The sequence below is a fragment of the Mesorhizobium sp. WSM4849 genome (assembly GCF_055811385.1).
Genome location: NZ_JBVVPW010000018.1, coordinates 1 through 57671, shown reverse-complemented (window position 1 = coordinate 57671; position 57671 = coordinate 1). Strand labels below are relative to the sequence as shown.

The following is a 57671-nucleotide window of genomic DNA, read 5'->3' as shown; positions in this document are numbered from 1 at the left end:
CGTTCAATGATGCCTTTCCCGTGTGCTCGGGCATCTCCACGCCTTCCTCCGGGAAGATAATGAACCGGAAGTGGTGCCGATCGTGCTCGGATCGCTCGGTAAAGTCAGTTACGTCGGCGTCGTAGGTCGCCGCACCGGACATGTGCGCCTTCGTCGGTAACGAGACACCGCTCACTGCCGTGCAGACTGCGTCGACTGTCGCCCGAGATTGGACGATGGCACGCACCAGGGCACCGCCTCATAGCTGTGCTCGGTGCGACTTTGCTGTTGGGGAATCCGGGACTATTATCGGCCGCCCATGTACATCACGTCGGTGGAAAATGGATCTGCAAGCCTTCAGAGATTCGATTGCGAAATCACAGCCGCCCGCCGGCTTGAGTCCTGCCCTGCAGGCGCTGTGGTGGGATGCGAAGGGCGATTGGGATAAGGCGCACGAGCGCGCACAGGTGCGCGACGATACGACGGGTATGCGCGTGCATGCCTACCTGCATCGCAAGGAAGGCGATCAATCGAATGCGGAATATTGGTATCGTCGCTGCGACGCCGCGCCGTCGACCTTGACGCTTGATGAGGAATGGCAAGAGTTGGCGCGTGCACTTTTGCGGCAAAGCTGACGGCTTCCGCACGCCAAGTCTGGCTTTGGCCGCGATCCGTCGTCGCATACACGTTTTCCCACGATGCTACCGCCTATCGACGATTCTGGGCTTGCAGGCCTAGGCGAGGGCAGGGGCTACGCTAGCTCCTGACTTTGATCAGCAAGCGGCACGGCGAGCTCGGCATCTGCGGCTCGGCCGCCGCAGTGGCGCGAAAAGGATACGTGGACCGCTCGCTGTGCAAATTGAAACTCGCGATGTGAGGAGTTCGCCATGTTTCGTACGATTGCGTCGGCGCTGTTCGCCGCGCTGCTCTGCTCGGTGGCCTCGCGTGCCGCCCCGGAGGAGGTCCGCTATTATCCCGTTCCGGAGGGCGCCGGCCCGCACGATGTCGCTCCGGCGCCGGATGGGTCCGTATGGTACACCGCCCAGGGACAAGGCGCGCTTGGGCGGCTCGATCCTGATACAGGCGCGGTCAAGCACATCACCCTTGGCGACGGCTCGGCGCCGCACGGGGTGATCGTTGGTCCTGACGGCGCCGCCTGGGTGACCGACGGCGGCCTCAACGCCATCGTGCGCGTCGATCCTGAGACGGAAGCGGTGAAGGCCTTTCCGCTCCCCGAAGGGCACGGCTACGCGAACCTCAATACCGGTTCCTTCGACAAGGACGGGAGGCTGTGGTTCACTGGGCAGGAGGGCATTTACGGCAGGCTCGATCCGGCGAGCGGCATGGTCGAAGTTTGGAACGCGCCGCGTGGTCGCGGCCCCTACGGGATCACGACCACACCGTCCGGCGAGGTCTATTACGCCTCGCTCGCCGGCAGCCACATCGCCCGGATCGATCTTTCGACCGGCGAGGCTTCCCCGATCGACCCGCCGACCGCGGCTCAGGGCGCCCGCCGCGTCTGGTCGGATTCCAAAGGCCGCATCTGGGTCAGCGAATGGAATGCCGGCCAGGTTAGCGTCTTCGATCCGGCAGCGAATGATTGGCGCAGCTGGAAGCTGCCCGGAGACGAGCCCCAGGCCTATGCCGTCTATGTCGATGAAAACGACAAGGTCTGGCTCACCGATTTCAGCGCTAACGCCATCGTCCGCTTCGACCCGGAAACGCAGACCTTCGCGAGCTTCCCGTCCGACCGCGACAACGCCAACGTGCGTCAGCTCAACGGGCGCTCCGGCGAGGTATGGGGCGCGGAGTCCGGTACCGACCGCCTTGTCGTAATCGAGACCGAAACGGGCAAATAAAGCAAAAGAGGTCAAGGCAACGACGAAGGGCAATTGCGCGAAGAGACCGCACGTCAGCGACTGTCTTTTGACATCGCGTAGGGAGATGCCGCTCTACACGAAGAGAAAATCGCTGTTCGAGATACTTGCAACGAGGACACCGTTTAGTGAAAGCATGTCACTGGCGGAGAAGACGACCAGCGTGTCGCTCCCGACCTGCCGGAGTTCGCTGTAGTTTTGGTATCCTGAAATCTCCAGGAGATCATCGCCAGAAAGGTCGAAGTCGGTGATGGTGTCGTGGCCATGGCCGGCGGCGAAGACGAAGCTGTCGTTTCCCGTTCCACCGGTGAGGATATCGGTGCCAAGACCACCGACGAGCCGGTCCGACCCGCCCCGGCCGTCCAGCCGATCTGCGCCGCCGAGGCCTTCGAGCGTGTTCGCTGCGCCGTTGCCCACCATGGTGTTGGCGAGCCCGTTGCCTTTTCCCGCCAGATTGGCAGCCGACCTCAGGAAGAGGTTTTCGATGTTGTCGGCCAGGGTCCAGTTTAGATAGGCGTGCGTCTCGTCAATGCCGCCATTGGTCTCTTCGATGGTTTTGTCACTGGCGTTGTCGACATAGTAGACGTCATCACCCGCGCCGCCGACATGCGTGTCGGCGCCCGCTTTTCCGTTCAAGATGTCGCTGCCGTCCATTCCATAAATGACGTCCGCACCGGAGCCGCCGGTAAGCGTATTGTTGCCGTCGTCCCCTACGATTGACCCCGGCGGCGGCTCATCGAGTGGATCGATCCAGACGAAATCCGAACTGCTCAAGGAGGCGCCGGTTACGCCTTTCAGGAGAACAGTGTCACTGTCGGAGAAGACGACCAGCGTGTCGCTCCCGACCTGCCGGAGCTCGCTGTAGTTTTGGTATCCTGAAATCTCCAGGAGATCATCGCCGGAAAGGTCGAAGTCGGTGACGGTGTCGTGGCCATGGCCGGCGGCGAAGACGAAGCTGTCGTTTCCCGTTCCACCGGTGAGGATATCGGTGCCAAGACCACCGACGAGCCGGTCCGACCCGCCCCGGCCGTCCAGCCGATCTGCGCCGCCGAGGCCTTCGAGCGTGTTCGCTGCGCCGTTGCCCACCATGGTGTTGGCGAGCCCGTTGCCTTTTCCCGCCAGATTGGCAGCCGACCTCAGGAAGAGGTTTTCGATGTTGTCGGCCAGGGTCCAGTTTAGATAGGCGTGCGTCTCGTCAATGCCGCCATTGGTCGCCTCGATGGTTTTGTCACTGGCGTTGTCGACATAGTAGACGTCATCACCCGCGCCGCCGACAAGCGTGTCGGCGCCGACCCCGCCGATGAGCTGGTCGGAGCCGCCGCGGCCCTCCAGCAAATCATCGCCCGCCAGCCCATCCAGCACGTTGGCTCCCTCGTTTCCGCCGAGTTGGTCGGCAAAGGAAGACCCTGTAAGATTTTCAATGCCGGTGAAGGTATCGCGGTCTCTTCCGATGCCGGTCCCGTCCAGCCTGAAGTGTTCCTCCAGGGCATCTATCCAGTGCGCGGCGATTTTCGCATAGCCATCGGCAGTCGGATGCAGTCCGCTGTCAAGCGGCGGTGCTGTGATGTCATCCGGCGTCAGATCACGCATGTCGACAAAGATGACCTTATGCCCTTGGGCGGCCAGTTCAGAGATCAGGCCGGGCATTGCATCGTTATACGCATCGACACGGTCTGCACGCGCTTGTGACTGTTGGCCGACGCGAACGGGAGGCAAGGATCCGACGAAGACGGTTAAAGCGGGATCGCTGGAGGTCAGGCTGAGCAAAAGGGTGCGCAGATCCTGCAGCATCGTTGGCACGCTATCGGTCGAGCTGTCATTTGTTCCGGCGATCAGCAGCACGGCGTCGGGTTTCGTAGCTGCCACAACATCGTTGTCGATGCCGTTCAGTTGATTGAGCGTCCAGTTGCGATGGCCTTCGTGATCCCGATCGCCCATGGTGGCGGGGCCGTTGGACGAGGAACCGACGAAGTCGATCTTCACATTGAGTGCGCCCAACTGTTCCAGCATAAACTTCCGATATCCGCCGCTTTCGGTATCGGAAGAGCTCGCGATCACTCCATATGTAATGGAATCGCCCAGCGGCAGTATCGACAGCAACTTGTAAGCATGACCGGAAGCCAAATCGGCGATGACTCCACGGGACGAAGCGCCGTAAGTGACTGCGTCCGAACCGGCACCGCCGGCGAAAGCGTCTGGACGGCTGCTATCATAGAACACCGTCATAGTGTTTTCTCCACCTGGCAAAGCTTCTCGCGGGCATCACCGCCTAGGCCGCGCAGCAGAAAGGCTCGAGATCGTCACAGCTGATCGGCCAGTCGAGACCGATGCCGCAGAGGCCTTTCAGCCTGAAATCGTTAGTATGGAACGGCGGCATCTGCCCGAACCCGCAGTTGGTTCCGCCTTTCAGGCCGATCGTGTAATTCCACGGTCTGCCGGAGTAGGTGTCCTCGTCTCGGATATTGCTGTTTACGCCGCGTTCGAGCTGACAATCATGCGTGTTGTGGCGCCCCCATTCGAGGACGGGAACGCGAGCTTTCCTCCGTCTGACGAGTTGCTGCAGGAAAAACGCTGAATCGAAGCCAGCGCCGATCACGACGATATCATAGTGCTCGTCGCCGACCTGTTTGCCTCGGATATCGAGTACCATTGTTTATGGCCTCTGCAGCCACTGATACCTGCACCTGACGCCGATGCGATCGGTTTCCTGCAGGTCAGCGAGACAAATTCAATGTTGCATCGCACTCTTAGGCACTGCAACATAATATTTGCCACTACTTTGGGTAGTTATGCAACATTTTTTTGAGCCTCCAATACCCTGGCTCGACACCGGGCATGGTGACGAGGGCTGGGCGATCGCTGTTGCTGTTATTATACTAAATTGCGACAGATCGGCGATTTAACGCGGGCATTTATCGACAATTGGTGCAATTGCGCGCGCGCATTGAGCCAGGCGGCATCTTGAACTTTCGTCGTTGCCTGTGCGTTTAGGTTGTAGTAGCGTCCTGTTGCAGTGCAGCAATATCCCGACCGCAATGTGCGGCCGCGTGAGGGCTCATCCCGTCACCGGAAAGGTGAGCACCGAAACCGAATAGGTGAGGCGAAAATTCCGGAAGACGGGAGAAGCATGGTATGAGCATCGGAGCGGGCAGCGCCCGGCGTTGGCCGTCAGTCGGCATCGAGCGTTCACCCGTTGAGCGTTATGTCCTTGCAGCCTTTCTTTTTTTCCCGTTCCTGTGCGGGCTCGTTCCGATCCTGTTGTACGAGAACGCGGCATCCCGCGTGGCGTGGCACGATCCTGCCCTCGCCACGGTAAGCGCCATCGGGTTGGCTCTACTTTGCTGCCTTTTTGCATTCGTGCGCTATCCCGCCGAGGCGCGGGCTGCGCGAATTATCGTCGTTGGCCTGGCGATAACGCTGGGTCTCTTCAGCTTCGGGCTTGGAGACGAACTCGGCATTGCCGACGCAGCTCGTGCCGACGCGTTGGGCAATGTACTCATCTATTCTCGCCTGATCGCGCTAGCGGCGGCCGTTTTTTCGATCCTGCGGCCATCCTTTGCCATTTTCCCGATGGTCTATTTCGCCTTTCACAAGGATGTCACACGGGCAGTTTCCGGTGCAGCGGAACTGGGCCGCAACGACTATGCGCCCTTGATTGAGGTCGGTCTCTTCCTGGCCTGTGGCCTGTTGGCCCTTGGCCTGCTGCAGAGTTTGAGCCGGCTGAAGCTCTTCACCAGGAACCTGCCCAGCCTTAACGAACTCGGAACCAGGGAGTTCGCGGCCCAAGCTGCCGGCATATTGCTGCTTGCCGGGATCGGCGCCCATTTTGGCAACTACTTCATGTCCGGGATGGCCAAGGTCACGCTTGACGGAGGGCCGATGAGCTGGGTCCTGGAGAACCCGACCAGTTCTATAATGCTGGCCGGGTACGGGTTAGGCGCGGCCCCGTTGGGCTTTTCCGAATCCTTGCTCGCTCATGCTTATGAAGCAGTCAGGGCGGTCCAGATTCCGATGAATGTCGTTATCCTTGCTGCGCAGCTTCTATGCTTTCTCGCGTTTTTGCGCCGGCGATGGCTCATCGGCCTGACCGCGTTCTTCGATCTCATGCATATCGGGATCTTCCTTCTGAGCGGCGCTCTTTTTCTGCACTGGATCATCTTGAACAGTCTGATCGTCGCGGCCCTGACGAGAATGAAGGAAAATTCGTTTTCAACAATTGCCGTCGTAACCGGGATTGTTGTCACGATATTCGGCCACGCGGTCTTTTATAACGCGCGGCTCGGCTGGTACGATTCAAGGCAAATCCGGCAAGCACATTTCGAGGCGCTGACGAAGGAAGGTGACTGGGTGCGGGTCGCACCGAGCTTTTTCCGCGACGCCTCCTATCTGCTCTATGGCCGTCACTTCGGCTATCAGGAATATCGTCGTGAATCCGGCCACGTTCCGACCTCAGCTTGGGGCCAGATCGGGATCAGGCAGGTGCAGCCAAAGTCGTCGGACGTTGCCTCGTCCAACTATGAGGTCATGAAGCTTACCAAAGAGTGTGCCTATCCAGTCGAACTGCCAATCACGCCGCCTGACTACGATGCGACCCGCCCGGCGCCGTTTATTCTTGGGCAGCACAATCGCGCCGCGAACTTGGCGAACTCGACTGTTGCGGTCAGTTACAACTTCTATCCACACCATCATTATTCCATGCCGTTCCTGCACCGCGCTTTTGAGGCGCTGGAGCCTCGCGACATCGTGGCGTATCGATACCTGGTCGAAACCGTCTGCCTGGATGTCGCAGACGGCAAGGTTATGCGGCGGCTCATGACCCAGACACTGGGGCCCAGAATCGATGTCCGCCAGTGAATCCGGAGAGGGCGTCGCGATCGTTTATGACGGCGAATGCCCGTTCTGCAGCCAGTACGTCAAGATGGTCAGGCTTCGTCAGGCCTTCGGACATGTTCGACTGATCGATGCCCGGTCCAGTGATCCAAAGGCTCTGGAGGCGCGCGACCGTTTTGATCTCGACGACGGCATGGCCGAGATGCGTGCAACCTTGCCGTTTGAATCGGTCGGCGGCGACGAGCACAGAGCCAACAGCGGACGTTTAGTGCGCGAGTTCCGACTATAAGGCAGCACCCAGTTTCCACTCTCGCAATCCTTGCTCCTGACGCTGGTCCAAGATCGCAACGGAAGTTCAATTTCTTTCCCTGTACAGCCCGTCATAATAATAAGGGTGGGCGGCGGCATTACCAGCATGTCTCGAGGAGGAGATAAAAATGCGGCTCGATAGGTGTTTTAATTTTGCAGGTAAGGTTTCATCGGCGCTTTCTGCCGCAGCAGGAAGGAAACGGCGTCTGCGTCAGACTATCCTGATATGTGCGGCTGTGGCGGCCGGTTCAGCGATCGCAGGTTTTTCGGCACAAGGCACCGAAACGGGAGCCTGGATCACCACTTGGGCTGCCACACCGGCTCCGCGCTGGTCGGATGATCTTCCTGCGCCTTTCGGAGTGCCGGAGGTATTGGAGAATCAGACCGTCCGCCAAGTTGCCCGCATCAGCGTTGGCGGCAATAGCGTCCGGGTCGTCCTATCGAATGCTTTCGGCGACAAGCCGCTGACTATCGGCGCCGGCAGCGTGGGAATAGCAGGCAAGGACGGCGACGTCGATCAGGCGACGCTGAAGCCCATCACCTGGGGCGGCAAGAGTTCTGTGGTCGTTCCGCCGGGAGCCCCGATCCTCAGCGACCCCGTCGCCCTCCCGGCAGAAGCGCTTTCCGAAATCTCGGTCAGCATCTTCCTGCCGAAGAAGACGGCGCTCTCGTCGGTGCATTGGGACGGTGTGCAAACCGCCTACATCTCCGGCCCGGGCAATTTCACAAACGACGCAGCGTTCAAGGCTGACAGCACGCTCAAATCGCGCCTTTTTCTGAGCGATATATGGGTTGACGCCGCACCGGAATCGCAGGCGATCGTGTTTTTCGGGGATTCCATCACGGATGGAAATTGCTCGACTCCCGACGCCAACAATCGCTGGCCAGACCATATCGCCAGGCGATTGCAGGAGGCCAACCGCAAGGTCGCGGTGGTTAACGAAGCTTTTTCGGGCAATCGGGTGTTGACCGACGGTATGGGTGTCAATGCTCTGGCACGTTTCGATTCTGATATCCTGAGCCATCCCAAAGTCTCGACCGTCGTCGTAATGATGGGCATCAACGATATCGGCTGGCCCGGCGAAAATGCAATTACGCCGGACGATAAGCAACCGACCGCCGAAGAGATTATCACCGGATACAAACAGCTCATCGACCGCGCGCATGCCCATGGCGTACGCATTGTCGGCGCGACGTTGACTCCTTTCGCCGACACCTTCAAAGGGCTTCCTACCGAGGGTTACTACACACCCGAGAAGGAAAAGATACGCGTCGCTGTGTACGAATGGATCCGCACCGGCGGTGGCTTCGATGGCGTGATCGACTTCGACAAGGTGATGGAAGACCCGGCCAAGCCTGGATACCTGCGCGACGGCTACGACTGCGGCGATAACCTCCATCCCAACGACGCTGGATACAAGGCGATGGCGGACGCGGTCGATCTCGACGTCCTTTTGGGTCCAGCCAAATAGGTCGCTGCTGACCTTGCCGCCCTGCTTAGGCATTGCGGCAAGGTCGGTTCGAGCATGCCTCAAGTGAGCCCGAGCCGGACAAGATGGCGTACGACCGGTGAGAACATTTCCTGACCGATGTAAGCTCCGGTGTTCGTATTTTCGAAGAGTGGGCTGGCGACGGCCGCATCCTCGACCACGGGAATACCTGCCTGGCGTGCTTGAGCCATCATCTCGTCGGCCGCTCGGCCCTGGCCCTTGCCGACGACCGTCGGCACCGGCGTTTCACCCTTGACGTAACGCAACGCCACTGCGCGGTCGCCAGCCACGAAGACGATGACCGCGTTTTTCACGCCCAGCTTCGCAGGTTGCATCACAGTCTCACGCCGCTGTCGCTGCTGTTCATGCCGAATCAACGGGTCGCCTTCGAGGTCCTTGTGTTCGCGCTTGTATTCAGTTGTCGTCATGCGCATGTCGCGCAGGAACAGCCAGCGCTGAAGGGGAACATCGATCACGCCGATGACGACAAAGGCCAGGGCGGCGGCAATTCCAAGTGGTGTCAGCACCGCCTTGATGATCGGCTCCAGGCATGACGGAGCGCATCCTGGAGCATCGAAGAGCGGCTGCAGCCACGCGATCAAAATGAATGCGAAGAGGCTGGCCAGCAATACCACCTTGGCCAGGCCTTTGGTGAACTCGATGACGTTGCGCAGCGACAGGATCTTCTGAAGGCCCTTGGCCGGGTTTATGTGATCGAATTGCGGCTTGAGCGGCTCAAACGAGAAGACCGGCCCGAACGTCCCCAGCATGCCGAAGGCCACGGCGAGAACGACAACGATTCCGACGAGCGGCAAAGTGGCAAGCATCAGCAATGACAACGAATGGCGGATGGCCCGCTGGCTGAATTCGCCGAACGAATCGCCGGGGGCGGTCACGGTCTGCACGAGTTCCGAAAGGTGCTCGACGAGCGTTGGCCAGGCAAAATAAAGATAGCCAAGCGCTGCGAAAAGCGTGAAGCCGGAGCTCAGGTCGTGGCTTTGCGAAACCTGGCCTTTCCGGCGAGCGTCGCGAAGCTTCTTGTCGGACGCCGGTAGTTTCTTTTCCTCAGCTTCTTCGGCCATGTTGCAATTTTATCGCACTGTTGTGGTTCCAGTCGGCCAAGGCCGTGTGTAAGGTGCGGCGGGCTTGAATACGGAGAGGTGGATATGCGGCTGAACGTCGTGTTCTTGCCCGTCGTCGCCATGCTGGCGGCGGCCGGTTGTCAGACGACCAAAACCGACACCGAGCAGGCAAAGGCACAGGGCCAGTCGGAGCGTCTGATCAAGCTTGCGGACGATATAGATGCGCAGGGAGACAGTGGCACCGCAATCGCGCTCTACCAGCGCGCGGCAGCGATGCCAGACGCCAAGCCGAGCGCCTTCGTCAAGGCGGGCGAGGCCTATATGCGAGCCGGCTATCCCGCCGAGGCGGCCAGAGCCTATCAGGCCGCGCTCGCAAAAGCGCCCAATGACGGAGGGGCAATGCTCGGGCTTGGCTCGGCGATGATGGAAACGGGCGATATCGATGCCGGCATGCGCGCGCTCGCGCAGGCCGCGCCGCTGGTCAATACCAGCAGCGCCTACAATCGGTTGGGCGTGGCGCAGACATTCGCCGGTCAGACGGCGGAGGCGCAGACCACTTTTGCTCAGGCGTTGAAACTTGCGCCGGGGGATCTCGACGTCGAGAGCAACATGGCGTTGGCCGCAGCGCTCGAAGGCAATTCCACCACAGCACTCCCGCTGGTCCAGAAGATCTCCGCCGCACCCAATGCGCAGTTGCATCACAAGCGCAACGTCGTGGTGGTCTACGGACTTCTTGGCCAGGCCGATCAGGTCAGGGCCTCGCCGCCGATCGGCCTGGCGACCAAGGAGGTGAATACCTTGCTTGCGCGTGCCAGAACCATCCGGTCGAAGGGCAGCACACAGGCCAGGGCGAAAGCGCTCGGCTCTATCCTCGGCTAGCGCAGCGAACCGGAACGCGCGAAGCCGATTTGGGTCGAGCCCGACGCCAAAACAACCGGATAAAGTAGTGCACCGCGGGCAAGGCCGCATCGGCTCACTCGACCGGGAGCGTTGTTTGCGGCGTCAGCGGCCCGCTATTGGCTCCACCCATGGGAGCCTCTTCGCCATTGAGGTAGCGCCGGGCGGCATTTGCAGTCGGTGCGGCCGCCGCCGCCCCCATGCGCCGGCCCTCGACGAGGTCACGCTGGCTTTCGGCCATGCGTTGAAGGTTGTAGGCGTTGGCGCAACCGGACGGCAGGTGGGAGCCGACGCCGGAGACGATCGTCAGATCGGTCGCAGCGGCAGAACGGTCGTCATCGGCCGGTTCGTTCAGACATGCATTGGGAGCAAGCACGGAGCCGCCGACGCCCTTCTCGGAACCGCCGGTGTCGGTCGAAACATAGCTGTAGCCGGGAGAATAGTCCTGCGGCTGTTGCGGGTTCGCGCAGCCGACCAGAAGCAGCGCTGGAAGAACAGAGCACAAAGCGATGCGAAATGTCATGTTCCGTTCCCCACTACTTGATGATCAGGCCCATCGCCGATGCGTCATTGGCGCGCTTCCTGTGCCGCTTGGCTGCCGGACGATCGAGCGGCGTGGCGAGACTGTCGCGCACCGGCTCGACCAGATAGGGCGTGATCAGGATCACCAGTTCCGTCTCTTCGCGCTGGAAACGCTGTGACTGGAAAAGCGGGCCAAGGACCGGCACATCGCCGAGAACCGGAAACTTTTCCAGATTACGCGACGTCCGCTGCTGGAAAAGACCGGCGATCGCAAAGGTCTGGCCGCTCGCCACTTCGACCGTGGTGTCGGCCCTGCGCACGACGAAACTCGGCATGGCGAAGCCATTGGCGCTTACTGAGCCTGCTTCCGACAAGGAACTGACTTCCGGCTGAACATGGAGCGCAATACGATTGCGGCCGATCAGCGTAGGGGTGAACCCGAGGGAAACGCCGAAGGGCTTGTATTGAACGGTAACGACGTCAGTTCCTTGCGGAATCGGAACCGGAATTTCGCCGCCGGCAAGAAAGCTTGCGGTCTGACCGGTCATCGCCGTCAGGTTCGGTTCGGCCAGTATCTTGACGATGCCGTTGCGTTGCAGCGCTTCGATGAGAATGTCGAAGTTGATGCCATGCGTCTGGTCCATGTTCAAACCGAAATTACCGGTGCCGGAGGGCACACCATTGTCCTGGAACATGTTGAATTCGAAGCCGCCGCTCCTGTACCCGACAGACCAATCGACCCCGTACGACTGCAGCTCAGTGCGTGAGACTTCGGCGAAGCGGACCCGGATGTTGACCTGCTGCGATCCCTGCACGGTCATGTCGTTCAGCGGCGGCTGATCCGGCGCCGAGAACGTGCGGGCGATGTTGTCGACATCCGTTGCCTCTTCGACGCCTCGTGCCTCGCCGGTCGCAACAATGCGGGTTCCGAAAATCGAGAGATTTGTCGCCGAGTTCGGCTGCATTGCGTCTTTCGCTTCGTTGGCAGGCGTGACATCGGGGGTGACGCGGAACTGGGCCGTTGCCTCGACCCGCTCATCGGCTGTGATTGCAATGAGGTTGGTCAGGCCGGGCTTTAGGCCGAAGACATAGACCATTCCCGGCGACACGACCTGAAGGTCTGCGATCGTGGTGTCCGCGATCAGGACGGATTCGACGGGTTCATTGAAGCGCAGCAGGCGTCCTTGCCCGACCGGCAGGTCGACCGTTGGCTTGCTCGGCAATGGCGACATGTCCTGTGCCATCGTGTCGGCAAGTGTGAACAAAAGCGCCAGCAAGACGCCAACCGTCGCGATAGCGAGCCAGCGCATCCGCCCGGCGAAACTGGCGGATCGAACGCCTGCTGCGGTATCGTGGATTGTCATGCCGTTCCCCTCTTGAGCATGTAGTTCCCCCAACTGTCCCTATCCGTCCGGCCGGCGTCATGAGGCTGCCTCTTGTCCGGCTTTCGCCGCAGCCGATGGCAGCGACTGCGAGGCATTGCGTGCCATGCTCGAGCGCCCGGCTATCGTGGCCAATGGCTGGACGTTGAATTCCTGTGCGAGTTCCTGGAAGGACAGAACCGGGAGTTCAATGGCATTGTGCGTGAGCAGGCTTCGCATGTGACGGCGTACATCCATCGCCGCAAGGACGATCGGTGAGACATCGGTGGCGTGCTGCGACAAGGCGCGTTCGATTTCGGTGACCAAAGCCTGCGCAGCGTTATCCGAAAGGTTCAGGAACGTGCCGGTCGATGTGCTTTGCACCGCGTTTCGCAGGATATCCTCGGCCGAGCGCTGCAGAACATAGGCTGCGATGATGTTGCTGCGGCCAGCGAAGCGGAAGCTGATCTGGCGTTTCAAGGACGTGCGGATGCATTCCGTAAGCAGGACGACGTCCTGTTCGCGTTGACCCCATTCGATCAGCGCTTCGAGGATCAGGCGCAGGTTGCGGATCGGCACGTTTTCGCCGACGAGTCGCCGAAGCACCTCAGCGATTTTCTGCAGCGGCACGATCTCCTGCGCCTGTCGGACCAGATCCGCATAGTCCGGCTCCATGTCCGATAGCAGCCTGCGGGTCTCCTGGATCCCGACGAAATGGCCGGCATAGAGCCGAAGTGCATTTCCGGTCCATTTGGCCGCTGTTTGCGCCGGTGTGGAGAAGACGAAGCCGGCTTCCTTCAACGCCGAAATGTGGCGATCGTCGACCCACATGAATTTGCGCTGACCGGCAATCGGAGAACCCTTTTCGTAAGTCACGTCGAGCAGATCGAGATGGGTCGGGTCCGCTTCGACAACAACACGGTCGGCCGGGATTTCGGCATCCAGGATGGGTGCCCCCTCCAGATCGATGCGCATGCTTCTTGCTGAAAGCTTCTCGTCGACCTGCAGGCCGATAGCGGGAACGTCGACACCGAGATCGCCGAAAAGCTCGCAGCGCACGCCGTCGGCGAGCGTGGCGAACTCGGGTTCCGGGATTGAGCGTCCGAGTTCGGTTCCGAAGCGTACGACGATGCGGTACGAAGAAGGCAGTGTTCCGATGGGGTTTGCTGAAAGCGCCGGATTTCCCGGTTGTTCGGCCATGCCTGCCTGGCCGATGTCCTTGAGCTCGGACTCTCGGGCGGTGCGGCGATTGATTGCATAGGCGCCCGCGCCGAAGCAGGCGCCAAGGATCAGGAATACAATGGACGGAAACCCCGGCACTATGGCAAGGCCGACCATGATCACTGCCGCGAGCGCGAGAGCGCGGGAGTCCCGCAGCAACTGGCTGGTTATTTGCCTGCCAAGGTCGCTCGTGCCGTCGGCGCTGCCGACGCGCGTCACCATCGTGCCGGCGGCCACGGCGACGAGCAGCGCCGGTATCTGCGCGACCAGCCCGTCACCCACGGTGAGCAGCGAGTAGGTCGCGGCGGCGTCTCCCAGCGACATATCGTGCTGCAGCGTTCCGATCGCGAAACCACCAATCAGGTTGACCAGAATGATGACAATGCCGGCTATGACGTCGCCCTTGACGAATTTCATGGCGCCGTCCATCGCGCCGAACAGCTGGCTCTCGCGCTCAAGCTGCTGGCGCAGACGGCGTGCCTCCGCCTGATCGATGTCTCCGTTGCGCAACTCCGCATCGATGCTCATCTGCTTGCCCGGCAGCGCATCGAGCGTGAAGCGCGCGGCAACCTCGGCAACGCGTTCCGCACCCCGCGCAACCACGATGAACTGCGCGACGGTGATGATCAGGAAGACGACGAGGCCCACCGCAATACTGCCGCCGACGACGAAAGTACCGAAGGTGGAAACGATCTCGCCTGCGTCGGCCTGAAGCAGGATCAGTCGCGTGGTCGTGATCGTGATCGCCAGCCGGAACAGGGTAGCGATGAGGATGACCGATGGCAGCGACGAGAACTGGAGCGGATGAGAAACGTAAAACGAAGCCAGCAGGATAAGCACGCTGACGGCGATATTGGCAGTGATGAGAATGTCGACGAGGAAGGTCGGCAAGGGGATGAGCATCATCACCACTGCGACGAGCATCAGGACGGCAATGACCAGATCGCTGCGGCGGGACAGCTTGGCAAGGAAGTGCAGAAGTCGCTCCGACACCGTCATTCGGCGGCTCGATGCGATAGGAAGCTTCGCAAGGCATTGTGCGCCTCGGCCCTGCGGCCGGCCACAAGCAACGCGCGGCTCTTCAGCAGCGCTAGCGTCGGGTGGTCCATTCCCTCCAGCGTCTCCAGCCTGGCAATTGTTGCAAGCGCTTTGTCCGCTTCGCCATCGAGTATGAGCAGATGCGCCAGTGTCCGCAGGACGCCGGCATTTCCCGGCGACAGCTGTGCGGCGATAAGCAGGTATGCCGCGCCCCGCTTTGCCTGCCCGTGACAGCCGTAGAGATAGCCCAGGACATGCAGCAGATGCACTGTGTCACGCGGATCGGTCAGGTTTCGATTCCTTCCTGTATCCGGGCAAGCAGATCGCGATGACGCTCGATTTCATCCTCCATCAGCGTTCTGGCAAGTGTCTTGAGTTGCTCGCCACCCTCAAGACCGGGAACCAGATGCGTTACAAAATGCTGGAGAATAGGTACGGAGCGACGCAGGATGGCTGGCTCGGGAATACCCGGCATGACGAAATTGATGAGTGCCTCGTCGAGCGATTCGCTATTTGTGCCTCGAGAGGGCTGGAATTCGGCGTTTTGTGGCTTTTCCGTACCAGCGGCCGATGTCGTCCCCTGAGCACGGCTTGCGGCTTTGTCGACGCCATTCATCCGCCGCCGGTTGATCGCCTGACCGCGCACACCTTCCGCCTGCCGCACCTCGCGGCCGGCCGTGTCCATTCTTGCCGTATCGAATCGCGGCCCTTCAAGCCGGCGGTTCACGGATATTTCAGCGCGACCGTAGCGCCGCCCTTCGTCAGGAGAAGTTCCGTCTCGCCAATGTGCTTGATGGTCCAGCCGTCATTCGTGAATGCACCTTCATGATAGCGTGCTCCGTCGGCGGCGATGACGTAGGGCCGCTCGCCATACCAGATCGCCTGCAGCCTCAGGCGCGGAGCCTGCTCGGCGTTGCCGATCATAACATTGGAGACGAGGGGAATGTGCGCGCCGAACGTCTGGTCGAACCAGGATTGCGTTTCGGTCCAGGCACCATCCTTGTCATTGGGGATCATACCCGAGACCACGAGCCGTCCAGGTGATCGCTGAACAGCCAATGTGCTGATGCCAGATTGATCGAGGCGCAGCCTGAGTTGGCTTTCCGCTTCGGCGGCACTGGGTATTTGCGTTGGCGATGAATCGTTCAGGACACTTTGCCCGGCCTCGCCAGCAAAGGCCACTCTGATCGGTTCACGGTCTTGAGCGAATATGTTTTTGCCAATGTCGGGCTTGGCGAGAGAGAACCCATTCGCAGCGACGGAGACAGCGAACACGGCAAAGAGAACGCTGCCTGCAACCAGGAGGGGGCGATCAGAAACGGACCAGCGATTCGGCGGGCGTTCTGGGTTGATCAGCCGGATATGGGCATCGCCGATACCTATCGTGAGCGGCAGCTTGCAGCGGCTGCCCTGGCCCTCATGGATGATCTCGCCCGTGGCGAGTGTGACGTCGCCGCCGACGGCTTCGATTTCAATTTGGCTGCCCTTGCGCCGCAACCTTGCGTGGACCGGCGCGATGCCGGCATCCCTGAGGACAATGTCGGACTCCGTGCTGGAGCCGACAGTATACAGAGGCTCGACCAGACTAAGTTGGGCGCCCGCGTGAAATCCATGAGTGACGCTGAGCGCAATGGAATGTCCGGATCCCGGGGCGTGGGCGATAATCGAACGGAGCCGGCGCGCGGGCGCTGCATCCCAATATTTGCCGATAGAATTAGCGGTCATGCCACTTCATCTCCCGCCGATGACAACTCAGACGCAGCCTGACAGCGGCGTCGAAACATTCCTGCCGTGCAAAGTACGCCGCCGGTTGCTTGCGGCGGCGCAGGGTTCGAGAATCCCCTTAGGCCTTTTCAGCCGACTGGCCGAGCGTCCTTGCGGTGCTCATCAGCATGTCATGTTGGGATTTTGCGATCTCTTTTGTGATCTCGAGGCTGAACATGCGTTCCTGATGCTTGATCATCTTGTCCAGGTTCTGTTCCGGCGACCCGGCAGAGCCGGATGTAACGGGAGGGGTAGGCGCCATGATTGTCTCCTTGAGGGACCATTCAAGTTACAAACCCCGGAATCACGACGATGCGATCCGGCAGGTTGCGAAAGCAGCTTAAGGCAGCATGATCGAAAATGAAAGTCCACTTGGAATATATGGACCACTTCAGTTCCAACTGTTGCATTGCCGCCATTCGGGGAGTAATCTGCCATCGGGGTGAATGGGGTATTTTAGAATGGAACAAGGTCCTTTGGCGGAGCTGTTGGTCGAACGCTTCGAGAATATGCCGCCGCAGTTGCGGGTCGCCGCGCGTTTCGTGCTGGATCATCCTAAGGATGTCGCGCTGATGTCGATGCGCGAGCAGGCGCACCAGGCCGGCGTTTCGCACAGCACGATGATGCGCTTGGCGCGATGGCTTGGCCTTGAAGGCTACGAGGATATGCGCAGCCTTTATGCGCGCGCGCTGCGTGAGACAGGCGCCGGTGAGCCGGCGCGACAGGGTATGGGGCAGGACGACGGCGATCCGGGATATTCGACTGCAGGGGTCGTCGCCGACACGCTCGCGGCGCAGATTTCAAGTCTGGGTGAGTACGGCAATGCCTCGCAATTCGCCGCCGCCGCCGAGCTCCTTGCACGATCACGCAATCTGTTCGGTCTCGGCTCGCGATCCGGTTATCCGGTTGCGAACCACTTCGTTCACATCATGTCGTTTCTGGCTGGCGGTGACCGCAAGGTGACGCTTGTCGGCGAGATGGGCGGACATGGTCTGGATGCCTTGCAGGGTGCGGGACGGGACGACGTCCTCCTTGCTGTGGGCATGTCGCCTTATGAACGCACGACGATCGACGTGGCGCGCCAGTCGGCCAGGCAGGGTGTCGGCGTGGTGGCAATCACCGATAGCAGCGTGTCGCCGCTGGCCCGGATCGCGCGGGAGACCATCATCGTTACGGCAAATTCGCAGTCATTCTTCCGCAGCATGGCGCCGGCGTTCGCCGCCGTCGAGATTCTGGCGGCACTGACGGCCGCGCAGTCTGAAGTGAATGCTGCAGAACGAGTAAGACAGTCGGACGAGCAACTCGCTGCTTTCGGCATTTATTGGAAGCCGCCCCGGTAGGCACAGGGCTTCCACTGTCGGGCGCGGGGCAGGCAGACTGCCTGAACCAGGACTGGACCGGCTCCGGAGGTTGTTTGATGATCCGCCCGATTAATACCGTCAAGCCGCCGCCGCCCAGGGTCGATCCAAAGGCCAATGCCGAGCAGACTACGCGGCTGCAGGCGGAAGCCACGAAATTGCAAAATGAAATCCGGCTCGCCAACAAGATGGGTGAGGCCGACGCGGCCGCGGGCGCCCGCCAGCGGCTGACGCAGGTCAATGCGGAACTGACGACGGCACAGCCGACTGCCCCGGCGGCGCAACCAGGACCGGTGCCGCCTGCCGCAGTCACCGCAGCAAACGGCAACGGCGGCACCACCGCCGCGCCTGCGCTTTTCACGACGCAGAATTTCGGCGGTACGCCAAACCTCCTGCTGACCAGTGGTGAGCCCGACGACGGTGGTGTTTCGCCGGAAGTCACCAAGGCGAAGGACATTCTCAAGGAGATCGAGGGCGGCAAAAGCATCGACAACATCGCCGCCGAGCAGGGACTGGCTCCCGAGGATGTGGTGGCGGCTCTGAATGCCGGCGGCATGACGGCGGTAGCGACCGAGCACGCCAACGGCGACACCCGCACGGTGGTGATTACCGCCGGAGACCGCACGATCACCGAAAACCAGGATTATCACCACGGCGGCTACTACACCGAAGTGACCGGCCCCGACATGCAGGCGACTTCCTCGCCGATCCGGGACGATCTCGGCCGCAAGGAAACCACCAGTGTCGACGCGCAGACCGGCGCGATCACGACCACACTGGTGGACGATCTCGGCGACGGCGCGGTCACCGAACGCACGACCAATCCCCAGACCCGTGAAACCACAACCACCGAAACGAGTGGTGACGGTGCCGTCACCACCACAAGGAACCTGCCGAATGGGTCGACCGTGCAGACGGTGACGCCCGCCGGCGGCCCCGCATTGCCGGTAACCACGGTTACGGCTCCGGGCGGCGAGGTGACCACACTGGCGCAATCGCAAACGGCGGACGGCTCGGGCGTGCCGTTGATCCAGGAACAGCTTGCCGCGGGCAAAAGCATTGACGAGATCGCCGAGGAGAGCAAACTTACGCCGGAGCAGGTGATCGCCGAGCTGAACGCCGCCGGCCTCGAGGTGACGCAGGGCGGTGACCCTGGCGAGACCCTCCAGATCGTCGTCACGGATCCGAATACCGGCAGGACCGTCACCTACAACAATGACTACCATCATGGTTCGCGCTCGGTGACGACCACTGAGGGAAGCACCGAGACGACCGACATGGTCGACGGCAACGGCGTGACCACCCAGATCGAGCGCAACACCGAGACCGGCGAGCAGACCACCACCATCGTCGACCCCAGGAACAACACCGAAACGACGATCGTCTTCGACAAGGACGGCCGACGCACCGAAACAATCGTAGAGACGCTGAACGACGGCGAGCCGATCGATTACGAGGTCCAACCCGGTGACAATCTGAGCGACATCGCCGAGGCGCATGGTGTGACGCTGGACGATCTCGCCGAGAGCAATCCGGAACTGTTCACCTCTCCGCGCGATCCCGACCTTATTCATCCGGGAGAGACCGTGGTGATCGAGGGTGCCACCAGGACCACCGTCAATGTGACGTTTAACGGCTACACGCTGACCACGTCGCCAGACGGCAAGATTACGCTGACCAACGATACCACCGGCGCCGTTACAGATATCGCGGCCGGCACCACGCAGGAAGCGTTGGCCGAGTTGTTGCTGGACATCAACCCGAACAGCAATGACCCGGAACAGGCCAAGGAAGACCAGATACTCAAGACGACGCTGGACGGCATATTCGGCGGAGCGACGCCAGAGCTGACCACGGAGGCGCTTGAAAAGCAGCAGGCTGTGGTCGCTGCAATGGAATTATATGGTCGGGGACAAGACGCAACCGGCGCGACTCTCGACGGTGGTCCCACGTCGGTTGGTCCCTACGGGAACCCACCATCAGCCACGGCTCCTTCAGGCGGGAAGTGGGTGCCGTTGCTGGTCGACGGGAGCTGGAAATGGTTCGACCCGGAGGTGGCCAAGGCGATCGCAGCCGAGAACGTGGCGATTGCGAACTTCGGTGAGGCAGAAGCAAAGGCTGCGCAGAGCGCAGCACAGCTCGACGTCTATGCACTTGACCCTGAATTCAAGAACGCCATGGAGGGTGCCGAGTCGACGCTCGACGAGGCGTTGGCGCCTTATGGACTGGATTGGAAGCCGCCCGAGCCGAAGGGCACGCTGGCAGATGCGCAAAGTCGGTTGAGCCTCGCCAACAACGCGCTTGAAAGCGCCAGCACCGCCCGGGCCGAATACGAGCAGGGCCAGACGTCACTTCTCGAAGCGATCGACAAACAGGTAGACCTGCCGACGCTCAGCGATCCCAACCAGACGGCTGTCAGCAGCCCGGATGGCCCCAGTGCCGAGGAAACCAGCCAACAAGGAAAGGCCGCGCACGCGGAGGTCGCCGAGCTCTTTACAAACGTTTCGCTACGCACCGCCAACGGCAACAAGGCCACGATCGATCAAATGATCAGCTCGACCGAGCTGGAGCTGAAGCTTACCGATGCCAAGCCTGGAAGCCCAGAATACACGGCCATCGAAGAGCGGCTTGAAGGTCTGCAAACGCTTCAGGGGGCCGCGGCCAATCAGGTGACCCTGGCCGAGGCATATCAGGAGTATGGGGTTGCACAGGCAGAGGCGGCGGATCTTGCCGTAACCATGGAGCCTCTCAAGCAGCAACTGCTTGCGCAGGCGCAGGAAAGAAACCCGCACCATTTCGATTGGGAAGGCTATACCAATGGACATGGTGACTTTACTGGCAAGATAAAATCGCAGGACATAGTCGAGGAGAACGGTCAGCTCTATGTCGTTACCGTCTATGAGAACGCCACTTTCACCGACGAGAACGGTGATGACACCAACGTACATAAATCTGCCCTGACATATGACCTCAACGACGAGGGCATCAGGGAAGATTTCCGCAACGATCCGCTCAACAAGCAGTGGCAGGAGATGCTGGCCTCGACGCAGGACATATCGTCGGCGCCGGTATGCACAGCCAGCGGCACGGGATCGCAATCGGCGCTGGATGCGGCCAAGTCGAAGATTGTCGGCGTGCAGGTCGACCAGCTTGATGCCGGGCTGAGAGATGCGAAGACGGGGCTCGTCGACGCGACAACGGCACGCGACCAGGCGATCACCGACTACGGGCCGGGAACCGTAGAGGCGCCCGCTGGCACGCTCAAGCCGGGCGAGACGGCGGTGAAGATCACGGTGAACGGCCGCGACCTGTGGGTCGCGCCGGAAGTTGCCGCGGCCTACGAGGAGCAGGGGCCGGGCGCAATCGGCGACAGCGGCAAGTGGGTCCAGATCGAGATGGACGGCCAGAAGCTGTGGGTGCACCCCGAAGTTGCGGCCGCGGAAATCGATCGAGGCCAGGCGGAGACCGAAAAGAACCAATTGGAAGACTGGGAAGAAAACGTGCGGCCGGCGATGGTGGCTGGGCGCGACTGGTACGCTTTTTCCGCAAGCCACCCCAAGCTTCTCGAATACGGTTCCGCCGAGCATGAGGCGAAACTCAAGTACGAGTATTTTGAAGAACACAAGGACCAGGCGCTGGCTGGATATCAGGTCCAGTTCGAGAACCTCTACGAGGCCGGCTTCACCGGCGAATACGAGACATATACGCCGGACCAACTCAGCACTGCCGTTGGTCAGACCCTCGGGCTCGACGCGCCGAGTGAAGACGTCCAAAAGGTCACCGAAGAAATCACCGACCGCGCCGGCGACGACGCCGAGGTCAAGATCGTGCCGGTTTTCTCCCTCGACGGCGGGAAGGAATCGACGACGGCTTTGTTCGCGATCAAGAGCGGCGGCGACGAAATCGGCTATGTCGACAGCTCGGGCAAATATTACAGCAGCTTTGACGAATTCCAGCACGAGAACCGCATCTTCAGCGAGAAGGGCAATCTGGTCATGGCCAAGGGCGGCGACATGTCGCTCGGCGAGGATGGTTTTTCGCTCGACGAACTGGAAGTGGCCGACGCGCGCAAGGTGGGTTTCTGGGACAAGGCTACCGACATTGGCCTTGGCATCGTCGCCGGTGTCTCCACCATCGTCTCGTTCGTGCCGGGCGGCCAATGGGCGATTCCCATCGCGATCGGCTCCGGATCAATCCTTGGCGGCAAAGCTCTGATCAAAGAGGGTGATCACCTCCTGCAGGGCGGCGACTTCGACAGCCAGTCGGCCTGGAATGTCGCCACCGGCGTAACTGCGTTCCTGCCAGTGGGCGCGGGTGCTCTGCGCACATTCGGCTTGGCCAAGACAAGCCTGTCCAGATCCCAGGCTTTCGCGGGCGGCTTCGGGATGACCCGCATGAAGGATGCCAGCTGGGGCCTCGGCAGATTCCAGGTGAACGTAGAGGAGGCCTCTTATGCTGGTAAGGTCTCGGAGTTTATGCAAAGCGGCAACAAGCTGACCACCGCTGCGTGGAGCCTCGATGCCGGCGCCGTGGTTACCGGTGTTCCGTTGCTCGGCAAATCGGTGGAGGATCTGGCGGCGCATGGCGGCGAGATGTCCCTGCTCGAGCTCGCGAACGCAGTCGTGGGCATAGGCGTCGGCACTGTCGGCACAGGCTTGGGCGGCCGCTCTCTGTTGTCCAACATGCCTGGAACCGGCGGCGCCCGGAATGAAACTCATACGTCGGAGACGGGGCCGCAACCGCGGGCCGTCTACGAAGCCGGCCCCGACGGTGTCTACAGGCCCACCGGCGAGCAGGTCATGCCGGATCCAGATGAGATCATCATCGATGGCGACGCGGCCGGCGAAACATCCGGCCAGCAGGGAGCCGGTTTCGGCGCCCGGAACGGTTTTGATAACACGGGAGGGGCTAACCGTCCAACCGGTCCGAGGGCGCTGCCGGCCGGCGAGTCCGACGGTCCGAACCCACCGCCACCCGCGGGCGGCAAGGGTGATCCATCAGGCGACGGACAATCGTCGCGGCCGATGGTCGTGCATGAGCAAGGCACCGACGGCGTCTATCGCCCGACCGACAAGCTGGTCTTCCACGATCCCAGCCACCCCGTCGTCGAGGGGACGGTTGTCAACGTCCACGATGAAGGGCCGAGCGCCCCGGGCGAGCGCGGCGATCCCGAGAATGCCAGCGACCGAGACGCCGAGGGAGCGCGTGAGCAGAATGTGCGCGTCCCCGCCGACGGCGATCCGATTGTGGTTCCGCCAGTCCGCGGCGATGGAACGACGCGCCCGGCCGAGAGCGGCTTGCGGCTCGTCTGGGACCCGGCGACCAAGACGTTCACCGACATGCCAGGCCCCAATCCCGCGGAATACGTCTACACCAGCGGCAAGGATCCGCAGCAGACGGGCTACCTCGACGGCGCACGCCCTTACGATCCGGCCGTGCTGGCCACCCCGGACGAGGTCCTGCTCCAGTCCGAAACGGAAACACGCGGGGCGGAAGGCACGCGCCCGTTGATGCGCTACACTCTCGGCAACCGCCATACCGGCGAGATGCTTGTCGATTTCAACCTGCCGGAAGGGCAGAGGGTTGTCGCCATACCCGAACCCAAGGCGATCACCGCCGCGCCGGAGCCGGTGCCGGCTCCTGTCGAGCTCGACCCTTCCTTGCCGGTGCTTTATCTCGGCGCCGACGGCCGCTGGACAACCGATCCGAACGCCCGCACGGAGCCACCGGCCGTGACGGACACCGGGCACCCCAGCCGGTTTCGGCCCGACGGCACGCCGATCATCAATCGTTTCTCGTCAAACCCGTACAGCTTCGGCCAGACGTTCAATGCAGTCAAAGCCGGCCTGCGGCGGATCGGCACGCGTTACGCGAATACCGAACCCCGCTATGACTATCCGAAGCTCGGAGAGCTGGTCGACAGCATCTATCACCGGCCGGTTCCGCAGGACGGCGTCACCGCCGGACAGGACATCTATGTCGAGGCCGGCGGCGAATACCTGCCTGCCAAGGTCGTTGTGGCCGGCCCGCAGGCGAGCATGACCCGCGACATCGTCCTGCCGGGCGAGCATGCGACGGATGCCGGCTACCTGGGTTCGGGCAAGACCGTCGAACGCGCCAAGCGCGGGTCGATAACCACGCCGAACGGCCAGATCAGGGTCAACACCCCGGCACGGGAAGTCCATACGTTCGATCCTGCCGACAATCCGGAAGTCAGCCATCGCTCGGCGCTCGGCGAAACCCTGGCCACGATCTTGCCGGCGCTTCCCGACGATGCGGCGACGCCCGCGCCGATGTGGACGCCCGAGCAGCTGGAACTGGTCGGCGACTATCTCCACTCCCTCGAACGTTCCAGCGATCCTGTCGTCCGCGATGCGGTGACCATGACCAGAGTGCAGCTCGGCGGCAGGGGCCTGCCTCAGTCCGGCACGGAGATGACGCAGGCCCAGCATCATGCGCTTGGCGAAATGCTCAACGCCGACCGCAACAGCCCGTTCACCGGCTGCAAGCCGGCCGGCCAGCTTTCGATGAACGGCCTGACGACCCTCCAGGTGTTCAGCGCTCAGGGCAAGCTGCCGCATCTCTCGCCGGGAGAAGTGATCGACCAACTCGGCCTGTCGTCCGACGCCAGGCTGCCCCGCGGCGAGCAGTTCCTTACCGCCGGGGCGCTGCCAGGAGAAGCCGGCTGGACCGACGCCGGCCGCGGCATCGTCGGCGATTACCTCAAGGCTGCGTCACGCTCCACCGATCCGAACCTTGCCGCCGCGGGTAATGCCGCCTCGCCGTTTTTCAAGGGGCGCGCCACCAAGCCCGGCAAGGCGGTGACCGCCGCGCAGCAGGATGCGCTCATGCAGGTCCTGCAGGCCGACAGTGGCAGCACGTGGGTCTACGGTCCGAAGCTTCAGCCGGAGACTTCGTTCAAACCCGCCGGCAAGCTTTCGCCGGAAGGCCGCTACAATGAGAAGGTTCTGTCCGGCCACGACACCTGGACGCCGTATCTTTGGCGACAGATGCGCGGTTACGCCGCCAACCAGCAGAAATCCGCGGACCCCGCGGTCCAGTCGCTCGCGCACGCGCTGGAGAACGCGTTGCCTGCAAGCAAGCCCAGGGCCGGGACCGAGATCAACAGCGAGGTGCCCGTCCTGCTGGAGCGGTTGCTGGGTGCCGACAAGGCGAGTTCTTGGCGCGCCCCGACATTCTTCACCGATGCACAAGGGGTCTGGCGGTCCGACCGCGCCACCGTTTCCTGGTTCCTGCAGGAGCACGAAGCCAATGTCCTGGGCGGCCCCGTGCTGGACGACATGGTGACCAACGGCGCCTTGCTGGCTGCCGGGTGGATCCTCGGCCCCGACGGCCGCACCGTCACTCTCGGCGGATCGATGCTCGGCGTCGGCATCAAAGTGCCGCTGCCCAGCCGGCAGGTCTATGGCGAACTCAGCCTGAAGAACAACGGCCCGAACGGCACGGGCTTTCTGCTCCCGGTCCATCCCAACGACGCGAAGGGCCAGAAACTTTTCGTCAATGGATACCGGCCGAATTTCGCTTATGACGAGGCGGCGGCTCCCTCCGCCCGGTGGGTCGCCTCGGCGCCGATGCTGTCGAAGAACACGTTCCAGAGCGAAAGCGCCTTTGGCGCTTCGATATCCCTGGCTGGCTTCTCTCTGAGTGGGGCCTACGTCAATCGCACGCTGCGCTATCTCGGCGGCGAAGGCGGCCGGCCGGGATATACGCACAGGGAGCCTGGCCCGCTCAGCCAACGGGCAGCCTCTTTCTGGGAGGAGGCGACGAGAGGTGGCGCCAGCCACTATAGCTCCGAAGGCAAGGTGCCTGGTTTCGAGGATCGTCTCCTCTACCGCAACTACAACGTCATTGCGCCCGTCGGAGGCGGCAAGCAACCCTGGCGCGGCACCCCCGCCTTCGAGGGCGTTCCGCGCGAGACGGGCGCCGGGCCGCTCAACCGCCTGGACCGCAAGGACCACGGCGCCGGTCTCGCCGTGAACTATAGCCAATGGCCGGTAACGACGGTGGAACTCGGCTCGGTGAGGAAGGACCTTGTCCCGCATGCCCGTACCGCCCGCGCCCACCCCGGATCCTCCGAAGGCGCGCAAAAGGTTTTCTCCGCGCTGGACACTTCGGGAGGGCAACTGACGCCGGACGTTCTGCAGCATCTCGACGCCTATCTCGCCGAAGTTGCGGCATCGCCGCACGGCGATTTAAGGTTTGCTGGTCAGCGCGTGTTGGATGTGTTCCCGGAACTGGGCGTGGCGCCATATCCGGACCAACTCGCCTCCGCCGGCGGACGACCAGACGGCATGAGCAGGCCCGCCTGGAAGGCGTTGCGGCAACAGCTGGACCAGCAGGCCCGCAGCGAACTGACGCCCACGCAGGCCCATTACCTCAACCGGCTGCTCGAGCAGGATGTGCTGCACAATTCGCCGCCGACCCCGCCGGCACTTGGCTCCGGGCCGCCGGATGGCACCCCGCCGGCACTCGGTCCGGGACCGTCGCAAAAAACGCTGCGGATCGTCGACGAGAATGGCGAAACGGCCACCGTGAGGTATCTCGGGACGCCGCCCAAGAGCGCGGAGAACGTATACGTGCCGCCTGCGGATGGCCCGCAACTCCGCAGCGACGACCCGGCCTTGGCTCACAAGTCGCATATTCTGCATCGCGATCCGGAAACCGGGGAGCCGGTCGTGCTGCCCTGGATACGTGGTGCTTCCGATGACCATGTGCCGGGGAGCCTCGGGCATCCCGAGGAAGGCAATCTGCCGGTCGACGGCGCCGGCGACCCTGCAAGACCCTTGCGCGGCAATGTCGGCCCCTATGTTTTCCGCGCCGATACACGTGCGCCGAGCGAGATCAGGGACGCGGGCGGCTTCTCGCCACCGCCGCCGACAGGAATCTGGGTGGACAATCCGCAAGGCATCGTCCTGAGCAACTATGTGCTTGGCAATACCCATGGCCGTTTCGTCGGCACCAGCCAATCGATCTCGGGCGCCAAGACCTTCGTCGCGGAAGAGTCACGGGCCGCGCGGCAGCAAGGCTATACCTATCTCTATACGCTCAGTCCGAGCAGACCGCGCCTCCACGTCCCGACTGAGTTCGAGGCGATGGGCCGGCCCGTCAGCGACAGAATGGCTCGCGTCGACGAGACTGCAATCGACGGTAGCATCCCATGGAACGAGGTCCATGGCTGGCGGATGATGGATCCGGACGGGAACTTCGTCGGTGAGTTCACGCGCAATGACGATGCCGTCGCGCCCGGCGGATCAACACAAAAACGCCCGCAGGTGATCTTGCGGCCGGCCGACGAGTTCTGGGATGCGCCAGCCCAGGCCGAAGCACCGCCGCCGGTGGCCGAGGTGGTCGGCAACGAAACCCCAACCGTGGCTGGCGAAATGCCGCAGGCGGCGAATAGTGCCGCCGAAACGCCGACAGCCGCGACATGGCCGCCGGCCCCTGACCGGGGAAGGGTGGTCTTTGACTCTGCCAGCGGAAGGATCGTCAGCCTTGAGCTTCCGGTGAGTTCCGCAGCGGAGCCGGGATTTGCCGAACCCGTGCGGGCGCCGACCGGGCCGGAGGTCAGAGCGCTTGCAGCCGATCAGATTTCCGAACTCACCGGCACGCAATTGCACGCCATCAAGCCGGCGCACATCGCCAAGCTGGCGCCTCAGCAGGTGGCTGCACTCAGCCCCGAGCAGATCGGGCAACTGACGTTCGATCAACTTGCCGCACTTCGGCCGACGCAGTTGCGGGCTCTGGGTGGCGAACAGCTCCAGGCGATCAGGCCAAGCAGATTGCAGGCTGTTGCCCCTGGCCGGATCACCGGCTTGCGGCCGGATCAGGTCGCGGCCTTCTCACAGGAGCAACTCGCCGCCCTGACCACCGAGCAGGTGCGCAAGCTGACGCCCGACCAGATCGCCAAGCTCAGTGATGAGCAGCGCAATGGCCTTACGCCGGAACAGGTCGCCGCCATGAGACCTGCCCAATTCAGCCATCTCGGTGCGACGCAGATTGCGGCGCTGGACCCAGCTCTCGTCGCGGCACACGATCCCGCGACGACGGCAAAGCTGTCGCCAGGCCACATCACAGCCCTGACGCGGGAGCAGCTTGGCGCTCTGACCATTCATCAGATCGAGGCGCTGACGAAACAACAGATAGCGGCGCTGACGCCGAAGCAGCTTGGCGAATTGAGCCCCGGCCAGTTGCGCAAGTTCACGCCCAAGCAGTTTGCCTGGATGTCGACCGAGCAAACAAATACGCTTTCGGTGCTGCAGATGACCACCTATCGGGCAACCCACAAGAAGGCCATGACGCCGGATCAAACTGCGGCCGTTGATCAGGCGCTGAGCCACGCCCGCCTCAAGGAGAACGCGCAGTTGGTCGCGACATTCGGTCCGATGGCCGGCTCCTCCTACACGGTATGGCAGATCTTGCCACCGCATTGGGCCGCGACGGCTGCGGGCGTGGCGTTCGGCGTGCGCGGCATCGTCTTCAGCGCGCAATCGGTCTTTCCGAACGCCACGGCAAATCACAAGCCGCTGGGACGCGCCCTCAATGCCGCGAGCGGGGCGTCGTTCATCTTTTCGTCTCCAGGCTCGGCCGCCGGGCTGCTGCGCGGCGACAATGTCGGGGTGAACGGCTCCTTCTCACTGGGCAATGTGGTCTACGGCACGAAATCCGCGCTGCAGTCGATCGCCGGACGCCCGGTGTTGCGGAACGTGGCCGAGCATCTGGCCGGTCCCGGTTATGTCTTTGGTTCCCTTCTCTACACGGCACAGAACCTGCACTCGCCGCTGGCCGCGACGGCGGGCGCCTTGTTCACCGTCGGCAGCGCTGAGTTCTGGGTGTCGGCCGCGCGCACGGATCTGCTCAATCGCCGGGCCGTGCCAAGGACGGACGAGCAGATCGACGCCCGCGCAAAGTCCGACGCGCGCTGGGGGATCGCCGATCGCATCGCGCTAGGCGTGACCTTCGGCGTCGGTATGCTGCTGTTTGCCTGGGATGCGCTGGACGACCAGCCATGGAACAACACCGGCAAGACGCCGGCAACCGACCCGACTGCGCCGGGCAACGACCCTTCCGGCGTCGATGGCGCGCCTCCGGACGAAAGCACAGAGCTGCCTGATCCCGGGACGCAAACCCCGCCGCAGGACTTCCCGCAGCTCGCCGTGCTGGCCGATGACGGCCTGAATTTGCGGGCGCAGCCTGACGGGGATTCGACCGTGGTGACGGTTCTGCAACCCGGCACCTTCGTCGAGCAGACCGCCGGGCCTTCGACAGACCAGTCAGGAGACGCCTGGATACCGGTCGAGGGTTTCGGGCCGGACGGTGACATGCATAGCGGCTGGGTTTCCGGCGACCATGTCGAGGCGCATGCCGACGGCAGCAGCAATGCTGCGGGCCGCACCAATCCAACGCTGGAGAAAGACGGCTACCAGTGGGTCGAGGTCAAGAACGGCGACAGCATTCGCCTGATCGCCAGGACCCATTCTGCGGATGTGGCCGAGACGGTTGTGCTCAACATGGATCATATCCTGAGCCCGGATCTGATCTTCTCAGGCGACCGCATCTACCTGCCGGCCACCTTGGGTTGAGAAACCGCGGGCCTGAGCTTGTCGGTTCTCGCAGCATAGGCATGCGCAACGCAGCCGGCCAGCTTTGCCGCCCGCTCCGCTGCCGGATTGGAGGGTTCGGAAGAGTAGGAGGCGGTAAACTGCAGGTCTGACGGGTGCCATTCGCATTCGACGATGCGCAGTTTACCGCTTGCGAGATAGTCCTGGACCACTCCCTCAGGCAGCGAGGCTATGCCGATTCCGTTGAGTGTCATCGTGATGGAAGCGGCCAGCGAATTGGCCGGAAAGATGCGCGGCGTCTCTTCGAATTCGCCGGTGAGCTTGCGGTAGAGTTCGCTATAGGGTCGCGTAGTGCGCGCGTAGCTGATGATGGGAAACTGCATCAGGTCGTTCAGCGTCACCTTGCGCCGGTCAGGCAATTCCAGCTGCGGCGAGCAGACCCAGACAAGCGGAAAGGACGGCATCTCGATATTCTCGATGCTGTGCTCCAGGACAGGGCCCATCAGCACCGCAAGATCGAGCCGGTGTGACATGAGTTCGTTGCGAAGGGTCGTCGTCGCATCGACGACGATATCGGTATCGACAAGCGGATAGTTTGCTTTCAGTGCCTTGAGGAAATCCGGCAGCCAGGTGTGCACGATCGTTTCGGCAACGCCAAGCCTCAGCACCCTCGTCGTCTCTGATGTCTCTGAAAGAGAGCTGGCCATCAGTTGCAGCCGTTCCGCTACGCGCAAAACCCGTTGGGCAGGTACCAGCAGCCGTTGTCCCTCGGCGGTCAGCCTGACTGTACTGCTCTGCCGCTCGAACAGCTTGGTTCCAAGCGCTTCCTCCAACCCGGCAATTCGGGTGGACACCGCCGGCTGCGTGGTGTTCAGGCGTTCCGCCGCCCTTCGAAAGCTTCCGAAGGTCGCCACCAGGAGAAAGGTTTCGAGCTGCTTGATGTTGAAAGGTATCACGACTGGGAATCACTCATTTGCGGCTTTCGGGAACGGCCATCAATGCCGCACAATGATCTGGCTGCCGATCTTCACTCGGTCATAAAGATCGACGACGTCCTCATTGGTCATGCGAATGCAACCGGAGGAGTTGGCCTGTCCGACGGTCCATGGCTGGTTGGTGCCGTGGACGCGATAGAGCGTGTCGCCGATATACAATGCGCGCGCGCCCAGTGGATTGTTCGGTCCTCCCTCGACATGCGCGGGCAGGAAGCGGCCCTTTGATGCTTCTCTGGATCGCATTTCGGCCGGCGGCCGCCAATCTGGCCAGTTCTTTTTGTCCGAAATCGTATCGCGGCCGGACCATTCCAATCCCTCCTTTCCAACGCCCACCGCGTATCGCAATGCTCTGCCGTTCCCCAAGATGTAGTAAAGGCGCCGCTCCGTGGTGTTGATGACGATCGATCCCTTCGGTTGAGCCTCGCTGAAATGCACGACCTCCCTGGGGATTGCCGACCAATCGGGCTGGATTTCTTCATCCGGAGTCTGATCGGGAGCGGAAGGGGAGACCAGCACATTTCTTGCCGGATCGTAAGCCCAGCTTCGTGGGTCATAACCGCTATTCGATTGGGCCTGCGCCGGCGTCATGGCGGCAATCGAGGTGGCAGCTACCAGAACTGATGCACACAACCTCCGGATAAGGCGCGGGCTCTGGATCAGGCGCGGCGTGACCCGGACTTTGCGTCCGGCAAAGTTGACGGGAACAGGCAAATTCGCAAGCAGGATCATGTTTGCCGCCACCAGGACCGATCCCTTCTGCATCCAGGCGTTCGGCCGGCGATCACCTGATTCCAGCGCGCACCATATCGCTTTGCTGGCGGTTCGCAACATTTGGCACCAAATACTCATGTGCAATCCAATTGGACTTCCAATTCCGCGATGTGCACGATAAAGTGAATCGGCGGGTAAACCATGAGACAAGCGACGCGGGCCATCGCTCGTGCGTCCCTTTGCGATAGGACAAATGTTGACGGGACGCGACACCTGCCATGCGGATCGGTTGTTGGGAGCCAGGGCTGCTTTTGCCGCCTGCGGTCTTGCGATGATCCTGGCGTTCGGCCTTGCCTCGTCGCCGGCCAACGCCGCCGAGCCGCGCTGGCCTGCCGGCCCGTACAAATACATCACCGTCGATCAGTCGGTGGCTGACGCGCTGGTCGAGTTGGGCCGCAACATGCGGGTGCCCATGCGTGTCAGCAAGCTCGTAAAGGGGCGTTTAAGCGCCGGCATGCCGGTTGGCACCGCCCGCGAGTTTCTGCAAGAGATTTGCAATCGATACGGGTTGGTCTGGCATTTCGATGGCATCGTCATGAACGTCGCGACCGAGGCTGAGGTCCGGACGGAAATGATCGCGCTTGATGCCAACACGGCTGCCAATGCGGAAGATCGGCTTTCGCGGCTGGGGGTCATCGACCCGAAGTTTCCGATAAAGGTGTCCACGCAGGACGATGTTGTCTCGGTATCGGGGCCGCCGTCCTATGTTGAACTCGTCAGGAAAACATTGGGAGTTCCTGCGGCGCCGAGCACGAAGCAGGAGGCTGGCAAAGTTGTTCCGGTCCGCGTTTTCCGCGGCAGGCAAGCGGAGGCGCAGAATGTTCCCTCCGGCAAACCGAACTAAGCAAGCAGGAGGGCAGGTTCATGCAAATCGCGCCGATTGGAGCCCTGGAAGCCACACTGGCAAACTTGACCACCAGCGTAACTTCGCAGCAGCAGATCACCGCCGGAACGACAGCGCAGCCGGGTAACCGAATGGTGGGTGCCAATCAGGAAAAACATGAGGCCGCGAAGGTTGGCATGCCTGAACGCGGGGATGTCGCCATGCGGGCAGGCCAGCAGGTGGCGCAGGTGTCTTCGGGAGCCAATCCGGCAATGGCCGGACAATCCTCCAAATTGGAAAAGACCGAGCCGGTCGCCGAACACAAGCTCTTCGACTATCTGGCCGAGGTGGAGAAGGCTGGGGGCGGGGCGCTCACGGATCCGTCCGCATTGTTCGGTTCTGCGGTTCAGTCGCTGGAAGGGACCATGCAGCAGGTCCAGAAGGCGCTTGGCCAGGCAAACGCCCCCGTGAATGCTGAAACGGCCACCATGCAGGATGGCGCCGGCAAGACCGCCCCGTCAGGCAAGGAAGGCGAAAATGCCACCGCGAAAAATGCCGAGCAACTGCTCGAACGATCCATTTCGGTGATGTGGGCAGCCGCCAATCTCGAAGTGGTCACGAGCAGCGTAACGGCCGTTACGTCATCCACCAGCACGCTTATCAAGCAACAGTAAGCCTACGGAGTGTTCGTGCACACACTATCCTCGCCGCGGCGGTCAACACTATTGAATCGATGCGGCGCCCGGTGCCGCGTCGCGCTCGTCGTGGTGAGCATGCTTGTGCTCCAGGCGTGCTCGGTTGAGCTGTATTCCAACCTCAACCAGCGGCAGGCCAACGAGATCGTAGCCACGCTGATGCGTCACGGCATCCCGGCCCAACGCGAGGCCGGCAAGGACGGCAAAATGACGGTTTCCGTACAGAAGGACCGTTTCGCCGAAGCCATGGCGATTCTCGACGAAAGCGGGTTGCCCAAACAGGAATTCCAGACGCTCGGCGACGTGTTCAAGCGAGACGGGCTTGTATCCTCGCCGGTCGAAGAGCGTGCGACGATGATTTATGGCCTGAGCCAGGAGCTGTCGCAGACGATTTCGGACATCGACGGTGTGCTTTCCGCGCGCGTTCATCTCGTCCTGCCCGAAAACGATCCGCTGAGACAGCGGCTGGTCCCATCGTCCGCCTCCGTTTTCATCCGGCATCGCGCATCCGTTCCGATGAATGAGCTGATCCCTCAGGTCAAGATGCTGGTGGCCAAAGGCATCGCGGGGCTGACTTATGACAATGTGTCCGTCACGCTCATTCCGGTGACCGCGGCAGTTCCCGAGAACGCAAACGGCGAGCCAGGTTTCACAACGTTCCTCGGCCTCTGGTTGCATCCCGACAGCGTCGCCGCCGCGATGTGGCTGTTTTACAGCATGACGGCGGCACTATTCGCGCTGGCTGCCCGCTTGGCTTACGTCCAGTGGTATCGACGACCCGGCGTTTATGCGCTCGACGCTTCGGCAATGCCGGTGAAGAAGAGATGATCCAGACCGGCTCGACGCAAACTGCCAGCCCGGAATGGCAGACATTCATGGCCAATCCCGCCGGCTATGCGGATGCGGCCCGGCTGGCGCAATGCTTTGACGGCACGATCGGCGAGGCTGCCTGCGAGCGTATGTTGCGGTCGCAGCGCCTGCATGAGCGATTGTCGGAGCTTCTGCTCGATCGTTACGGCCTCAGCGGCGCCGTTTCCGACGAACCAGCCGATGAGATAGACCGTGCGATTGCTTTGTCGTCGGGAGAGGAGTTGGAGGAACTTGCGCTTCGTGCGGGCGCGATCTACTGGGCCGGCAGTCTGGCCGCCGTCATCGACGGACGCCAAGCCGCCGCGCTGCAGGCAGCGCTCGGCGCGGAAATCTGCGCTTTCGCAGTCGCCAACCGCGATCTGGCCGGTCCAATGCAGCCGTTGGAGCCCCTGGAAGACATTCATCGTCGTGTCCATGCCGACGGCCTGCGTTGCCTTGGCGCCTGGTGTCAGGCGATGCCGGGCGAAACGAGCATTCGGGTCCGCCTCAAGCTGATGCCGCATGAGCTTGTTGACCATCCGACGGCCGAACCATTTGCCGAAGCTGGTCCGGCGATTGTTCGACGGGCGATGGGTTAGGCGAGATGGTCGAACCGGGCAAAGCGACCACTGCCGTGCCGAGGCGCCCCGTCGCCCGCATCCTGCGCGCTGCCGAGGCACGCGCCTGGCAGGATGCGTACGCTTTTCTCGACGAGGCCAGGCGTGATGCGCAGCAGTTGCGTGACGCCGCTCGGCGAGCCTATGCGGCCGAATATGCGCAGGGCTATGAAGATGGCAAGGCGCGAGGCGACGCGGATGCCGCGCGTTTGGTCAGCGAGACCGCGGTCAAGGTAGATCGCTATCTCGGTGGACTGGAAGCCGAAATCGTCAATCTAGCTCTTGATGTCGTCAGGCGCGTGCTGGGAGAATTCGACGCGAGCATGCTGGTCGCCAAGGCGGCCGCGCAGGCCGTCACTGAAATTCGCCGCGCCAAATATCTGAAGATCCGACTTCATCCTGCTTCCGTTAACAGGGTTCGCGACGAACTGAACGCGGTCCTGCGCGAGAGCGACTTGGGCATGACGGTCGAGATCGACGCGGACGATACGCTGGCGACGGGCGCCTGCATCCTCTCGACCGACATTGCCGTCATTGACGCCAGCATCGAGGCACAGCTCGATGCCATTGCCGCTGCGATTTCATCAAAGGCCGAGGCGGCGGCATGACAAGTCCCGCCAGCAAGCTCGAGAGCCGCCTCGCATCGATCGTTCCGAACCTGCGTTCCGGCCTGCGCGACGATGCCAGCCGACCCAGGAAAGGGCGTGTACGGCGGGTCACCGGCACGGTCATTCACGCGACGGTGGAGGAGGTTCGGATCGGCGAGATCTGCGAACTCCTAGATCCCAGGACCGGCACGGCGACCAAGGCGGAAGTCGTTGGGCTCATGGACGACATGGCGATCCTTGTTCCGCTTGGCGATCTCACCGGCCTTTCAAGCCTCACGGAGGTCATTGCGACCGGAAAGACCCAAACGGTGCGCGTCGGGCCCGGCCTGCTTGGTCGGGTGATCAGCGCGTTCGGCGAGCCATTGGATGGCAAACCGCTTGCGCCGGATGGCATTACCGGCAGCTATCCGGTCAATGCCTATCCGCCATCGCCGCTGGAGCGCAGCTTGATTTCCGAGCCTATCCAGCTCGGTATCCGCGCCCTCGATGGGCTTCTCACCTGCGCGCGTGGGCAGCGCGTCGGCATCTTCGGCGAACCTGGTGTCGGCAAGTCGATCCTGCTTTCGGATATCGTCAGCGGCACCGACGCAGATGTTGCCGTGGTGGCTCTTGTCGGCGAACGCGGACGTGAAGTGCGCGAATTCATCGAGCATCAGCTCGGGCCGGAAGGGCTGGCGCGGGCAATCATCGTCGTCGCGACGTCCGACCGGCCGGCGATCGAGCGCGTCAAAGCCGCCTATGTGGCGACCAGCATTGCCGAATATTTTCGCGACCAGGGCAAGCATGTGTTGCTGGCAATGGACAACATCACTCGGTTTGCCCGTGCGCAGCGCGAGATTGGCCTCGCTTCAGGCGAGCCGCCAACGCGTCGCGGTTTTCCGTCTTCGCTTTTTGCAGTTCTGCCCCGATTACTCGAGCGCTCAGGGCCTGGCCGCATCGGCTCCATTACAAGCCTCTACAGCGTTCTCCTGGAGGGCGATGGCACCCTGGATCCGGTTGCCGAAGAAATCCAGGCGCTTCTTGATGGCCACGTTTTTCTGTCAAACGAACTTGCGCAGCGCAATCATTTCCCGGCCATCGACGTGCTGCGCAGCCGCAGCCGTCTCATGGACACGGTGGTGCCGTCCGAGCATCGGTCGGACGCCGGCCGCTTGCGGGAGCTGCTCGCCCGCTACGCCGACGTCGAATTGCTGCTGCGCGTTGGCGAATATGAAAAGGGCAGCGATGCGGTGGCGGACGAGGCGGTGGCGAAGATCGACACCATCAACGCCTTCCTGCGACAGCCGTCCGCCACACACGAGACCATCGAGAGGACACGCGAACGCATGCGGGGGATCGTCAATGAAAGATCGTGACATGATCGCACGATTGCGCGACCTCAGGCGCCACGGTGAACAGCGCGCAAACGAAGCGGTCATAAGGAGATACGCCGCCGCGCAGCGAGCCGCCGGAGCGGTTCAGCAGGCGGCCGCCGCGGTCAGCAAACACCTGCAGCGCACAGCCGATGCTGAGAATGCAGCGTTCGGTTCGCTTGTTGGACAGCCGGTGAAGGCCGCCAGCCTTCATAGGCTTCAGGGACAGTTCGAGCGCGCCGCCAGGCAAACCGAGCAGCTTCGGGACAACGAGAAGCTGGCCGGCGTCACCGAGCAACGACGCAAAGCCGAATTATCGGCAGCCCGCAATGATCATCGCGCCAGCATGAGGGCGGTGACGAAGCTGGACGGGCTGTTGGAGCATCTGACCAAACGCACTGCGCGTCGTCGCCTCGCGCTGGCCGAGCTTTCCGAGGAAGACGAGCGCAGTCCGCTGCGCTTGCCTACAGAGCGATAGTCCCAATCCGTGATCGTGAATATGGAAGTGTGATGCCTCAGGCCTTGGCGTCGGCAAAAAAGAAAGCGCGCGCAGAGCCGGTGAGACGCACACGCTCAAGCGTTGGCGAGCCGCTGACTTTGGAATCTGTTGCGGCCGTGGAGGTTGGGGCATTGAACGCCTTCTACCGCCGTCGTGCTCCCGCGCAGATCACGATTGCCGGGAAAACCATGTCGATCGCTGCCGTCTGGCCGGCACCGAACGCTGTGGACCAGCCATTGTGCACAATTGCGTTCACTCTCGCAGACATGGCGGGCAAATTGCGCCTGCCGCTATCTGTTGTCGAACGGGGTCTTGCCAAGGCTGACGAGCTAATCGATCCGAAACGACTAGCACCCGCTCACGCCGCACTGCTGCTGGAGTCCGTATTCGAAGACGATCTTGAATGGATCGAGAGCAAGCTCGGCGAGACGATCGCGATCACGTCGATCGAACAAGAAGGCGGCGTTTTGGACCAAACCGCGCTGACTCTCGTCCTGACCGACAAGGACGAAACCATAGGTTGCGCCTTGCATACCGATAGCGTCGGTCTGGCCGTGCGGGCCGGGCGCTTTCTCGACCAGATCGGCAAAGCAAGGCTCCCGGTGCCTGCCGAATTACCGTTGCCCGTCTGCCTCTGGCGCCACGCGCTTACAATCAGCCTTGGTGAGCTTCAAAGCCTACAACCTGAAGATGTAATACTTTTCGACGACGATGAGGAAGAGGCGGCATTGGTCATTGCCGAGCGGCTTTATGCCCCGGCCGTGCTGACTGCCAGTGGACCGCAACTGCTTGCCGTCCCGACTGCAATCGCTGGATCGAAATGGGAGTGGACCATGAACCAAAACACGCCGCCGCACGCCGACCAGACATTGGAAGAGGCAACTCTGGACCAACTGCCGGTTGCGCTTGCCTTCGAGCTCGGCCGCACGGCAATGCCTCTCGGCGAGGTAAGGCAGCTTGCGCCCGGTGCAATCGTTCCGCTCGCCAATGTGACGAAGGAGACGGTCGACATCATCGCCAATGGCAAACGCGTCGGCCATGGCGAGATCGTGCGCATTGGAGAGAGCCTGGGCGTGCGGATCGCCCGCATGTTCGACAATGCTTGACAATTCGCCCAACCTGCTTGGGATCCTGATTGCCGTCGGCTTCGTCGGTTTGCTGCCGCTGGCAGTCGTCACCATGACCGGGTTCCTGAAAATCTCGGTGGTGCTGTTCCTCATCCGCAATGCGCTAGGCGTCCAGCAGATGCCGCCCAATTTGGTCCTCTACGGCATAGCGCTCGTGCTCACGGTCTATGTTACGACGCCATTGCTGAGCGAAATGACGGGCCGGCTTCAGGAAGGGCAGGTTCAGTTCCAGACGACGGACGACCTCGCCAGGGCGGCGCAACTGGTCAGGGAACCATTGCAGCAGCACCTCATCAAATTCACGCAGCCGGAAGAGCGGCAGTTCTTTCTTGACGGGACGAACCGCCTGTGGCCGGAACAGGCACGTCAAAATCTGAAAGACGATGATCTTTCGATACTTGTTCCTGCCTTTGTCGCGTCCGAGCTTACGCGGGCGTTTGAAATCGGCTTTCTGCTTTATCTTCCCTTCCTCATCATCGACATCGTTGTTGCGAATATCCTGATGACGCTCGGCATGATCATGGTCTCGCCGGTCCTCATTTCGATCCCGCTGAAACTGTTCCTTTTCGTCGCCATAGATGGCTGGTCGCGGCTGATGCACGGCCTGATCCTGAGTTATGTCTGACGCCGCTAGGAGGTTTGCATGAGCAATGACTTCATCCTGGCGAAGGTCCAAAGCGCGCTTCTGACGGTGCTGTTCGCGTCGAGCCCAGCGATCATCGCGGCGATGGCCGTCGGCATCCTTGTCGGGCTTGCCCAGGCGCTGACGCAAATTCAGGACCAGTCGCTGCCGCAGACGATAAAGCTCGTCGTGATCCTGCTGGTCGTCATCGTCTTCGGCCCGCTGCTTGGCCAGCAGATCGCCGAGCAGGCCTCAACGGCGCTGGACGAATTCCCCGTCGTCACGCGTTGAAGCACGCAGATGCCGGTCGAACCATTCTTCGCGTCGGTCAAAGAGCTTCAGTTCTATCTTTTGGCAGGAGCTTTCGCGCTCGCACGCATGACCGGATTCATGCTCCTGATGCCACTCTTTTCGCGTGTGCCGCTATCGGGCCTTTTGCGCAACGGCGTTGCTCTGGCGCTGGCGGTTCCGGTCTTTCCGATGATCGTGAATAAGCTGACGAACACCGACATCGCGACGACGATGATCGTCGCCTACATGCTCAAGGAGGTCGTCGTCGGGGTAACGCTCGGGCTGGCGATGGGCATACCGTTCTGGGCGGCCGAGGCTGCCGGCGATATCCTGGACCTGCAGCGCGGCTCGACGATGGGGACGCTGATCGATCCGATGATGACCCATGAGACGAGCGCCACCGGCACCTTGCTCGCCGTCATCATGGTCACGGTCTACCTGGCTGCCGGCGGCCTCGAGCTTTCCCTGACCAGCCTCTACGACAGCTATGGCCTGTGGCCGATCGACCAGCTTCTGCCGGTGTTCAGCAAGGATGCCGCCGCAATCTTCCTCGATCTGCTGAACCGCATTCTGCTGATGGCGTTGACCCTGGTTTTCCCGCTCATCATCAGCATGCTCTTGTCCGATCTTGTGCTGGCCTTCTTGGCGCGCGCCTCACCGCACCTCAACGTTTTTGCGCTTTCGCTGATCGTGAAGACACTGGTGTTTAGCCTCGTCTTTGTCCTCTATTCTGCTTTCCTGCTCTTCTACATGAACCGCGACCTTGGCTTCCTGCACGAGGCGGGCCGACAGATAGAAGCGATCGGCTGCCGCAGCTGTCAATGACAACAGGAAGGCAGGAAGATTTGGACAACAGGAAGGTTTGCGCAAGCGTCGGTCGCAAGATGAAGCAATCGTTGGCCGGCCAATAAATACAATTTATCGTTGAGGAAAGATTCTGACGATTTGACAAGCAGCCGAGCTGCCAACGATCTTACGCCCTCCCGATTTGTCTCTGAAACGCGCTCGGAAGCAATGGCTCGCCTGACCACTTCACCGATCTTCGAGGACCTGCGACTGGTCGATGCGGATAGGCTGCGCAGGCTTGTCAGAATGGGCGCCTATGAGGGCCATACAGGGGGGCTGGCGCGCGGCAAGCTCCAGGCCAATGTCGTGATTGTGCCCCGCAGCTTTGCCGGCGATTTTCACCAGTTTTGCATCCGCAACCCGAAATCCTGTCCATTGGTCGGCGTGAATCGCGCCGGCAGTCCATTGATCCCGGCGCTGGGCGATATCGACATTCGCACCGATGCCCCCCAGTACAACATCTATCACTTCGGGGAGCTGACGCGTCAGAGAACGGACATCATCGACCTGTGGCGGGATGATTTTGCCGCTTTCGCGCTCGGCAGCTCGCTGACCGTCGAAGCTGCACTTGCCGAAAAGAAACTGAGCCGCATCGGCTGCGGCAAGGCCTCACCCAAGTTCCGAACCAGGATCCAGACTTGCCGCGTCGGACCGTTTGGTGGCGAAATGGTCGTCTCGATGCGTCCGATAAGGCGTTGCGATGTCGACAGGGTTCGCGCCCTCACCGCACGTTTCCCGCATGCCCACGGCTCCCCCATCCATGTCGGAGATCCCACGGTCATTGGAATTGCCGACTTGATGGCTCCCGACTGGGGCGACGCGGTCAAAATCATGGACGGGGAGGTCCCTGTATTCTGGGCCAGCAGCATCACCGCACAGGATGCACTTGCTCGTGCCGAACTCGCGACCTCGATCACGGTATCGCCGGGGCACATGCTGATCACCGATGTGGATGCACGAGCCGATGCGGGCGCTTTCAAAGTCTACTAGCAGTTCTTCATCACCGGTCAGCGGTAATGCTATTCGAGATGCGAAATGCGGTGAGGGTCGGTCTCGATCTGCCTTGCCACATCTTCGATCATGTTGCAGTGGCCCAACCTTATGCACTCGAGGCAGTGAAGCTCCCCGGCAAGTGCTCCCGCTACGTGATAACCATTTGGTAACCTTCCGAACTCGAAAGTGAAAAAGTACTGGCTCCTTTTGCCCTCAATAAGTGTTAGGGCTGCAATGGAGGCGAGACAAAGGAGAAAAGACCGGCATGGCCACGGTACTGAACGCCAAAGGCGTTCCACTTCCCTACAGTGGGTCCTCCGTGAAGTGGTATTCGGCGACGAGTTCCAGCTCAACACTTTATGGCAGCACGTACAACGATTCGATGTATGGGGACGGCAGCGTCACCGTCACAATGCGTGGCGGCAAGGGCGATGACATCTATTATCTGTATTCCTCAAAGAACAACGCGGTCGAGCTGTCTGGCGAGGGGGTGGACACCATCTCGACCTGGATGAGCTATGAGCTTCCAGCGAATTTCGAGAACCTGACGGTCACCGGCGACAAACGCTATGCTTTCGGAAACGCGCTAGACAACATCGTTACCGGCGGCTCCGGCCAACAGACGCTCGACGGCTTGCAGGGCGATGACGTTCTCAAGGGCGGATCCGGGGCGGACATTTTCGTCGTGACCCCCGGCAACGGCAGTGATCTGATCCTGGACTTTGGCGCGACGGATACCGTTCGCGTCGGGAGCTACGGCTTCACCTCCTTCGAGGAGGTGCGCGCCAACATGGTCCAGTCGGGAGCGAACGTCCGACTTGATCTGTCCGATAGCGAGTTTCTCGTCTTCGCCAACAAGACCATCGGCGACTTCACCGCAAGCCAGTTCAAGCTGGCCGTGGACAGGTCGGCTCTGGAACTCACCTTCTCGGACGAGTTCGACACGCTGGACCTGTGGAACGGCTCGAGCGGCACCTGGGATTCGAACTACTGGTGGGGGGCCGCGAACGGCAGCACGCTCACGACCACAAACGATCTTCAATGGTACATCGATACCGACTACGCCCCGACACGGTCCGTCAATCCGTTCAGCATCGAGGACGGTGTTCTCACGATTACCGCCGCCCGGGCTCCTGAGGCGATCCGGCCCTATATAAATAATTACCAATACACGTCAGGTTTGCTGACGACCTACGAATCCTTCGCGCAGACCTACGGCTATTTTGAGATTCGGGCCGATATGCCCGAAAAACAAGGTACATGGCCGGCCTTCTGGCTTCTCCCGGAGGACGGCTCCTGGCCACCGGAACTGGACGTTATAGAGATGTTCGGTCAGGATCCAAACAAGCTCATTCTGACAGGCCACTCGAACGCGACGGGAACTCATACAACAGTGGGCTCGACGGCCTATACCTCGGATACCGGAGGGTTCCACACATACGGCGTGCTTTGGACAGAAGACGAACTCGTCTGGTATTTCGACGACGTCGAAGTCGCTCGTGCCGCAACGCCTGCCGACATGCATGACCCGATGTATATGCTGGTGAATATGGGGATTGGTGGCCAAGCGGGAGCACCTGCCGACGGGCTCGCGACCCCTGCGGAAATGCAGATCGACTACATCCATGCCTATGCGTTGCAAGATTGGATTATCTAACATTTGACAGATGGGCTCGGCACCGACACGTTCGTCATCAGGCCTGATTTCGGGCGCGGTTATTGCCGCCTGAGACCGAACTGGAACTGATGTGAAGCCGATGTCGCATCCCCATCCATCCGAACCGCCACGAACGACCCTCGCAGCGGTTCTGGCTTCCTTCCGGCGAGCGTTGGCGGGAATCGCGTTGATGAGCGGCGTCGTCAATGTTCTGGCGCTGACCGGCTCATTTTTCATGCTGCAGGTCTATGATCGCGTCATACCCGGCCGCAGCGTGCCGACGCTCGTCGGGCTCGCCGTGTTTGCCGGCACGCTTTTTGTTTTTCAGGGCGCTCTTGAGCTCATCCGGTCGCGTTTGCTGGTGCGCATCGGGATGGCATTGGACGCGCGCCTGAGCGGACAGGTCTATGCCGCCCTCATGCGTTTGCCGTTGCGCACCAAGCTCGCAGGCGACGGCCTTCAATCGTTGCGCGATCTTGATCAGGTGCGTTCGTTTATGTCGAGCGCCGGTCCGACCGCGCTTTTCGACCTGCCATGGATGCCGATCTATCTCGCAATCTGCTTCCTATTCCATTTCTGGATCGGCATGACGGCGCTGGCCGGCGTGGTCATTCTCTTCAGCCTGACATTGCTTGCCGAAATTCGCACGAGAGAGCCCGCCAGAAAGGCAAACAGTCAAGCGGCGGCGCGCAATACACTTGCCGAAGCGACGCGTCGCAATGTCGAGGTTCTGCAGGCCATGGGCTTTGGATCACGCATCGCCGAGCGCTGGTCAGGGATCAATGCTGACTATCTCGACACCAATGCAACAGCGAGCGACCTTGCTGGGACACTCGGAACGATCTCGAAAATCATGCGCATGATGCTGCAATCCGGTATCCTGGCGATCGGCGCCTATCTCGTCATCCATCAGCAAGCGACCGGCGGCATCATGATCGCCAGTTCGATCATGATGAGCAGGGCACTCGCACCAATCGAACTGGCTATCGCGCACTGGAGGGGTTTCGTCACCGCCCGCCAGGCCTGGGCCCGCTTGACCCAGCTTTTGGTCCTGCTTCCCGAAACTGCGACAAGTGTCTCGCTGCCTGCGCCGAAATCTGCTCTTTCGGTCGAAGGTATCAGTGTCACGCCGCCCGGGGAGCGTCGTATGGTCGTGCAAGACGCCACCTTTGCACTGGAAAAGGGCGTCGGCCTCGGCATCGTCGGGCCGAGCGCTTCGGGAAAATCATCGCTGGTTCGGGCAATTGCCGGCATATGGCTCCCAATCCGCGGAACCGTCAGGCTGGATGGCGCAACGCTCGACCAGTGGTCGCCGGAAGAGCTGGGCAGCCATGTCGGCTACCTGCCGCAGGATGTCCAACTGTTCGACGGCACCATTGCCGAGAATATCGCGCGCTTCGAACCGCAGGCGCCGTCGGACAAGATACTGGCGGCTGCGCGCGCGGCCGGCGTTCATGATCTCGTCATCCACCTGCCGGAAGGCTACGAGACGCGCATCGGCGAGGCCGGATCGGCGCTTTCGGCGGGCCAGAGACAGCGGGTGGCGCTTGCCCGGGCGCTCTATGGCGATCCGTTCCTCGTCATCCTCGACGAGCCTAACTCCAACCTCGATGCGGAAGGCGAGGCCGCGTTGACGGTGGCGATCCAAGGTGTTCGCGCTCGGGGCGGTATTGCCATCGTGGTCGCACACCGGCCGAGCGCGCTGGCCAGCCTGGATCAGGTTCTTGTGATGGCGAACGGCCGGATCCAGGCCTTTGGCCCGAAGAATGAGATATTGAACAAGATAACTCGCCCAGCAGGCGTTCCCTTGAAGGTCGTCTCTGGCCCTGAAGAACCTGCATCCTGATGGCAGAACGCACTGCATCCGCGATTGACCGGACCATTCGGCGCTATCTGCTTGGTGGGGTCGCAGCTTGCATACTTCTGATTGGTGGGGCCGGAAGCTTGGCTGCCGTCACCGAGATTTCCGGGGCCGTGATTGCTTCGGGAAAGCTGGTCGTCGATTCCAGCGTTAAGAAGGTGCAGCATCCGACGGGTGGCGTTGTCGGTCAAATCTTCGTCCGGGAAGGCGATGCCGTGAAGGCGGGCCAGGTTTTGATCCGCCTCGATGAGACGATCACCCGGGCCAATTTGGCGATCGTCACGAAGAGCCTGGACGAATTCGAGGCGCGCCTGGCTCGCCTTGAGGCCGAGCGCGACGGCAAAGGGAGCATCATCTTTCCAGCTTCGCTTGTGTCACGGCAGGATGCCCCTGAGATTGGTCGAGCGATGGCCGGCGAGCAATCTCTGTTCGAATTTCGCCGACAGGCACGCGCTGGTCAGAAGGCTCAGTTGGAAGAGCGTATTGCGCAGCTTGCCGAAGAAGTTTCCGGCTTGACCGAGCAAAAAGATGCCAAGAGCCAGGAAATCAAGTTGATCGGCTTTGAGCTCGAAGGCATGCGCAGACTTTGGCAACGCAAGCTGGTTTCAATCGATCGCATAACTGCGCTTGAACGCGATGCCGTGCGGCTCAAAGGTGAGCACGGGCAACTGACCGCGGCCATAGCGCAATCGAAGGGTCGTACATCCGAAATCCGTTTGCAGATCATTCAGATCGATCAGGATTTGCGCAGCGAGGTGGCGACCGAACTGCGTGACGTCCAGGCAAAGATCTCTGAATCCGTCGAGCGCAAGGTCTCGGCCCAAGATCAGCTCAAGCGGATCGATATACGCAGTCCGCAGACCGGCGTCGTTCATCAGCTTGGTGTGCACACGGTCGGTGGCGTTATTTCTCCGGGCGAGCTCATCATGCTGATAGTCCCTGTGACAGACGACCTGACCGTCGAGGCGCGCGTGGCACCCCAAGACATCGATCAGTTGACGTCAGGGCAAAGCGCGACGCTGCGGCTGTCGGCATTCAATCAGCAAACAACGCCGGAACTGAATGGTGCCGTCAGCAAGATTTCCGCCGACCTCAATGTCGATGAGAAAACAGGCGCTGGCTTTTACACCGTGCATGTTGTTTTACCGCGCACAGAGCTTACCAGGGTCAAGGGCCTGGCCCTGGCGCCTGGAATGCCTGTCGAGGTGTTCTTTTCGACCGGCAGCCGCACCATGCTGTCCTATCTCGTGAAACCTTTGGCGAACCAAATCCAACGGGCATTCAGGGAAGAATAGGCCGCGACTCGGGCGAGTCGACGAGCTGAACTCCGGAACAACGACGCGATTTTGCCGTTTCGCCTGAAACTGGAAGCGATCCACATGTCCGGGTTGACGAATGAAGAGATCGAGGGGCGGCTGAACGCCCAGCGAGAGACTCTGGCGCTGGTCGTCGCGCTGCTTGCCGGCCGCGACGCGACTTCCGAGCGAATATGGGCCGAACTGGAGGCCCGTTTTCAATTCCAGAATAATCAGGAAGACCCCGGCGCCGTGCCAAGCAGTGCGTTCGCCATTGAGAGTGCGATGATGCGGGAGTTCAAGCTGATCTTCGAGGAAGCGCGGGCACGCAAGGCGGAATGGAACGACACGGACAAGCCGCCCACAAGAGGCGCTACCTGAAAAACGCGAGCCCGGCGATGCGACGCTGCACCAAGTTCGCTTCATAGCGGAGTGGCCAATCGAACGCTGCATCGGGCTTGGCGACAATGGCTCTAGACCAATTGATGCCAAACAAATCTTGAGGCTCGGCCGCGGAGAGCGTTGCGCCGAGGGAGCCCACAATTCCGAATAGACGGACGGGACAGATCTGTCGCTGCCGATGGGATAGCCATATTTTTTCTGGCCTGACTCGGAAACATTTCCGGCATGCCGGTGTTTAACGCCCTGAGTGGGCGCGAGGCGCCGTTCCTCTGCCTGTGAGGCGATCCTCCCTTTGGAGTGTAAAGATGCCGGCATCCGCCATGACAGAGGTCGAGGAAGTCAGGATCGAGCCCGACGGGCTCATTGGGCTGCTGGGCGTGCCGCACGGTGCGCAAGGCATCGTCATCTTCGCTCATGGCAGCGGAAGTGGACGGCTCAGTCCGCGCAACAATCACGTGGCCGCCGCACTTCGGCAGGCTGGACTGGCGACCCTTCTCGTCGACCTTTTGACGTCGATCGAGGAACGCGACAGGCGAAACGTCTTCGACATTGACCTGCTTGCATCGCGGCTCGCGCTGGCGACGCATTGGGCGGCTGCGGAAGCACGAACCAGAAGGCTTGTCCCACTTTATTTCGGGGCAAGCACTGGCGCGGCAGCCGCGCTGGTGGCCGCCTCACGCCCGGATGCAGGTATCGCGGCTGTCGTCTCGCGCGGCGGCCGGCCCGATCTGGCGATGGACGCGTTGCCGGCCATGCGTGCCCCGACACTGCTGCTGGTCGGCGGCCTGGACGGGCCGGTGATCGGGATGAACGAGCGTGCCCTTGCCGCGCTGAAAGGCGAGAAACAGTTGATCATTATCGACGGTGCCGGCCACCTGTTCGAGGAGCCGGGGACAATGGACGAAGTAGTCAGACACGCCACGCGATGGTTCCTCGAGCATCTCGCGCCTCCGGAAGGGCCGAGGCAATGATCCTGGGCAGGCTAAAACTCGGTGCAGACAAGGAAAACGAATCCAGTTCGAAGGTGCTGAGCGAGCCGAGGAAGGCCGAAGCGCACCACGCCATCGGGCCTCTCTACCAACGCGAACGGGCCTGACTTATGGCAAATCACGGCGCGCCCCTTCCGACGGTCCTTATCACCGGAAGCAGCGGCTTCCTGGGGCAGGCGATTGCGCGAGGTTTGATTGACCGCTACCGGGTTATCGGCCTCGATGTTGCAAAACCGAAGCATCCCCCCGCCGGCATGGAGACGATCGAGATCGATCTCACCTCCGATGAGAGCGTGAGTAGGGCTGTGAAAACAGCGCGGGAGCGCGGCGGTCGCATCGCCGCGGTCATCCACCTCGCGGCCTATTACGACACGACCGGCAAGGACAATCCGAAATATGACGCCGTCACCGTGCAGGGCACGCGCCGGCTCCTGCATTCGCTGACGGCGATCAAGACCGAGCAGTTCGTGTTCTCCAGCACGCTTCTCGTCCATGCCCCAAGCCCGGGGAGGGGCACGAAAATCAGTGAGGACTCGCCGCTCGACCCGGCCTGGGCCTACCCAAGATCGAAAGCCGAAACCGAGGCGCTGATTTCGAGGGAGCGCGGCGAAATCAAGACGGTGATCCTGCGGCTCGCCGGCGTCTATGACGAAGACTGCCGGGCGGCCTTTATTGCCCAGCAGATCGCTCGCATTTTCGAGCGCTTGCCGACCGCCTATTTGTTCGCCGGCGATATCACCGCCGGCCAGCCCTATCTGCACAAGGACGATCTCGTCGATGCGGTGGTGCGTACCGTCGACCGGCGCGCCGAACTTCCGCCCGAGACCGTGCTTCTGATCGGCGAAGAAGACACACCGTCATACGAGGAGATGCAGAAGCGCATCGGCCGGCTCATCCATGGCGAGGACTGGCGGACCCTGGCGCTGCCGAAGCAGCTGACGAAGCTGGGCGCGTGGGTGCAGACGGAGGTACTCGATCAGGACACCGACATCAAACCGTGGATGATCGAGAACTCGGACGATCATTACGAGATCGACATCTCGCGAGCCAAAACTCTGCTGGGTTGGGCGCCTAGACACAGCCTGCTGGATACATTGCCGGAGATGATCCGCCGGCTGAAACAGGACCCCACAGACTGGTACGCGGCCAACAAGCTTGATCCGCCCGTTGTCGCGGCTTCGGACCCCGAGATCGAAAAGGCCGAAAGGCGCCTCAAGGGACCGCTCGAACGAAGCAAGGAAGACGTCGAAGCGGCGATAACACGGCATCGGTCCAGGACACTCTGGGCGCCGATGACCAACGCTGCGCTTGGGCTGTGGCTGGTCACCTCGCCAATGACAGTTGGCCTGTTCGATCCCGTCACAGCCGCAATCCCACCCGCTCTGGGCCACGCTGTCGCGGAGCCGCAATTGCGCAACGCAAGCCTCGGCGTCAGCGAGATCATTTCCGGCCTGCTGGTGACGGTCTTTGCGTTGATGGGCATGTCCCGACGCTGGCGCTGGGTGCAGTGGATCACGGCGTCGCTCGGAGTTTGGGTGATGCTGGCGCCGTTGCTGTTTTGGACGACCAGCGCCGCCGCCTATGCCATCGACACGCTCGTCGGCATGCTGATCGTCGCCTTTGCGGTGATGATCCCGCCGACCCCTGGCATCAGCCGCCGCGCGCTGGCGGCCGACGACGACATTCCGCTGGGCTGGACCTATTCGCCATCGACCTTCACGCAGCGGATTCCGATCGTGGCGCTGGCCTTCGTCGGCCTATTCGTCTCGCGCTATCTCGCCGCCTTCCAGATGGGCCACGCGGATGGGCTGTGGGATCCGTTCTTCGACCCCGGCGGCGCGCCGGTGCGCAACGGCAGCGAGGCTGTGGTGACGTCATGGGTCTCGAAGGGTTTCCCAATCGCCGATGCCGGGCTCGGCGCGCTTGCCTATTGCCTCGATATCCTCGCCGGCGCGATCGGCGACCGCCGGCGCTGGCGCACCATGCCGTGGATGGTACTCCTCTTCGGCTTGCTGATCGTTCCGCTTGGCGTGGTCAGCGTCTCCTTCATCATCATCCAGCCACCGCTGATTGGCGCGCTGTGCACGCTCTGCATCCTCCAGGCCGCCGTCACGGTGGTGCTGATCCCTTACTCGGTCGATGAGGTGCTGGCGACCATCCAGTATCTCTGGGGCGCCACGAGGGCGGGCGAGCCGTTCTGGCGTACCTTCTGGATGGGCGGACCGGCGCTGTCGGAGAACCAGACGCCTGGGGCCGACCTCGACCGTCCGGTTTTCGAGGTGCTGAAGGAATTTGTCACCGGCGGCGTGAACTTCCCATGGACGCTGGTAGCGAGCACGCTGCTCGGCGCCTTGCTGATGACGACGCCATTGATCATTGGCACGCAACCACCGCTCTACTTCAGCGATCATGTCGTCGGCTGTCTCATTATCATGGTCGCAGTCACGGCCATGGCCGAAATTGTCCGGCCGGTGCGCTTCCTCAATGTCGTGCTCGGTGCGTGGATCGCGGTCTCACCTTTTGTGCTCGCCGGCGGTGGAACCACAGCGATCGCGGCGGACGTTACGATCGGTCTGGCGCTGATCGTGCTCAGCCTGCCGCGCGGCACGCGCAGCGACCAACATTATGGCGGTTGGGATCGAGCGATTGTCTGAGCAACTCGACTTCAGCACCTGGCGAGGCGAAGCGCGCGCGTGGCGATCTGCAGGAGCAGGTCAAGGAAGAGATCGAGTTGCCTGGACGGGGCTCTGCCTGACGGCGCAGGTCTAGATTTGTTCGCCGAGCACGATCCTCGCATCCTTGGCCGCGACGATGTATGCTTGGCGCGCGACCCTTGGCGGCTTTTCGCCGCGGATAACCGCAAGGCAGGCTTCGATTGCAGCGAGCCGCGTCTTGGAGGCTGGCGTCGGCCAGTCCCTCAGCAGCACCTCAGCCGTGTCGGAGACCGAGACAGCAACCCTGTCGCGAGCGATCCGGCCAGGTTGAACAACAATCGGCTGTCTGAAACGTTTCGTTCGCACGACACTCTCCAAAGCGGCAATATGTTAGCCGCGTCTGATCTTTGTCGCCACCCCAAATGTTAATTGCCGTCGGACTTGCCACTGCCCTTGATCAAAGCCGCCGGGCTCTCCCAACACAAGCAGAGGTGGCCAGAGCGCGACGGCGCGCTATCTCATCCGGCTCGACAGGCTCGATGACGGCATGCCGAAATTCGGGCTCGTTGGTCGATATCGTTCGCAAGGCTGTGAACGACCATGATCTATTTCACGGCCGACACACATTTCAGCGATCCCCGCATTCTGCGTATCGATCGTCGCCCGTTCGGCTCGCTGGCAGAACACGATCGAACACTGATTTCACTCTGGAACGAAACCGTCAGTCCGGACGACGAGGTCTGGCATCTCGGCGACTTTGCGAAGGGGTCGGCCGAATTCGTTTCATCGCTCCTGTCGTCGCTTCATGGCCAGAAGCATTTGATTATCGGCAACAACGATGGCGCAGCAACTATCGGCGCCGCTGGTTGGGCCAGCACACAGCATTATAAGGAGCTGACGATAGACGGCAGGTTGCTGATCCTTTGCCACTATCCTTTTCGCACCTGGAATCAGATCGGCAAGAAATCGATCAATCTGCATGGCCATTCCCACGGCAGGCTGAGCCCGGTTACGCGCCAGTACGACACGGGCGTCGACGGCTGGGATTTTCGCCCGGTCAACCTTTCCGCCATCCTTGCAGGCAGACGGCGACGGATCGCCCGCCGGGATCTTCAACGCAAGTGATCGAAAACGCGGCCATCCCGGCTCTTGCTTACGTGAGAAGCGCTTCCAACGCCTAGATGTGCCGCGAATTCTGCATGCAGTTTGTCCTCGTGTCCGAGATAGCGGGGCGAAAAGTGCATCGGCACGGCATGTTCAACACCGGCAAGCCTGGCGATCGTGCCGGCTTCGGCTGCCGTGAGATGGCGCTTCGCGGCGGCCAGCTCGCGATCTTCCTGCAGAAAGCCCGCTTCGATAAACAGCTGGTTCGCGCCGTGCGCAAGCGCAACGACACGCGCAAGATTTGCCTCGTTGAATGCGAGATCGGTCGCATAGACGATCTTCTGTCCGGGGCCGGTTCTCAGGGCTCCGGCACCGAGCAGCTCGCCGACCGAGATACGTCGATCCGCGGTTGGGGCGAGCGTCGTTTCCGGATCAGCTCCGCGCCGGACCGCACGCTTGGCTTCGCTCAACCACGGTCCGACAGGCAAACCCAATGCTTCCAGCTGCGGTTTTTGCACGTTGACCCCGATCTTTTCCTGAAACGCGAATGCAAGGCATGGAACGCCGTGGTCGAGCATTGCTGCTTCGATACGGAAATCGGGATCGTCGAGCAGGGTATTTCCCTCGGCTGGATTTGATGCCGTGTCCTGCCGAGCGAAGCCCGATCGCGCCCGAAAGAGGCAGGAATGACGAAATCCGGCCGGCGTCCAGTCGCAGGCGGCTATCATGAAGTCGTGGGACTGTTCGTCAAGGAGGTTCCAGGTGTATGCGTTGAGCTTGGCTTGCACGGCCTCGATCAACCCAGGCGGGCCGAAGAAATGCACTGTTTTATTCCTGTATAGAAATAACCGCAGCAGCCGATCGAAGCCGGCGAAGTGGTCCATGTGCATATGTGATACGAATACGTGGCTGACGCGCAGGATTTCGCGCGGCGAAAGTGGCGACAGATCGCCGATGTCGAAGAGCGTCGCCCGGTTGCCGAATCGGAAATCCAGAAGAAGCCCCGCATCCGAGAAGGGGTCGTTGACCAGGCGCGGCTGAACCAGCAACGTCACCGAATCCACCCGATACTGTTTTCGAATTTCGCCACTAGGCGGTCACCTTCAGACACGACCCGGACCTCACGTCTACCCCTCTAATCGCGCGCTCCGGGTACCGGTTCCCGACGTATATCGTTCGAAAGGACGCAGAAGACGGCGAGCCGGCCAAGTCAGGCTGAACGTTTCTGCCATCTTGCGCGTTCTCTTGGGTCGGAGCGAACCGCCGGCCGACACATCCGCGGCCATAATGAGGTAGCACCCCAAGAACGAGCAACATGACCGAGCACAGAGGCAGTCAGCCGGGCGAGGCAAAAGGGACCGTGATCGCATTCTCCGCGCCGGGCTGCGAGCCTCTCTACGCACACGAACGGGAAGCTATGGCTGCCGTTGCCCGCACGATTGCGAGCCTCAAGGGATTTGCCTTCCAGCAGGGTCTGGGCAACAGCAGCGGCAACGGCGAGGGCTTGTATTTCGTGCCGGACGACAGCTTGCTTGCCACTGATGCGGCACGGCTGGGTATCGACGGGCCGCAAGACCTCTTCGGCGGCGTGGTGCCTTGGCGTTTCGTAATGACCAAGGCCATAACCCATGAACTGGTCGATGGCTCGGCCAAGCGACCGAAGGAATGGTCAAACAACTTCGGCAGAACCGTCAGCGCAGCAGTATTGCCTGGCTACACCGTATTTTCGCGGCACGATGCGCTGCGAGCAGCGCAGCGTCTGCTGAGGCTCGGGCCGGCGCGACTTAAGCCACCGCTTGCCTCGCGGGGTCAGGACCAGCACATTGTTCGCACCGTCGCTGACGTCGAGAGGCAGCTCGAGCGATACCGCTGCCCCGACCTGGACGAGTGCGGTCTTGTGCTCGAAGCGGACCTTAGTGACATCGTCACCCTGAGCGTAGGCAGAACGGAGATCGATGAAATCATGATCGCCTACTACGGCACTCAAAGGACGACGACCGATAATGCGGGACAATCCGTTTATGGCGGATCCGATCTCATTGTAGTGCGCGGCGGATGGGAAGCTCTCGAAGACCTTCAGCTTCCTCGCGCATTAGCTTTGGCAATTGTGCAGGCGAGGGCCTATGACGCGGCGATGGCTGAGTATCCTGGATTTTTCGCCTCGCGGCGCAATTACGATATCGGCCAGGGCGTCGATTCGTCGGGTATCTGGCGATCCGGTGTGCTCGAAGCCAGCTGGCGCATTGGCGGCAGCAGTACTGCCGAGCTTGCGGCAATAAAAATTATGAAGCAGGACCCCAACATCCAACTCGTCCGTGCGTCCGCAGTTAAGGAGTTCGGCAATACCAGCCGGCTACCGGTGAACGCGGACGTTCACTTTCAAGGAGAAGACCCCGACGAGGGTCCGATTACGCGCTATACCGTCGTCACGCATGCGACCCGGGAGCCGCCAAAGAAAGCGGCCGATTAACCTCTTAGGCTGATGCGATCGTCTTGCACTGTCGGATTTGTCCCGTGCTATCCTGTGCCATTTGCGCCGGCTCATGAGCGTCAAAATTAAGATCGCAAAACGCTTATGACCACGGAACATCCGTGGGCGGCTTTCCGGGCTGGATGAGATCGAAGCCGACGAAGCCATCAGAAAACTCAAGCGGGGAGAGTTGACATCCGACAACATTCCCCCAACGGCTCGGTCTGGTTGGCCTCCGACCAAAGACGGCATATAATGGGTCAAGCTGCCTTGCCCCCTTCGTCTTCGAACCGAGAGCGGACTGGTTCAGTGTTGCAAGATCGGGAACCGCGTAAGCCGTTGTCCAGAACCGCACTGGCAGCAATTGCAATTATCTGCGCGCTAATTCTTGCTGCGTTTTTCATCGGCTTTGAATATTCGGCCCCTGACGAAGGCGCGCTGGTTATTCCCGGATCGCAACAATCGCCGTGATGCCCCCTATCGCTGTACATTTCTGACCGAGCTCGTCAGACCAGCGCGAGCGAGGTTGCAGGGGCCATATTTCCAGTGCATTCTCGCCATCGTCCATGACCAAGCAGTATCTCAACCACCAGTTGGAGTGCCCTTATTGCCTGACAATAAGGCTGAGGATTCCGGCCGACGCCGGTCCTGACGACCGGATCTTTTGCGACGACTGCGGCGAATTCCTGGGTACATGGGACGATCTGCTTACCGATTTTGAGACGCAGGGCGGGCAGGATGGAGTGTTCCGTCTCGAAAAGGGCCGTATCAGGCGGATCGATTGAGCCGATGGCTGCGACATCCGAAGCGATGCGAACATTTCCCTCGTCGGTGATTTTGCTCAAGCGCATGGTCTGCCGAAAAGGAGCTCGCGGCTCCTGAGCGCGGGCCGACCGGGGCACGGGCCCGAAAGGCGAGCGAGCGAAGCTCGTGCGATATCGACCATTTCCTCGCGCCTCCGCTCACCAGAGTAAGCCTTGCAGCACCTGTGCGACCCAAAGGTTCGGAAAAATTTCCCAGCGGCCCGGATCGTCAGGGAACTTGTTGCCGACCGGCGGGGTTATCGGACGCCTTCACATTTTAAGGAGGCTAGCTCCAACCCCAGCGGGAGACGACCATGGCAACTACGAAGAAAGCCGCAAAAGCGGCAACCAAGGGTCTCGAGGACCTGTTCCTCGACGGACTCAAAGACCTCTACTACGCCGAAAAGAAGATACTGAGGGCGCTGCCGAAAATGGCCAAAAGCGCGGAGTCGGAAAAAGTGACTGCTGCCTTCGAAAAACATCGTATGGAAACGGAAGGTCACGTCGATCGCCTCGAGGAAGTGTTCGAGAAATTCGGCAAGGCAGCACGCGGCAAGACCTGTCCGGCGATCGACGGCATCATTGAAGAGGGCTCTGAGATACTCGAAGACTATGAAGGTGCTCCTGCGCTCGATGCCGGACTGGTGGCAGCGGCGCAAGCCGTCGAGCATTACGAGATCGCCCGGTACGGAACTCTTATCGCCTGGGCAGAACAGATGGGAAAGGCCGATGTTGCTGCCCTTCTCAAAGAGACGCTCAAGGAAGAGGTCGCGACGGACGAAGCGCTGACGGGTCTAGGCGAGGGTGGTGTCAACCAACGTGCTCTTCAAGCGGCCGCGTAATTCCAAGGCCACCGGCTTGCGGAGCCCCGGCAAGGGATCGCCAGCGGCTCCGCTCCGAAGTGGATCGTGAAGCAACCAAAGATGCGGCTCTGGCAGTAGCGCATCGCCGGCTGTTTTATCATTGGCCTGGGCATTCGCATGGCGGTGAGTGGCGGAGCGGCCCGTTAAGATAGCCGACCCACGCGGCTATCCATCCTCCTGCCTCACAGTCGCTAATCAAAAGGCGGGCCGTTGCCCGCCTTCCATGGTTCAGTTACTACCACCGCCGAGCTTTTTGACACTGCTGCAGAATTCAGGGTGGGTGTTGGCGGCGTTGGCGTTTGCCGCCTCCTCATCGCAGACTTTTGTCATTGCCATGCGGTCCTCGTCCGTCAGCGCTTTCCAAGCTGCCGTGAACTCGTCGTCGGACCGCAGAGTCGTCATGCTGGAGTCCGTGTAGAACGGCTCCATCTTTGCGGGGTCATCCAAGGCAGACGTGCCTGTTTCGGTGCCTGCCGCAAGAGAAACGCCGCTTACCATAGAAAGCGCCATCGCGCCTAAACAGATCATCTTGTAACTCATGACAAGATCCTTCCGTTGTTTACTGGTCGCTAATGCAACGACCTACTGGCAAACGGCGTGTTTTAGAAAAGGTTCCTTTCTCACTTGCTGGCACGGCACTTGACCGGTGCTTTCTACAACCCGGATGCATTGCCAAGAGCGCGCTTACCTCTATCCTGAGCTGGGGCAAAATCTGCTAGCGTTCCTTAATGGCTCATCACCAGCTACCATTGGCGTCGATCGAGCCGACGCCACGCCGCGCTCTTCGGTCGGCGAGGAACGTGTAAGATGAAGCAGAGCGGTGTTGTCTTGCAAGACGATGGCGGGCGGGCGACGCCAGTTCTCGGCTTCGATGTCCACATATGGCGGATCGCCCTCGATGCTCCAATTTCACAATTGGACCTGGCGGCGCTTAGATGTCGCAGCGCCGCCTCGCCACGCTGGAGGTCCGCAGCGCCAGCAAAGTCTATGAGAGCGGCGGCTCTCCGGTCACCGCGCTGGCTGAAGGTTCGCTGACCTTGAGCCCCGGCGCCGTCAGCGGCATCGTCGGCCCCAGCGGCTCGGGCAAGACGACACTGCTGATGATCGCCGGTCTGCTGGAGGCTCCGACCACGGGAGAGGTTCTGTTCGACGGCAAGGTAATTTCGCGTCCCGGTGCTAAGCTCAACGAGCTGCGGACCTACAGGCGGACCCATCTTGGCTTTGTATTCCAGAAGGCGAATTTGATCCCTTTCCTCACGGCGGCCGAGAACGTCGCCATCGCCATGCAGGTCAACGATGTCGGCCGACAGCAGGCGCACGTGCGAGCCGCGAGGCTGCTCGATGCGTTGGGCATGGGGCATCGCGGCTCCAACTATCCGTCCCGGCTTTCCGGCGGCGAGCAGCAGCGCGTTTCGATCGCGAGGGCCCTGGCTAACGATCCCACTGTCATTCTGGCCGACGAACCCACCGCTGCGCTGGATGGCACGCGGGCGGAGATGGTGATGAAGGTCTTCAGGCATCTGGCGGATAGTCGCAATGTCGCGATCTGCGTTGTGACCCACGATACGCGCTGGATGACCTACTTCGATTCGACGCTCGAACTCGAAGACGGCCGAGCACGAAGGTAGACACCTGCCGCTGCAAATGCGGTCGCACGCCGTTACCGCCGGTTGCCGCGTCTACAGACCAGTCTGCGTTTCAGCGATGTGGATCCATCGGGTGGCTCGGTGATAGGCGGCTCGCTGAACAAGAGCTATGCATCAGTGCCGGATGAATGGAACATCTGCCGATAATTGCCGTTGATATGCTCATCAGGCGAAAGGGCTGCATATGTCAAAACTTCAGGCGGCAACTCCAGAGGATTTGCAACGGCTCAAGCTCGAAGCGTCGGCTTACTTTGGCCCGAAAATGCTCAAAGAAGCATTATTGCGCCTTTGCCAGGCTTGCGGAGCCGATAGCCTTGACCGGTTCGAGAAAACCATGGTCGATCAGATCGAGGCAATGCGTGATGATGATAATAGGGCCAACTTCGAAACACTGAAGGAATTTGCCATCGAACAGCTTTATGCCTGTGTTCGAGAGGTTAGTTCTTCACCTGATATGAAGCAGCCGCTGGAGGAAACTGAAACCCGAAGGACACCTGGTCGGTCGCAAAAGCCGGAAACCTTGGAAGACCAGTTGCAGGCCGGCCTTGAGGATTCCTTCCCCGCAAGCGACCCGCCTGCCGTGGTGTCCACAGCGATCCCCGGCGGGTCGAAAAAGCTGGTCGGGACTGACGAAGTCCTGAAAAAGAAGCGAGAGGACGAGGCTAAGAATAAGAACCGGTCATAAGTAGCCCGTCCGAGCGAAAGGGATGCTTCCGCCCACTTTGTTGCCGCGGCTCCGGTCACCATGCGAACAGATGGCCAGCATGCACCGGCGTCAGAGCTTGACGGCCGCCTCTCGCGCCCACAGCCGCAATTTCCGGCAGGCCAGGACAAATTCCTCAGCCGCTTCTTTTGACTGCAGCCTTATCAGTCCTTCATCCGCATCGGCACCTGCCTTGCCCAGAAGCGACTCGGCTTCCGACGTGAAACCGATGAATAGGGCGGGACATTTCCCTTGGCTGCCCCGATCAAGCGGGCGGGATTCGCCGCAACAGGAGCTCAGCCGCAAAACGCACGGCCCGCGCGTATTTCACCCCATCCGAGATTTTCTAGCGACTTATTTCGATGTCCGGAACGATCCAAACCTTCATGCATTTAGCTAGGTCTGCGTTCATCAACTCTTTCTTGCTGGGAGCTGGACCATTGTCCTCCAGCGGCTACCCCTTGGCCAACCAGGAAACGGATGAAGTTTCCATCGTTGACCTGATACCTGCCTTGCGAGCCTTCGCCCGCACCTTCTGCCGTGTTCCTGACGACGCCGATGACCTGGTCCAGGAGACTTTGACCAAAGGGCTCGCCAACATCGATAAGTTCGAGCCCGGAACGCGTATGAAGTCGTGGCTCTTCACCATCATGCGCAACACCTACTATACCCACATCAAGGCAGCCGACAGGGAAAAACCCGGCCTGCTTGACTGTGCCTCTCTGATCCCGATTTCGGAAGCGACCCAGGAATGGTCCGTTCAGAGCAAGGAAGTCCATAGCGCGGTCCAGAAGCTGCCGGAACATCAGCGCGAGGTCCTGATGCTGAT

At 61.3% G+C, this 57671-nt stretch carries 51 protein-coding genes (1 of these 51 running past the window's edge); 34 read left to right on the top strand and 17 right to left on the bottom strand.

All coding sequences use genetic code 11. The features are described from left to right. From AC0L3L_RS20895 to AC0L3L_RS20885, 3 genes are all read left to right on the top strand, one after another. Window positions 1-10: the final stretch of a Crp/Fnr family transcriptional regulator gene (locus tag AC0L3L_RS20895; protein ID WP_473638968.1), read on the top strand. Its footprint begins 713 nt before the window's first position; 10 of the gene's 723 nt are visible here — the last part of the coding sequence; its start codon lies beyond the left edge, outside the window; the stop codon is at window positions 8-10. Window positions 11-320: 310 nt separating this feature from the next. Beyond that, window positions 321-614 (top strand): hypothetical protein, encoded by a 294-nt coding sequence (locus tag AC0L3L_RS20890; RefSeq protein WP_473638967.1) that lies wholly within the window; start codon window positions 321-323, stop codon window positions 612-614. 252 nt (window positions 615-866) lie between these two features. Then, window positions 867-1838, top strand: coding sequence for a Vgb family protein (locus tag AC0L3L_RS20885; RefSeq protein WP_473638966.1), 972 nt, complete (start codon window positions 867-869; stop codon window positions 1836-1838). 93 nt (window positions 1839-1931) lie between these two features. On the opposite strand, the gene AC0L3L_RS20880 is transcribed toward AC0L3L_RS20885, so the two are convergent. Further along, window positions 1932-4082 carry a GDSL-type esterase/lipase family protein gene (locus tag AC0L3L_RS20880; RefSeq protein WP_473638965.1) on the bottom strand — a complete coding sequence of 717 codons (2151 nt, stop codon included), beginning with the start codon at window positions 4080-4082 and terminating at the stop codon, window positions 1932-1934. Window positions 4083-4125: 43 nt separating this feature from the next. Next, a complete protein-coding gene (locus tag AC0L3L_RS20875) occupies window positions 4126-4506 on the bottom strand; it encodes a hypothetical protein (protein ID WP_473484940.1) in 381 nt (126 codons plus the stop codon). A 482-nt stretch (window positions 4507-4988) separates the two neighbouring features. Here AC0L3L_RS20875 and AC0L3L_RS20870 point away from each other — a divergent pair, with 482 nt between their 5' ends. The 3 genes from AC0L3L_RS20870 to AC0L3L_RS20860 all read left to right on the top strand — a co-directional run bounded on the left by AC0L3L_RS20870 (window position 4989) and on the right by AC0L3L_RS20860 (window position 8467). Beyond that, the gene (locus AC0L3L_RS20870; RefSeq protein ID WP_473638964.1) at window positions 4989-6710 is read left to right on the top strand and encodes a hypothetical protein; all 1722 of its coding nucleotides are present in this window, start codon (window positions 4989-4991) and stop codon (window positions 6708-6710) included. After that, window positions 6697-6975: a DCC1-like thiol-disulfide oxidoreductase family protein gene (locus AC0L3L_RS20865; protein ID WP_473484944.1), complete on the top strand. Its 279-nt coding sequence runs from the start codon at window positions 6697-6699 to the stop codon at window positions 6973-6975. Before AC0L3L_RS20870 ends, AC0L3L_RS20865 begins: the two co-directional genes overlap by 14 nt. Before the next feature lie 148 nt (window positions 6976-7123). Next, window positions 7124-8467 (top strand): SGNH/GDSL hydrolase family protein, encoded by a 1344-nt coding sequence (locus AC0L3L_RS20860; RefSeq protein ID WP_473638963.1) that lies wholly within the window; start codon window positions 7124-7126, stop codon window positions 8465-8467. A 59-nt stretch (window positions 8468-8526) separates the two neighbouring features. Here the strand turns inward: AC0L3L_RS20860 and AC0L3L_RS20855 are convergent, their stop codons facing one another. Then, a complete protein-coding gene (locus AC0L3L_RS20855; RefSeq protein WP_473638962.1) occupies window positions 8527-9567 on the bottom strand; it encodes an EscU/YscU/HrcU family type III secretion system export apparatus switch protein in 1041 nt (346 codons plus the stop codon). An 84-nt stretch (window positions 9568-9651) separates the two neighbouring features. Here AC0L3L_RS20855 and AC0L3L_RS20850 point away from each other — a divergent pair, with 84 nt between their 5' ends. Then, window positions 9652-10446 carry a tetratricopeptide repeat protein gene (locus tag AC0L3L_RS20850; RefSeq protein WP_473638961.1) on the top strand — a complete coding sequence of 265 codons (795 nt, stop codon included), beginning with the start codon at window positions 9652-9654 and terminating at the stop codon, window positions 10444-10446. A 94-nt stretch (window positions 10447-10540) separates the two neighbouring features. Here the strand turns inward: AC0L3L_RS20850 and AC0L3L_RS20845 are convergent, their stop codons facing one another. From AC0L3L_RS20845 to AC0L3L_RS20815, 7 genes are all read right to left on the bottom strand, one after another. Beyond that, window positions 10541-10987: a hypothetical protein gene (locus AC0L3L_RS20845; RefSeq protein WP_473526311.1), complete on the bottom strand. Its 447-nt coding sequence runs from the start codon at window positions 10985-10987 to the stop codon at window positions 10541-10543. Window positions 10988-11000: 13 nt separating this feature from the next. Beyond that, the gene (locus AC0L3L_RS20840; protein ID WP_473638960.1) at window positions 11001-12350 is read right to left on the bottom strand and encodes a type II and III secretion system protein family protein; all 1350 of its coding nucleotides are present in this window, start codon (window positions 12348-12350) and stop codon (window positions 11001-11003) included. A 57-nt stretch (window positions 12351-12407) separates the two neighbouring features. Then, a complete protein-coding gene (sctV, locus tag AC0L3L_RS20835) occupies window positions 12408-14567 on the bottom strand; it encodes a type III secretion system export apparatus subunit SctV (protein WP_473638959.1) in 2160 nt (719 codons plus the stop codon). Then, window positions 14564-14875, bottom strand: coding sequence for a tetratricopeptide repeat protein (locus AC0L3L_RS20830; protein ID WP_244602868.1), 312 nt, complete (start codon window positions 14873-14875; stop codon window positions 14564-14566). Before AC0L3L_RS20830 ends, sctV begins: the two co-directional genes overlap by 4 nt. A 17-nt stretch (window positions 14876-14892) precedes the next feature. Further along, a complete protein-coding gene (locus AC0L3L_RS20825) occupies window positions 14893-15291 on the bottom strand; it encodes a hypothetical protein (RefSeq protein ID WP_473638958.1) in 399 nt (132 codons plus the stop codon). Window positions 15292-15329: 38 nt separating this feature from the next. Continuing rightward, window positions 15330-16331, bottom strand: a complete 1002-nt coding sequence (locus AC0L3L_RS20820; RefSeq protein WP_473638957.1) for a SctD/MshK family protein — start codon at window positions 16329-16331, stop codon at window positions 15330-15332. A gap of 118 nt (window positions 16332-16449) precedes the next feature. Continuing rightward, window positions 16450-16632: a hypothetical protein gene (locus tag AC0L3L_RS20815; RefSeq protein ID WP_095491776.1), complete on the bottom strand. Its 183-nt coding sequence runs from the start codon at window positions 16630-16632 to the stop codon at window positions 16450-16452. A gap of 214 nt (window positions 16633-16846) precedes the next feature. Between AC0L3L_RS20815 and AC0L3L_RS20810 the strand changes: the two genes are divergently transcribed. Together AC0L3L_RS20810 and AC0L3L_RS20805 are read left to right on the top strand one after the other, a co-directional pair. Then, window positions 16847-17710: a MurR/RpiR family transcriptional regulator gene (locus AC0L3L_RS20810; RefSeq protein WP_473638956.1), complete on the top strand. Its 864-nt coding sequence runs from the start codon at window positions 16847-16849 to the stop codon at window positions 17708-17710. A 77-nt stretch (window positions 17711-17787) separates the two neighbouring features. Beyond that, the gene (locus tag AC0L3L_RS20805) at window positions 17788-29328 is read left to right on the top strand and encodes a LysM peptidoglycan-binding domain-containing protein (protein WP_473638955.1); all 11541 of its coding nucleotides are present in this window, start codon (window positions 17788-17790) and stop codon (window positions 29326-29328) included. Here AC0L3L_RS20805 and AC0L3L_RS20800 read toward each other — a convergent pair. Further along, window positions 29304-30263, bottom strand: coding sequence for a LysR family transcriptional regulator (locus tag AC0L3L_RS20800; RefSeq protein WP_473638954.1), 960 nt, complete (start codon window positions 30261-30263; stop codon window positions 29304-29306). The genes AC0L3L_RS20805 and AC0L3L_RS20800 overlap by 25 nt on opposite strands. A 39-nt stretch (window positions 30264-30302) precedes the next feature. Then, complete coding sequence (locus AC0L3L_RS20795) at window positions 30303-31424, bottom strand: L,D-transpeptidase (protein WP_473638953.1); 1122 nt, start codon at window positions 31422-31424, stop codon at window positions 30303-30305. Window positions 31425-31440: 16 nt separating this feature from the next. On the opposite strand from AC0L3L_RS20795, the gene AC0L3L_RS20790 reads away from it, so the two are divergent. Genes AC0L3L_RS20790 through AC0L3L_RS20765 form a run of 6 tightly spaced genes read left to right on the top strand, consistent with a single transcriptional unit; the run spans window position 31441 to window position 36020 of the window. Beyond that, window positions 31441-31917 carry a type III secretion protein gene (locus AC0L3L_RS20790; protein ID WP_473638952.1) on the top strand — a complete coding sequence of 159 codons (477 nt, stop codon included), beginning with the start codon at window positions 31441-31443 and terminating at the stop codon, window positions 31915-31917. Between the two features lie 20 nt (window positions 31918-31937). Further along, window positions 31938-32570 (top strand): hypothetical protein, encoded by a 633-nt coding sequence (locus tag AC0L3L_RS20785; RefSeq protein ID WP_473638951.1) that lies wholly within the window; start codon window positions 31938-31940, stop codon window positions 32568-32570. A 9-nt stretch (window positions 32571-32579) separates the two neighbouring features. After that, window positions 32580-33419 carry a type III secretion system inner membrane ring lipoprotein SctJ gene (sctJ, locus tag AC0L3L_RS20780; protein WP_473638950.1) on the top strand — a complete coding sequence of 280 codons (840 nt, stop codon included), beginning with the start codon at window positions 32580-32582 and terminating at the stop codon, window positions 33417-33419. Continuing rightward, window positions 33416-34039, top strand: a complete 624-nt coding sequence (locus AC0L3L_RS20775; RefSeq protein WP_473638949.1) for a SctK family type III secretion system sorting platform protein — start codon at window positions 33416-33418, stop codon at window positions 34037-34039. The genes sctJ and AC0L3L_RS20775 overlap by 4 nt, the downstream gene beginning before the upstream one ends. Before the next feature lie 5 nt (window positions 34040-34044). Then, window positions 34045-34665: a type III secretion system stator protein SctL gene (gene sctL / locus AC0L3L_RS20770; RefSeq protein WP_473638948.1), complete on the top strand. Its 621-nt coding sequence runs from the start codon at window positions 34045-34047 to the stop codon at window positions 34663-34665. Continuing rightward, entirely contained in the window at window positions 34662-36020 is a 1359-nt protein-coding gene (locus tag AC0L3L_RS20765; protein WP_473638947.1) for a FliI/YscN family ATPase, read from the top strand. The genes sctL and AC0L3L_RS20765 overlap by 4 nt, the downstream gene beginning before the upstream one ends. Here the strand turns inward: AC0L3L_RS20765 and AC0L3L_RS20760 are convergent. Further along, window positions 36004-36231 (bottom strand): hypothetical protein, encoded by a 228-nt coding sequence (locus AC0L3L_RS20760; RefSeq protein ID WP_473638946.1) that lies wholly within the window; start codon window positions 36229-36231, stop codon window positions 36004-36006. The two genes, AC0L3L_RS20765 and AC0L3L_RS20760, sit on opposite strands and share 17 nt — an antisense overlap. On the opposite strand from AC0L3L_RS20760, the gene AC0L3L_RS20755 reads away from it, so the two are divergent. The 12 genes from AC0L3L_RS20755 to AC0L3L_RS20700 all read left to right on the top strand — a co-directional run bounded on the left by AC0L3L_RS20755 (window position 36211) and on the right by AC0L3L_RS20700 (window position 49253). Beyond that, the gene (locus tag AC0L3L_RS20755; RefSeq protein ID WP_473638945.1) at window positions 36211-36495 is read left to right on the top strand and encodes a hypothetical protein; all 285 of its coding nucleotides are present in this window, start codon (window positions 36211-36213) and stop codon (window positions 36493-36495) included. The two genes, AC0L3L_RS20760 and AC0L3L_RS20755, sit on opposite strands and share 21 nt — an antisense overlap. Window positions 36496-36647: 152 nt before the next feature. After that, complete coding sequence (gene sctQ, locus AC0L3L_RS20750) at window positions 36648-37622, top strand: type III secretion system cytoplasmic ring protein SctQ (protein WP_473638944.1); 975 nt, start codon at window positions 36648-36650, stop codon at window positions 37620-37622. Further along, window positions 37615-38268: a type III secretion system export apparatus subunit SctR gene (sctR, locus tag AC0L3L_RS20745; protein WP_065006906.1), complete on the top strand. Its 654-nt coding sequence runs from the start codon at window positions 37615-37617 to the stop codon at window positions 38266-38268. The genes sctQ and sctR overlap by 8 nt, the downstream gene beginning before the upstream one ends. An 18-nt stretch (window positions 38269-38286) precedes the next feature. Further along, a complete protein-coding gene (locus tag AC0L3L_RS20740; protein ID WP_473549951.1) occupies window positions 38287-38556 on the top strand; it encodes an EscS/YscS/HrcS family type III secretion system export apparatus protein in 270 nt (89 codons plus the stop codon). A 9-nt stretch (window positions 38557-38565) separates the two neighbouring features. After that, complete coding sequence (gene sctT, locus AC0L3L_RS20735) at window positions 38566-39381, top strand: type III secretion system export apparatus subunit SctT (RefSeq protein ID WP_473638943.1); 816 nt, start codon at window positions 38566-38568, stop codon at window positions 39379-39381. A gap of 189 nt (window positions 39382-39570) precedes the next feature. Further along, window positions 39571-40392: a D-glutamate cyclase family protein gene (locus tag AC0L3L_RS20730; RefSeq protein WP_473638942.1), complete on the top strand. Its 822-nt coding sequence runs from the start codon at window positions 39571-39573 to the stop codon at window positions 40390-40392. Between the two features lie 268 nt (window positions 40393-40660). Beyond that, window positions 40661-42052: an endo-1,3-1,4-beta-glycanase EglC gene (eglC, locus tag AC0L3L_RS20725; protein WP_473638941.1), complete on the top strand. Its 1392-nt coding sequence runs from the start codon at window positions 40661-40663 to the stop codon at window positions 42050-42052. A gap of 100 nt (window positions 42053-42152) precedes the next feature. Next, the gene (locus AC0L3L_RS20720) at window positions 42153-43898 is read left to right on the top strand and encodes a type I secretion system permease/ATPase (protein WP_473638940.1); all 1746 of its coding nucleotides are present in this window, start codon (window positions 42153-42155) and stop codon (window positions 43896-43898) included. Next, window positions 43898-45208, top strand: coding sequence for an HlyD family type I secretion periplasmic adaptor subunit (locus AC0L3L_RS20715; RefSeq protein ID WP_473638939.1), 1311 nt, complete (start codon window positions 43898-43900; stop codon window positions 45206-45208). Before AC0L3L_RS20720 ends, AC0L3L_RS20715 begins: the two co-directional genes overlap by 1 nt. 51 nt (window positions 45209-45259) lie before the next feature. Beyond that, a complete protein-coding gene (locus AC0L3L_RS20710; protein ID WP_473638938.1) occupies window positions 45260-45589 on the top strand; it encodes a hypothetical protein in 330 nt (109 codons plus the stop codon). 326 nt (window positions 45590-45915) lie between these two features. Further along, window positions 45916-46581 carry a dienelactone hydrolase family protein gene (locus AC0L3L_RS20705; protein ID WP_473638937.1) on the top strand — a complete coding sequence of 222 codons (666 nt, stop codon included), beginning with the start codon at window positions 45916-45918 and terminating at the stop codon, window positions 46579-46581. A 128-nt stretch (window positions 46582-46709) separates the two neighbouring features. Further along, complete coding sequence (locus AC0L3L_RS20700; RefSeq protein ID WP_473638936.1) at window positions 46710-49253, top strand: NAD-dependent epimerase/dehydratase family protein; 2544 nt, start codon at window positions 46710-46712, stop codon at window positions 49251-49253. Window positions 49254-49364: 111 nt separating this feature from the next. Here the strand turns inward: AC0L3L_RS20700 and AC0L3L_RS20695 are convergent, their stop codons facing one another. Then, entirely contained in the window at window positions 49365-49619 is a 255-nt protein-coding gene (locus AC0L3L_RS20695) for a DUF982 domain-containing protein (protein ID WP_473638935.1), read from the bottom strand. A gap of 234 nt (window positions 49620-49853) precedes the next feature. Here AC0L3L_RS20695 and AC0L3L_RS20690 point away from each other — a divergent pair, with 234 nt between their 5' ends. Beyond that, window positions 49854-50378 carry a metallophosphoesterase family protein gene (locus tag AC0L3L_RS20690; RefSeq protein ID WP_473638934.1) on the top strand — a complete coding sequence of 175 codons (525 nt, stop codon included), beginning with the start codon at window positions 49854-49856 and terminating at the stop codon, window positions 50376-50378. Here the strand turns inward: AC0L3L_RS20690 and AC0L3L_RS20685 are convergent. Then, window positions 50366-51421 (bottom strand): ribonuclease Z, encoded by a 1056-nt coding sequence (locus AC0L3L_RS20685; RefSeq protein ID WP_473638933.1) that lies wholly within the window; start codon window positions 51419-51421, stop codon window positions 50366-50368. The two genes, AC0L3L_RS20690 and AC0L3L_RS20685, sit on opposite strands and share 13 nt — an antisense overlap. A 251-nt stretch (window positions 51422-51672) precedes the next feature. On the opposite strand from AC0L3L_RS20685, the gene AC0L3L_RS20680 reads away from it, so the two are divergent. After that, window positions 51673-52827, top strand: coding sequence for a DUF3182 family protein (locus AC0L3L_RS20680; protein ID WP_473638932.1), 1155 nt, complete (start codon window positions 51673-51675; stop codon window positions 52825-52827). A 339-nt stretch (window positions 52828-53166) separates the two neighbouring features. Next, window positions 53167-53298 carry a hypothetical protein gene (locus tag AC0L3L_RS20675; RefSeq protein ID WP_282595253.1) on the top strand — a complete coding sequence of 44 codons (132 nt, stop codon included), beginning with the start codon at window positions 53167-53169 and terminating at the stop codon, window positions 53296-53298. Window positions 53299-53333: 35 nt separating this feature from the next. On the opposite strand, the gene AC0L3L_RS20670 is transcribed toward AC0L3L_RS20675, so the two are convergent. Further along, entirely contained in the window at window positions 53334-53672 is a 339-nt protein-coding gene (locus AC0L3L_RS20670; RefSeq protein ID WP_473638931.1) for a hypothetical protein, read from the bottom strand. 272 nt (window positions 53673-53944) lie between these two features. Here AC0L3L_RS20670 and AC0L3L_RS20665 point away from each other — a divergent pair, with 272 nt between their 5' ends. Further along, window positions 53945-54472, top strand: a complete 528-nt coding sequence (locus AC0L3L_RS20665) for a YciE/YciF ferroxidase family protein (protein ID WP_123148981.1) — start codon at window positions 53945-53947, stop codon at window positions 54470-54472. 249 nt (window positions 54473-54721) lie between these two features. On the opposite strand, the gene AC0L3L_RS20660 is transcribed toward AC0L3L_RS20665, so the two are convergent. Continuing rightward, window positions 54722-55033 carry a hypothetical protein gene (locus AC0L3L_RS20660; RefSeq protein WP_473485012.1) on the bottom strand — a complete coding sequence of 104 codons (312 nt, stop codon included), beginning with the start codon at window positions 55031-55033 and terminating at the stop codon, window positions 54722-54724. A 395-nt stretch (window positions 55034-55428) separates the two neighbouring features. Between AC0L3L_RS20660 and AC0L3L_RS20655 the strand changes: the two genes are divergently transcribed. The 3 genes from AC0L3L_RS20655 to AC0L3L_RS20645 all read left to right on the top strand — a co-directional run. Next, window positions 55429-56121, top strand: coding sequence for an ABC transporter ATP-binding protein (locus tag AC0L3L_RS20655; RefSeq protein WP_473638930.1), 693 nt, complete (start codon window positions 55429-55431; stop codon window positions 56119-56121). A gap of 202 nt (window positions 56122-56323) precedes the next feature. Next, window positions 56324-56824 carry a hypothetical protein gene (locus tag AC0L3L_RS20650; RefSeq protein ID WP_473485016.1) on the top strand — a complete coding sequence of 167 codons (501 nt, stop codon included), beginning with the start codon at window positions 56324-56326 and terminating at the stop codon, window positions 56822-56824. A 479-nt stretch (window positions 56825-57303) separates the two neighbouring features. Continuing rightward, window positions 57304-57671, top strand: a 368-nt coding sequence (locus tag AC0L3L_RS20645; RefSeq protein WP_473639024.1) for a sigma-70 family RNA polymerase sigma factor, incomplete at its 3' end; no start/stop codon positions are given.

Bases quoted from the DNA above. Each gene is read 5' to 3' on its own strand.
- AC0L3L_RS20890 (WP_473638967.1), top strand. From the start codon at position 321: ATGGATCTGCAAGCCTTCAGAGATTCGATTGCGAAATCACAGCCGCCC.
- AC0L3L_RS20885 (WP_473638966.1), top strand. From the start codon at position 867: ATGTTTCGTACGATTGCGTCGGCGCTGTTCGCCGCGCTGCTCTGCTCG.
- AC0L3L_RS20880 (WP_473638965.1), bottom strand. From the start codon at position 4,082: ATGACGGTGTTCTATGATAGCAGCCGTCCAGACGCTTTCGCCGGCGGT.
- AC0L3L_RS20875 (WP_473484940.1), bottom strand. From the start codon at position 4,506: ATGGTACTCGATATCCGAGGCAAACAGGTCGGCGACGAGCACTATGAT.
- AC0L3L_RS20870 (WP_473638964.1), top strand. From the start codon at position 4,989: ATGAGCATCGGAGCGGGCAGCGCCCGGCGTTGGCCGTCAGTCGGCATC.
- AC0L3L_RS20865 (WP_473484944.1), top strand. From the start codon at position 6,697: ATGTCCGCCAGTGAATCCGGAGAGGGCGTCGCGATCGTTTATGACGGC.
- AC0L3L_RS20860 (WP_473638963.1), top strand. From the start codon at position 7,124: ATGCGGCTCGATAGGTGTTTTAATTTTGCAGGTAAGGTTTCATCGGCG.
- AC0L3L_RS20855 (WP_473638962.1), bottom strand. From the start codon at position 9,567: ATGGCCGAAGAAGCTGAGGAAAAGAAACTACCGGCGTCCGACAAGAAG.
- AC0L3L_RS20850 (WP_473638961.1), top strand. From the start codon at position 9,652: ATGCGGCTGAACGTCGTGTTCTTGCCCGTCGTCGCCATGCTGGCGGCG.
- AC0L3L_RS20845 (WP_473526311.1), bottom strand. From the start codon at position 10,987: ATGACATTTCGCATCGCTTTGTGCTCTGTTCTTCCAGCGCTGCTTCTG.
- AC0L3L_RS20840 (WP_473638960.1), bottom strand. From the start codon at position 12,350: ATGACAATCCACGATACCGCAGCAGGCGTTCGATCCGCCAGTTTCGCC.
- sctV (WP_473638959.1), bottom strand. From the start codon at position 14,567: ATGACGGTGTCGGAGCGACTTCTGCACTTCCTTGCCAAGCTGTCCCGC.
- AC0L3L_RS20825 (WP_473638958.1), bottom strand. From the start codon at position 15,291: ATGGACACGGCCGGCCGCGAGGTGCGGCAGGCGGAAGGTGTGCGCGGT.
- AC0L3L_RS20820 (WP_473638957.1), bottom strand. From the start codon at position 16,331: ATGACCGCTAATTCTATCGGCAAATATTGGGATGCAGCGCCCGCGCGC.
- AC0L3L_RS20815 (WP_095491776.1), bottom strand. From the start codon at position 16,632: ATGGCGCCTACCCCTCCCGTTACATCCGGCTCTGCCGGGTCGCCGGAA.
- AC0L3L_RS20805 (WP_473638955.1), top strand. From the start codon at position 17,788: ATGATCCGCCCGATTAATACCGTCAAGCCGCCGCCGCCCAGGGTCGAT.
- AC0L3L_RS20795 (WP_473638953.1), bottom strand. From the start codon at position 31,424: ATGTATTTGTACGGGCCGGCAGGCCAGCGCGGCTCGGCGGCGTTGGCC.
- AC0L3L_RS20785 (WP_473638951.1), top strand. From the start codon at position 31,938: ATGCAAATCGCGCCGATTGGAGCCCTGGAAGCCACACTGGCAAACTTG.
- AC0L3L_RS20775 (WP_473638949.1), top strand. From the start codon at position 33,416: ATGATCCAGACCGGCTCGACGCAAACTGCCAGCCCGGAATGGCAGACA.
- sctL (WP_473638948.1), top strand. From the start codon at position 34,045: ATGGTCGAACCGGGCAAAGCGACCACTGCCGTGCCGAGGCGCCCCGTC.
- AC0L3L_RS20765 (WP_473638947.1), top strand. From the start codon at position 34,662: ATGACAAGTCCCGCCAGCAAGCTCGAGAGCCGCCTCGCATCGATCGTT.
- AC0L3L_RS20760 (WP_473638946.1), bottom strand. From the start codon at position 36,231: ATGAAGGCTGGCGGCCTTCACCGGCTGTCCAACAAGCGAACCGAACGC.
- sctR (WP_065006906.1), top strand. From the start codon at position 37,615: ATGCTTGACAATTCGCCCAACCTGCTTGGGATCCTGATTGCCGTCGGC.
- AC0L3L_RS20740 (WP_473549951.1), top strand. From the start codon at position 38,287: ATGAGCAATGACTTCATCCTGGCGAAGGTCCAAAGCGCGCTTCTGACG.
- sctT (WP_473638943.1), top strand. From the start codon at position 38,566: ATGCCGGTCGAACCATTCTTCGCGTCGGTCAAAGAGCTTCAGTTCTAT.
- AC0L3L_RS20730 (WP_473638942.1), top strand. From the start codon at position 39,571: ATGGCTCGCCTGACCACTTCACCGATCTTCGAGGACCTGCGACTGGTC.
- eglC (WP_473638941.1), top strand. From the start codon at position 40,661: ATGGCCACGGTACTGAACGCCAAAGGCGTTCCACTTCCCTACAGTGGG.
- AC0L3L_RS20720 (WP_473638940.1), top strand. From the start codon at position 42,153: ATGTCGCATCCCCATCCATCCGAACCGCCACGAACGACCCTCGCAGCG.
- AC0L3L_RS20715 (WP_473638939.1), top strand. From the start codon at position 43,898: ATGGCAGAACGCACTGCATCCGCGATTGACCGGACCATTCGGCGCTAT.
- AC0L3L_RS20705 (WP_473638937.1), top strand. From the start codon at position 45,916: ATGCCGGCATCCGCCATGACAGAGGTCGAGGAAGTCAGGATCGAGCCC.
- AC0L3L_RS20700 (WP_473638936.1), top strand. From the start codon at position 46,710: ATGGCAAATCACGGCGCGCCCCTTCCGACGGTCCTTATCACCGGAAGC.
- AC0L3L_RS20690 (WP_473638934.1), top strand. From the start codon at position 49,854: ATGATCTATTTCACGGCCGACACACATTTCAGCGATCCCCGCATTCTG.
- AC0L3L_RS20680 (WP_473638932.1), top strand. From the start codon at position 51,673: ATGACCGAGCACAGAGGCAGTCAGCCGGGCGAGGCAAAAGGGACCGTG.
- AC0L3L_RS20665 (WP_123148981.1), top strand. From the start codon at position 53,945: ATGGCAACTACGAAGAAAGCCGCAAAAGCGGCAACCAAGGGTCTCGAG.
- AC0L3L_RS20660 (WP_473485012.1), bottom strand. From the start codon at position 55,033: ATGAGTTACAAGATGATCTGTTTAGGCGCGATGGCGCTTTCTATGGTA.
- AC0L3L_RS20655 (WP_473638930.1), top strand. From the start codon at position 55,429: ATGTCGCAGCGCCGCCTCGCCACGCTGGAGGTCCGCAGCGCCAGCAAA.
- AC0L3L_RS20650 (WP_473485016.1), top strand. From the start codon at position 56,324: ATGTCAAAACTTCAGGCGGCAACTCCAGAGGATTTGCAACGGCTCAAG.